The organism is Bacillus sp. FSL M7-1020, assembly GCF_038050415.1.
Taxonomy (GTDB): Bacteria; Bacillota; Bacilli; order Bacillales; family Bacillaceae_G; genus Bacillus_A; species Bacillus_A toyonensis.
On sequence record NZ_JBBOTW010000002.1, the window covers coordinates 403700 to 454710 of the forward strand.

At 32.5% G+C, this 51011-nt stretch carries 34 protein-coding genes and 6 pseudogenes; 35 read left to right on the forward strand and 5 right to left on the reverse strand.

All coding sequences use genetic code 11. The features are described 5' to 3' along the window. Positions 1–244: 244 nt before the first annotated feature. From MHB70_RS28575 to MHB70_RS28630, 12 genes and pseudogenes are all read left to right on the forward strand, one after another. Positions 245–618, forward strand: a pseudogene (locus MHB70_RS28575) (recombinase family protein); the annotation flags it as partial. A 336-nt stretch (positions 619–954) separates the two neighbouring features. Next, on the forward strand, positions 955–2022 hold the full coding sequence (gerXB, locus tag MHB70_RS28580) for a spore germination protein GerXB (protein WP_154698700.1): 1068 nt from the start codon (positions 955–957) through the stop codon (positions 2020–2022). A gap of 43 nt (positions 2023–2065) precedes the next feature. Beyond that, positions 2066–3544, forward strand: a complete 1479-nt coding sequence (gene gerXA, locus MHB70_RS28585; protein WP_061529826.1) for a spore germination protein GerXA — start codon at positions 2066–2068, stop codon at positions 3542–3544. Further along, a complete protein-coding gene (locus tag MHB70_RS28590; RefSeq protein ID WP_061529829.1) occupies positions 3531–4700 on the forward strand; it encodes a Ger(x)C family spore germination protein in 1170 nt (389 codons plus the stop codon). The genes gerXA and MHB70_RS28590 overlap by 14 nt, the downstream gene beginning before the upstream one ends. A gap of 1022 nt (positions 4701–5722) precedes the next feature. Continuing rightward, positions 5723–7957 (forward strand): N-acetylmuramoyl-L-alanine amidase family protein, encoded by a 2235-nt coding sequence (locus MHB70_RS28595; protein ID WP_001013440.1) that lies wholly within the window; start codon positions 5723–5725, stop codon positions 7955–7957. 137 nt (positions 7958–8094) lie between these two features. Then, complete coding sequence (locus MHB70_RS28600; protein ID WP_255298231.1) at positions 8095–8283, forward strand: DUF2164 family protein; 189 nt, start codon at positions 8095–8097, stop codon at positions 8281–8283. A 384-nt stretch (positions 8284–8667) separates the two neighbouring features. Continuing rightward, a complete protein-coding gene (locus MHB70_RS28605; protein ID WP_000805994.1) occupies positions 8668–10167 on the forward strand; it encodes a spore germination protein in 1500 nt (499 codons plus the stop codon). A 20-nt stretch (positions 10168–10187) separates the two neighbouring features. Further along, positions 10188–11270 (forward strand): GerAB/ArcD/ProY family transporter, encoded by a 1083-nt coding sequence (locus tag MHB70_RS28610; protein WP_097927345.1) that lies wholly within the window; start codon positions 10188–10190, stop codon positions 11268–11270. 2 nt (positions 11271–11272) lie between these two features. Further along, a pseudogene (locus MHB70_RS28615) lies at positions 11273–12351 on the forward strand (Ger(x)C family spore germination protein). 365 nt (positions 12352–12716) lie between these two features. Next, positions 12717–14145 (forward strand): annotated as a pseudogene (locus MHB70_RS28620) (IS4 family transposase). A 546-nt stretch (positions 14146–14691) separates the two neighbouring features. Further along, a pseudogene (locus tag MHB70_RS28625) lies at positions 14692–14922 on the forward strand (ABC transporter permease); the annotation flags it as partial. Between the two features lie 15 nt (positions 14923–14937). Then, the gene (locus tag MHB70_RS28630; protein WP_061529823.1) at positions 14938–15933 is read left to right on the forward strand and encodes a VanZ family protein; all 996 of its coding nucleotides are present in this window, start codon (positions 14938–14940) and stop codon (positions 15931–15933) included. 160 nt (positions 15934–16093) lie between these two features. Here MHB70_RS28630 and MHB70_RS28635 read toward each other — a convergent pair whose 3' ends face one another. Further along, a complete protein-coding gene (locus MHB70_RS28635) occupies positions 16094–16927 on the reverse strand; it encodes a MerR family transcriptional regulator (protein ID WP_061529822.1) in 834 nt (277 codons plus the stop codon). Positions 16928–17299: 372 nt separating this feature from the next. Between MHB70_RS28635 and MHB70_RS28640 the strand changes: the two genes are divergently transcribed. The 14 genes from MHB70_RS28640 (at position 17300) to MHB70_RS28705 (ending at position 38936) form a co-directional block, all read left to right on the forward strand. Next, entirely contained in the window at positions 17300–17572 is a 273-nt protein-coding gene (locus MHB70_RS28640) for an HU family DNA-binding protein (protein ID WP_001043949.1), read from the forward strand. 562 nt (positions 17573–18134) lie between these two features. Next, positions 18135–18620, forward strand: a complete 486-nt coding sequence (locus MHB70_RS28645) for a DUF4879 domain-containing protein (protein WP_061529821.1) — start codon at positions 18135–18137, stop codon at positions 18618–18620. A 470-nt stretch (positions 18621–19090) separates the two neighbouring features. Next, positions 19091–21052 carry a DUF3472 domain-containing protein gene (locus tag MHB70_RS28650; protein WP_061529820.1) on the forward strand — a complete coding sequence of 654 codons (1962 nt, stop codon included), beginning with the start codon at positions 19091–19093 and terminating at the stop codon, positions 21050–21052. A 778-nt stretch (positions 21053–21830) separates the two neighbouring features. Further along, complete coding sequence (locus tag MHB70_RS28655) at positions 21831–23690, forward strand: HAMP domain-containing sensor histidine kinase (protein WP_061529819.1); 1860 nt, start codon at positions 21831–21833, stop codon at positions 23688–23690. A 512-nt stretch (positions 23691–24202) separates the two neighbouring features. Continuing rightward, complete coding sequence (locus MHB70_RS28660) at positions 24203–24976, forward strand: ABC transporter ATP-binding protein (RefSeq protein WP_061529818.1); 774 nt, start codon at positions 24203–24205, stop codon at positions 24974–24976. Further along, entirely contained in the window at positions 24948–26891 is a 1944-nt protein-coding gene (locus tag MHB70_RS28665; RefSeq protein ID WP_061529817.1) for an FtsX-like permease family protein, read from the forward strand. The genes MHB70_RS28660 and MHB70_RS28665 overlap by 29 nt, the downstream gene beginning before the upstream one ends. A 496-nt stretch (positions 26892–27387) precedes the next feature. Continuing rightward, on the forward strand, positions 27388–28092 hold the full coding sequence (locus MHB70_RS28670; protein WP_002137462.1) for a response regulator transcription factor: 705 nt from the start codon (positions 27388–27390) through the stop codon (positions 28090–28092). After that, positions 28092–29078, forward strand: coding sequence for a sensor histidine kinase (locus MHB70_RS28675; protein WP_061529816.1), 987 nt, complete (start codon positions 28092–28094; stop codon positions 29076–29078). The genes MHB70_RS28670 and MHB70_RS28675 overlap by 1 nt, the downstream gene beginning before the upstream one ends. Positions 29079–29221: 143 nt before the next feature. Further along, entirely contained in the window at positions 29222–29992 is a 771-nt protein-coding gene (locus MHB70_RS28680) for an ABC transporter ATP-binding protein (RefSeq protein WP_061529815.1), read from the forward strand. Further along, positions 29967–31937: an FtsX-like permease family protein gene (locus MHB70_RS28685; RefSeq protein WP_061529814.1), complete on the forward strand. Its 1971-nt coding sequence runs from the start codon at positions 29967–29969 to the stop codon at positions 31935–31937. Before MHB70_RS28680 ends, MHB70_RS28685 begins: the two co-directional genes overlap by 26 nt. A gap of 32 nt (positions 31938–31969) precedes the next feature. Continuing rightward, a complete protein-coding gene (locus MHB70_RS28690) occupies positions 31970–32707 on the forward strand; it encodes a lipoprotein BA_5634 family protein (RefSeq protein WP_061529813.1) in 738 nt (245 codons plus the stop codon). Positions 32708–33940: 1233 nt separating this feature from the next. Then, positions 33941–36361 carry a transglycosylase domain-containing protein gene (locus MHB70_RS28695; protein ID WP_341343704.1) on the forward strand — a complete coding sequence of 807 codons (2421 nt, stop codon included), beginning with the start codon at positions 33941–33943 and terminating at the stop codon, positions 36359–36361. A 203-nt stretch (positions 36362–36564) separates the two neighbouring features. Further along, on the forward strand, positions 36565–36708 hold the full coding sequence (locus tag MHB70_RS28700) for a hypothetical protein (RefSeq protein WP_371399524.1): 144 nt from the start codon (positions 36565–36567) through the stop codon (positions 36706–36708). 263 nt (positions 36709–36971) lie between these two features. After that, on the forward strand, positions 36972–38936 hold the full coding sequence (locus MHB70_RS28705) for a M6 family metalloprotease domain-containing protein (RefSeq protein ID WP_061529811.1): 1965 nt from the start codon (positions 36972–36974) through the stop codon (positions 38934–38936). 73 nt (positions 38937–39009) lie between these two features. Here the strand turns inward: MHB70_RS28705 and MHB70_RS28710 are convergent. Next, positions 39010–39492 (reverse strand): annotated as a pseudogene (locus MHB70_RS28710) (DUF6773 family protein). A gap of 567 nt (positions 39493–40059) precedes the next feature. Here MHB70_RS28710 and MHB70_RS28715 point away from each other — a divergent pair. Next, positions 40060–40590 (forward strand): hypothetical protein, encoded by a 531-nt coding sequence (locus MHB70_RS28715; RefSeq protein WP_061529828.1) that lies wholly within the window; start codon positions 40060–40062, stop codon positions 40588–40590. Between the two features lie 450 nt (positions 40591–41040). Beyond that, positions 41041–41241: an alpha/beta-type small acid-soluble spore protein gene (locus MHB70_RS28720; RefSeq protein ID WP_033666981.1), complete on the forward strand. Its 201-nt coding sequence runs from the start codon at positions 41041–41043 to the stop codon at positions 41239–41241. Positions 41242–41320: 79 nt separating this feature from the next. Here the strand turns inward: MHB70_RS28720 and MHB70_RS28725 are convergent, their stop codons facing one another. Then, entirely contained in the window at positions 41321–41887 is a 567-nt protein-coding gene (locus MHB70_RS28725; RefSeq protein WP_061529810.1) for a hypothetical protein, read from the reverse strand. 270 nt (positions 41888–42157) lie between these two features. On the opposite strand from MHB70_RS28725, the gene MHB70_RS28730 reads away from it, so the two are divergent. The 4 genes and pseudogenes from MHB70_RS28730 to MHB70_RS28745 all read left to right on the forward strand — a co-directional run bounded on the left by MHB70_RS28730 (position 42158) and on the right by MHB70_RS28745 (position 45746). Then, complete coding sequence (locus tag MHB70_RS28730) at positions 42158–42346, forward strand: hypothetical protein (RefSeq protein WP_061529809.1); 189 nt, start codon at positions 42158–42160, stop codon at positions 42344–42346. A 605-nt stretch (positions 42347–42951) separates the two neighbouring features. Further along, positions 42952–44181, forward strand: coding sequence for a DUF3994 domain-containing protein (locus tag MHB70_RS28735; protein WP_061529808.1), 1230 nt, complete (start codon positions 42952–42954; stop codon positions 44179–44181). 730 nt (positions 44182–44911) lie between these two features. Then, positions 44912–45172, forward strand: a pseudogene (locus tag MHB70_RS28740) (hypothetical protein); the annotation flags it as partial. A gap of 61 nt (positions 45173–45233) precedes the next feature. Further along, positions 45234–45746, forward strand: a complete 513-nt coding sequence (locus tag MHB70_RS28745) for a hypothetical protein (RefSeq protein ID WP_061529805.1) — start codon at positions 45234–45236, stop codon at positions 45744–45746. A gap of 578 nt (positions 45747–46324) precedes the next feature. Here MHB70_RS28745 and MHB70_RS28750 read toward each other — a convergent pair. Continuing rightward, positions 46325–47326 carry a helix-turn-helix domain-containing protein gene (locus tag MHB70_RS28750; protein WP_061529804.1) on the reverse strand — a complete coding sequence of 334 codons (1002 nt, stop codon included), beginning with the start codon at positions 47324–47326 and terminating at the stop codon, positions 46325–46327. 403 nt (positions 47327–47729) lie between these two features. Between MHB70_RS28750 and MHB70_RS28755 the strand changes: the two genes are divergently transcribed. The 3 genes from MHB70_RS28755 (at position 47730) to fic (ending at position 50388) form a co-directional block, all read left to right on the forward strand. After that, positions 47730–48902 (forward strand): tyrosine-type recombinase/integrase, encoded by a 1173-nt coding sequence (locus MHB70_RS28755; RefSeq protein WP_061529803.1) that lies wholly within the window; start codon positions 47730–47732, stop codon positions 48900–48902. 708 nt (positions 48903–49610) lie between these two features. After that, entirely contained in the window at positions 49611–49799 is a 189-nt protein-coding gene (locus tag MHB70_RS28760; RefSeq protein WP_000331760.1) for a hypothetical protein, read from the forward strand. After that, positions 49780–50388 (forward strand): protein adenylyltransferase Fic, encoded by a 609-nt coding sequence (gene fic / locus MHB70_RS28765; RefSeq protein ID WP_061529802.1) that lies wholly within the window; start codon positions 49780–49782, stop codon positions 50386–50388. The genes MHB70_RS28760 and fic overlap by 20 nt, the downstream gene beginning before the upstream one ends. A gap of 357 nt (positions 50389–50745) precedes the next feature. Here the strand turns inward: fic and MHB70_RS28770 are convergent. Beyond that, the coding region (locus MHB70_RS28770) for a CPBP family intramembrane glutamic endopeptidase (protein ID WP_341343705.1) at positions 50746–51011 on the reverse strand (266 nt) is incomplete at its 5' end.

A 51011-nucleotide genomic window follows, 5' to 3' on the forward strand; every position in this document is an offset into this window, starting at 1 on the left:
GCTACATAGGCCTCGTAAGCGAAAAATTGTCCATTATATAAAACAGTAAAACAAATATCCGATTCCTTAGCGTACAAGGAATCGGATATTTTGTGTCTAAATTGTGTCGAAATGTACAGTTTTCTTTTTTTGGTATGGCGACCCCATGCCCATCAAGTCAACCAAGTAATCGTTCAATTACAAACAAATAAGTTTTTAAGTAGTGGTGTCATAATTGGTCCTATTGTTTCTGCATTTTATGTAGCTTCAATTGCTACAATTTGTTGAACATCTTCGTGAAAAAGGCGTACACTTTGCGGTTTTAAATTTAGGAATTGATACAAGAACTCCAACAGGAAAATTCTTTTTAACAGTTATGTCAGCCTTTAGTGAGTTAGACCGAGAAATGATTAAGGAAAAACAAATTGCTGGAATCAAACTTGCAAAACAAAAGGAGTTTACCGGGGGAGAATAAAAAAATATACAGCACAACATGCAGGAATGAACCATGCGATTGAATTACGCCAACAAACGAAGAAAACAATTAAAGAAATTTGTGCTATCACAGGTGTAAGTCAAGCTGCGTTATATCGGAAATTAAGAGAATTGAAAAAAATGGAAAGACGATTCTTTAAATAGAAAAGAGTTGCCTTTTCATGTGAAAATATTTCTTAAAGAAAAAACTTAACAAATCAAGGGCATTACATAAGCAATTTTCAATTGTTTTTTCGGTTTCAGTACAAAAATGATTTCAGAGGATTTTCAACCAGAACATTCAATGATTTTGAAAATACATTCTTAGCAATCTAAATATGTTTAATGTTCGTAATTAATCTTATGTTTTAATATCATTCGAACCTTGCACCAGAGCCGAATATTGCAAATAGAGATACATGTTGAATAAATGTGTAACGTACCGAGTATAATACTAACATTTATTTATGACAAAATATGGTGGTAGATATGGCGAAGCAGATGGTTAATTTTTTTCAGATTGCTCTTGTCCTTATTGGTAGTACTGGAATTATTAATCACGTCATTATAATTCCGATGCTATTAGATCATTCTGGTCGAGATTCCTGGATCTCAATTATAATTTTGAGTTTAGTGTATATCATTTGGATTCCTTGTGTATTTATCGTTCATAAATATACAAGGGAAGAACATTTATTCTCGTGGTTAATGAGAAATTATGGCGGATTTATCACATATCCATTGCTTTCTATAATTGTTTTATATTTGATTATTCTAGGCACAGTCACATTAAAAGAAACACTTACATTCTTCTCTTTTTATTTACCAGAAACACCCAGAATATTATTGGGAGTACTTTTATCGATTATCTGTTTTTATAATATACAAAGAGGGGTTCAATCTATTGCACTGACAACAGGCATTTTATTACCGGTTGTATTTTTGCTTGGATTTTTTGTAATGATCGCAAACTTTCCACATAAAGATTATTCTTTACTTAAACCGATAATGGAGCATGGGATAGACCCAGTAATAAAAGGGATGATTTATCCAGCTGCAGGTTTTATCGAACTAATTTTCATTCTTTTTTTACAACATCATATGCGAACCAAAATTAAATTATCTCAATTGCTTATAGTAGGAATCATTTTAGCTGGTATTACACTAGGTCCTACCATGGCAGCTATTGTAGAGTTTGGTCCATTTGTGGCTGCAAATCAGAGATATCCAGCCTTTGAAGAATGGCGACTTGTGTCAATTGGGAAGTATATTGAACATCTAGACTTTCTTTCTGTGTACCAGTGGCTTGTAGGGGTTTTTATTCGTATATCACTCGTTATTTTTCTCATTCCAGACGTGTTACAAGTTACAAAACGGAAAGCGAGTAATCAAATTAGGTTTGCATTGCTTATGTTTATGGTGATTATTTGTATACTACCCATCAGTGATGCCAGTTTTTATTGGTTTTTATCTTATGTTTTTTTACCAATTTCAGCAATAGGGTTATTCTTGTTTTCTATGCTTTTACTTGTATTTGTTTGGGTCTCTAAAAATAAGAAAAGAGCTTAGAATATTATATATTCGGTTAATGGATGCAAAGGGGATAATATAGATGAAAAGAACAGTGGAAGTAAATGAATCCATACTCCGTGTATGGTTTGAAGGCTGCAAAGATGTAAAAATAATGAACCGTAAATGGTGTGCAGATACAACTACAACAACGATTTTATTGGTGTATTGTCAACATGTAATTGATCATACAAAGTTAAAGCAAGCGATAGCTCCTGAAATGTGTACCGACCTTTTACAGAGCTCATTTAAAGATTCAAATCTTCTAGCATCTAACTCTCAGTTCCCAGTAACAACGTTAGAGTTAGAAAACTCAAACGAAAATGTTTCTCGAATGTTATTTGAAGGAAAGCTACTTATTATTTTTCAAGAATATAAACGAGGGTACACAATTGATATTGCGAAATTACCTACAAGATCTATTGAACAATCCAATACAGAAATGACAATTCGCGGAAGCCGGGATGGGTTTGTTGAAGAACTTAGTACAAATATAGGTTTAATTAGAAAAAGGCTCAAAACAAGCTCACTTAGCTACGATGAATTTATTATTGGAGAAAGGACGCAAACGAAGGTGGGACTTTTGTATCTAAAAGATGTAGCATCACAAGAAACAATTAGTCAAGTTCAATTTAAACTAAAAGAAATTAATATTGATGGTGTGGTTTCAAGTGCCCAGATTGAAGAATTCATTACGGGGGATCAATTCAGTTTATTTCCTTTAATTGAATATACAGGTAGACCAGATTATGCAGTGAATTGTTTATTACATGGGCGTTTTATTCTATTAGTTGATGGTTCACCGACTGCAACGATTGCACCAGTTTCTTTCCCGTTTTTTGTAAATACTGCTGAAGATCAAAATTATTTTTACTTATTCGGTAGTTTTATACGATTATTAAGTCTTTTGGGAATAGGGATATCTATATTCCTTCCTGGATTTTGGGTAGCCTTAGTTACATATCATCCTGATCAAATTCCTTACACATTACTAGCTACATTAAGCTTATCAAGAGAAGGGATTCCTTTTCCGGCTCCTTTAGAGGGACTAATTATGATTACCTTATTTGAACTGCTAAGACAAGCAGGCCTACGTATTCCTACGGCATTTGGACAAACTTTATCTGTGGTAGGTGGGTTAATTATCGGGCAAGCAGCTATAAGTTCTGGATTTGTTTCACCATCTATGGTCGTCATGATAGCGATTTCCGTTGTTTCAACTTTTACTTTAGTCAATCAATCATTTACTGGGTCATTAAGTATTTTGCGGTATGGTGTTTTTTTAATGTCTTCCTTTTTAGGAATTATAGGTTTTATATTTTCCATACTTGTAATTGTAATACACGTAGCAAATTTACGTTCATTCGGTCTCCCATTTCTCGCGCCATATTCCCCTCCCGTGTTTAGTAGTATGTTACCATCCACATTTCGGATTCCTTTCACAAAGATGAAGAAGCGACCAAAAGAACTTCATACGTATGATAATACAAGGCAAAGGACAAATAATGATGAAAATAAATAGAAAAGGTGGGCTATTCCTTCTCATGTTTCTTTTTTTACTCACAGGTTGTTGGGATAGACGAGAATTAGAGCATGTTTTATTTATAAATACCCTAGGAATTGACTTTAAAGACAATCATTATATTATTTATCCGCAGTTTATTAATTTTACCAATATGGCGAAAGAAGAAGGAACCGCAAGTCGTAATTACAGTCCCGTTTATATTGGAAAAGGGGAAGGGGAAATTTTATATGACACAGCTTTTGATTTTTATAAAAGTACACAACAGCAAGTTTCATGGGAACATATTAAAAGTATCGTTGTGACGGAAAGATTCCTCAAAAATGGTAATTTAAATCAACTTAATGATTTTCTCTCTCGTTTTTTTCAGTTTCGAAACACGATGTGGGTATTTGGAACAACGGAACCATTAGAAAACATACTAGCAACGAATAATATATTTAATATTTCTTCTTTATATACTCTTATGAATTTACCACAAGAAACGATTAGACAATATGCAAGTGTGGATCCCTTACGACTGTATACGTTTCGATCCAATTATTATGAGCCCGGAATGACAACTCGGATTCCTTTTTTAGCTACAACTACAGAACATTGGAAAAAGGGGCATAAACCATTCCAGATGTTAGAATTTAATGGATATGGTTGTATAGCTGGTAAGTCCTATGTCAATCATTTAAATGATTCTGATATAGCAGGAGTTCGGTGGACCAACAAAAATACAAATCGAGCCCCTTTACTATTAAAATTTAAGAATCAAGCCATTGGAGAAATCACATTAAAAAATCCTAAAATAGATACGAAAGTTTCTATAGAAAAAGGAAAACCACATATTGTCATGAATATCCGGCTAGAAGGCGATATGTATCAAGTAATGAAGTCGATGCCTATACATAAGGTTAAAAAAATTGCTGAGAATCTAGTTGAAAAAGAAATTAGAATGACCTATCAAACAGGGATGGAAAAGGGGATTGATGTTTATCAATTATCCCATCTACTATATCGTGATCAGCTAACTTTATGGAGGAAATATCAAAAAAAAGGAATGATACCTCTCCAAAACAATACATTAGATCTGAACGTTTCAATAAATATATCCACCAATGGGAAATCGAAAGTCACACCTATAAAAAATGTTGAGGCTCAGGGATAATCAGTTTTGATAGTAAAAAAATTACAATTAAAAAGATTCGCTGCCGGAAATATCGGATATGGCTTCTCCCATGTATTCGTGTAAATAATTTTGTTAATCACAAATCTATTCTTAAGAAAATATATAGAAAAGAGGAGACAGTTCTTTTATCCATCTACGGGAGCATCCGTACGATCCATTACTTGTTACTGGTTCTGTTGCAAGCATTCAATAATGTTAAAATATACAACAAAATATAAGGTTACTTATAAACATTATACATATTTTGATTAATAATATCCGTAATTTTTATTTGGTTTTTCAGAGCAGTATTTTCACAATCATTGAATGTTCAGGTTAAAACTTTTATGAAATCATTTTTGCGTCAAAACCTAATATTGACCAAAGTCAGTATTTAGGTGTAATAGAGCAGAAATTGTGGTTCTGGTGCAAAAAATACAGCGCTTGCGCGATGAGTTTTCCATAAAATGATGATTTCCATTTGCCAACGGGGTGAGTAGAAACCATGTATTTGCTCCATTCGAACAATGCCCTCAACAGTAGTAAATTTAGAAACAATCATTAAGAGCATCAATGAAGATGATATTTTAACCAGGTTAAAACAAGAGCATTTACTTGAAGAAAAATACACAATTAAGAGGATTCGTGCAATTAAAGATGAAATCCAACCATCTTATCTCTGGAAGTAAGAGAATTGAAAAAATATAAAAAGGCGATTCTTTATATTTAAAGAATCGCCTTTTTATGTAAAATATTCCTTAACGTACAATTTTCTTTTTTGGGTCTTGTGACCCCACTTAAACCATTTAATTTTATACAGGTTTCTAGGGATAGATTATAGGAATATTAATTTGGCTAAAAGTCAATTATGGAGAATTAGTGAAAATAAACAATAAAATCACCTTATGAAAGACTTTTGTAATATTTACGTAAGAGATTTGAAAGGTTTTTAAATTAAAATAACCTTCTGAACGTAAGATTCGGATTAATAAATAGAAAAATAAAAAATGAGGAATGACGTTATGAATGGAAAAGAAACAAAAAAGGTAAAAAAGATCCTCCCTGTAGGAATTGGAAAGAAGGTAATCCCTGCAACAGCGGCATTAGGTATTCTTTTTTCTATGGCTCCTGTTGGAGAAAATAAGGCTAGTGCAGGGATAGGTGCGGTAGTAGATATAACTATTACTGTATTAGGTGCTGTAGCAAACACTTATGAAGCACTTGGAATAAGCCCAGGGGATCGAGACCCAGGTACTCACATTGATGTATATGCAGAAAACGAAACTTACCAAGCTCCTAGTTTTAAATCTGGGGAATTTAATATTTCTATGTATCATACACAAGGTGATTTGAATTTTCTTAAACAAGTTAAAGTACGCTATCCAAATGGAAAAATTGAAATTCATCAACTAAAATCTGGACAGCAGCTTAAAATTACTGAAGCAGGTGCGATTATAGATTTAAACCCTAATGCAGCAAATGTTTCAGAACACGATCTTCTTTACATTACACAAGCTCAATTAGACGAAGGAAAGACCGGAGTTGTGATAAATCAAGGCCAACATGCATTTGTAGAAAAAGCATCTGGTAAAAACCCAAGATTTCTTGGTCCACTTTACAAAAAATATTCCGGTGACTCCTTTGGCGATTGGACGGTGATTGCTAGAAATTCAGATTACCTATTTGATCAGATAGCAAATAAATTATCGGATGAACAAAAACGATTGATAACATTAACTTCAAAGCCAGTATCTAAAGATGTCCTTGACAACTATGTTAATAATGATCCTAAAGCTCGTGCAGATTTTTATGATCGATTATCTGATGTATTGGCGGAGCGTACTAACGTCCTAGAGACATCTATGGCACTGCCATTCATTACACTAAATGACGGTAAAGGTTATCAAATTATCCCTTATAAAAAAGGAACGAATAAAGTAATCGTAAAGACAGGTTCAAGATATCTTTCAGGAAAAGAAGGAAACGGACTTCAATATTCTGATTCGCTTGGCGATGATGAAGTGTTTGAACTTGTTCAGATAGGAAATTCTAACGATGGTAAATTTCAATTCCGTTTGAATAACAAAAATGGGGTAAGTCTGGCTGGTAATCAATATACTTCTCAATTTGGTACTGATTGGAGTTTCAAATCTGAAATTCGTTTCTCTGATAAAAGCAACAATGAAATTAAGAATTGGTTAATAGAGTGGTATCCGGGTAAAGAAAATGAGAAACAAAATTATGACAAAATAGAGATTATATCTAATGAAAAGGACCCTACTAAATATAGTGCAAAAGATTCCTCTGGAAACGTGATAAAGAACAGTTGGATAAATCGAGGTACTGGTTATTCCTTTGCAGATGCTGAAGGAGTCATTTTGACAGGCTGGCAAGAAATTAAGGAGAAGACTTATTATTTCTCATCCCCTTATGGCTACATGGTTACTGGAGGAGGAAGTGATTCACTAATTGATGGGAAGTACTATAACTTCAATGACTCCGGTGTTCTGCAACGATCAGCATGGAGAGACCTATACTATTCTGATGCTTCTGGAGCGTTTGTTAAAGAAGGCTTGAAAGATATAGATGGGAAAATTTATTATTTCCAAAACTTCGTGCCAAATAAAAAAGAACTACGTTTAGAAGATCAAGATGTCATCCTTCACTTTTCCGAAAAAGGTGTGCTGGAGAGAGTTTCTAATCTAAATGGGGAAGCTATAAACAACGCTGTTAATGTTAAGCTTGACAACAAAATATTAGCATTTAATAACGACGGTTCAATTTTGAAAACAGGAATCAACAAAAATGCGAACACAATAGCATATTATAGTTTAGAAGATGGCGCTTTCTATACCGGATGGAAAATGATAGACGGTAAAAGATACTATTTCACAAATGGCCACAATACTATTTTCAATAATTATGAAAACATTGACGGAAAAAGATTTTATTTCCATGAAGACGGATCAGTTAACCGAGCAGGTTTTGAAAAAATCGACGGTAAACTATATCACTTTGACAATAACGGCGTAGCACAAACGGGCTGGCAAACTATCGATAATAAATATTATTACTTCGATGAGAATGGGGCAGCTAAAACAGGATGGTTCCAAGTTGGTGGTGGATATAGGCCTTGGCCTCTTGCATATGGATACCTTTGGTATTGTGCTAAGGAAGATGGTTCCCTTTATGCAGACGGTTGGTTTAAAATTGACGGTAAAGATTATCACTTTGACCAATGGGGACATAAAATGTAATAACATAATGATAGTTTGAAAATTTAGCCTATACGTATAAAAATGGATCATGACATGGACTGATTATATTTTCCGTGTTATGATCCGTTTTAATCTTTTTAGGTATACTCCCTCTTATTAGTTCTCGATTCTATTCTTTGAGACTAAATAAAAAATTCGAACTAGACTTTAGTTCACTTGAAGCTGAATATATATTGGAATTAATGATGAAAGAAATTGGCCCACTTGTATATAATCAAGCTGTAGAAGATGCATGTAAAACATTACGTCTTCAGATGGATGTTATTGAAGAAGAAATTTACGTGCTACAAGTTCCGATAAAATAGAAATGATACACCCGAGCCACCTTTTTTGTAGAACAAAAAAGGTGGCTTTTGTCCTCTCATAAATCCTTACATAGGAAAATCAGTTATTCAACTTTAAAAAAATGTCTTAGCTTAGATTTTATATATTTAGTTGGCGGGTATCTCGAAGAGAAGTTGGTAAAAGCACAGCGTGGGGATTTCATTTTATCTATATCATATTTTCGCTTACAACTGTTTCTAACTTTTACTTTCAATGCATTTTTTAACCAATTTTGGTTAAGTTATTTTCATAGAGGTTATTGCTAATTCAATGGACATATTTATATATCAGTATGCCTGATTTTAAAAATATAAATTTCTTAAAAACTTTATGTAACTTCTTTCTGAAAGGAAGGGTATTATCAATTGAAACCGTATGAAAAAGTACCTGATGAATCTATAAAATCTTTACAGGATTTAATGCAATTACTAAAAAAATCTAAAGATTTTATAACATTGGAAATCAATTCAAACAATTCCTCTATAGTCATTTCATATTTTAGAACATTAATCGATGTGAATATATTCCATGAAGAGATTTTAACTTATATAAAGGAGAAGAGCTTCGATTCATTACAAGATATGCAGTCTGTCTTACCCTTTGAAAATTCGAAAGTAACAAATCAAATGGAAGATATTCAGGATAGTATTTTAAGCGGTTATATACTTATTCAGTTCGATACAGATAAATTAAATGGCTTGTTAATAAATGTGTCAAAGAAAGAAAAAAGAGATATTACAAAAGCTGAAATTGAATACAATATCGTGGGTCCACAAATCGCGTTTGTTGAAGATTTAGATGTAAACTTAAATTTAGTACGTAGAAAACTTCCAACACCTTATTTGCAAATGAAGGAATTGAAAGTAGGCTCTCTCTCTAACACAACCGTTGCAATTGTATATATTGAGGGAATTGTAAATGATCAAAATCTACAAGAAATTATAAAACGGGTGAGTCAAATAAAAACAGACCATGTTTTAGATAGCACGTATTTGATTCAATTAATTGCTGACAATCCTAATTCTATATTTCCTCAATTTTTGAATACAGAACGTCCAGACCGTGTAGCAGCTGTATTGGCAGAAGGGAAAATTGCACTTTTTGTAGATGGCTCACCTTACGCTATCACCCTTCCAACAACATTAATTGACTTTTTTTCTACGACAGAAGATTACACAATGCCTTGGATTATTGCCTCATTTTTTCGTCTATTAAGGCTTTTTGCTTTTATGTTTTCTGTCTTAACGACTCCATTATATGTTTCGATCTTAACATATCATTACGAGCTGATTCCAAAAGAACTTCTTGAAACGTTAATCATATCGAGAAGTAAAGTCCCTTTCCCTCCATTAATTGAAGCACTTTTTTTAGAAATCACAATTGAATTACTGAGAGAAGCGGGGGCGCGTTTACCAACTAAAGTGGGTTTAACCGTGGGTATAGTAGGTGGTATTGTAATTGGACAAGCATCGGTAGAAGCAAGTCTTACAAGTAACGTACTTATTATCATTGTTGCACTTTCAGCTCTTAGTTCATTTACAGCACCAATATATCGAATTGGTAATACAATTCGAGTAATTCGCTTTCCTTTTATAATATCTGCACACCTGTTGGGCTTATTAGGAATTGTTTTAACAAGTTCTTTCCTTTTAGCACGCTTATTACGTACAGAATCATTAAGTCGTCCTTATTTGTTCCCTTTTTATCCTACACGCCCTACAGATTGGAAAGACAGCATTATACGTATGCCAATCTCAGCGATGTTCCGACGTCCGATTTTTTCAAGATCTAAACAGCGTTTTCGTTTTAATCCCGAAGAGGTAGAGAAAAATAAAATCGTATCACGAAATGATTTTGATGATTGAATTTAACAGGGAGGAGCATTATGAAACAAATCCCAATTGAGTATCAAGTATCTCCGTTTATGGTGTTTTTTTCGATTATTACTATACAGCTGGGAGTTGGTATGCTTGGTTTTGAAAGGATTGGTGCAAAGTTAGTTGGAAATGATGCGTGGATTAGCACGCTACTTTTTGGAATATCTGTTAATCTTATGATTTGGATTATATATCAGATTTTAAATCAGGGTAATGGAGACATCATTGCAGTCAATCAAAACGTACTGGGAAAATGGATTGGTGGATTGTCCAACATCATTTTTTTATCCTATATTGTATTGTTAGGTGCAACAACACTCCATACTTATATCGAAGTAGTACATGTTTGGATGTTTCCTTCCATTTCATCTTGGGTTATAGCTGGGGCTTTTTTAGGCTTATGTTATTACATTGTGACTGGAGGATTTCGTGTAGTTGCCGGAATCGGCTTCTTTGGAATCGTTATCCCAAGCATTCTAATCTTCACATTTTTTTATCCTTTGCAGTATGCAGATTTTCGAAATTTATTCCCAATTGCACAGCATTCATTCCTAGAAATTATGAAAGGAATGAAAGGAAATATGTTTAGTTTTTTTGGATTTGAAATGTTATTGTTGTACTACCCATTTATTAGAAAGGCAAAAACGTCTCAAAAATATGCGCATTATGCAAATGTAGTAACGACTATTATCTATACATACCTTATGATTTTAACTCTTGCGTTTTTTAGTGAAAAACAACTTGCGAGCGCGATATGGGCATATTTAAGCATGATTAAAATTATACAATTCCCCTTTATAGAGCGGTTTGAATACATTATAGTTTCTGTTTGGGCTTTTTTTATATTACCTAATGTTTCCTTTACATTATGGGGAGTAAGTCGTGGTATAAAAGAGGCACTGGGAATAAAGCAAAAATATGTTTTGCCAGTTATCATCTTATTCATCTTTGTTTTATCATTTTTCTTGAATAACCGTAATAAAATTAACTTATTAAATACTTGGACAGGTCAAATTGGCTTCGTATATATATATGTATACCTACCTGTACTATGGCTAATTCAAACCGCCAAAATAAAGTTAAGGAGATAAACATGAAGCGATGGATACTTTTCCTTATATTAAGTGTCTTCTTAATAGGTTGTGCTAAAACGAAAATTGTGGATGACATTGATTTAGTTCAAGTTGCGGCATATGATACTGAAGCAGAAGGTAAGCTAAAAGGAACCTTTGCGATTTCAGCTTATAAAGGAGGCGGGGAAGGTGAAACGAAAATCTATTCAGCATCAGGCCAGACTGGTAGAGAAGTTCTTGCAAGAGCATCCGAAAAATCTTCTGGACCTCTAGAGTTAGGGCAATTGCGTGTTATTATATTTAATGAAAAAATAATTGAAAAGGGAATGCAGGAAATATTAGAGACTTTGAACCGAAATCCTAGTGTAGGAAATGCAATTTATTTAGCAATTACAAATGTAAAAGGGGAATCACTATTAAAGGGGAACTATTCTAAAGAAAAAGAAATTGCTTCCTATCTATCCTCTTTACTGGAGCAAAATATGGACAATGGAACGCAACCAAAAACAAATTTTTTTATGTTTTTAAATCAACTTTATGATGATGCGAGAGATTCATATTTACCGATGATATCTAAAAAAGGTAACGTGTTGGAGTTAAATGGAATAGTCCTTTTTAAAAGATGTAAAATGGTTGATACAGTGAAACCTAAAGATTTATTTGTATTTAAATTGTTGACTGATAATTTTAAACAAGGTACATACCAATTCAAACTACCTGGTTCTTCAAATACTTACGCCACGATAGAGAATATAAAGGCTAGAACAAAATATAAGATGAAGGGGAATAGTAAGCATCCATTCGTAAATGCCCATATTCAAGTTAAAGCTGAAATTCAAGAATTTACAAAAACAAAAAATCTAGATAATCCTAAAGAAATAAAAAAATTAGAAAAATTATGGAAAAAGAAATAGAAAAAAAAGCAACTACATTGATAAAGAGATTTATTAAAAAAGGCACAGATCCTATAGGACTTAGAAAGCTTGGTAGAACTCACGTAAGAAAATGGAACAGTCAAGAATGGGAAGAATCCTATAAACATTTACGTTTTCGTGTAACAGCTGATGTAAAGGTAATCCAATCTGGTGTTACAGAATAAGTAAATCAAATAATATATGGAAAATTTAAACAAATATGGTCTCGCAGGAGATTAGGGGGAAGAGAAACTAGTAACAAAGCATCTCATAAACATCAAGATGCTTTGTTACTAGTTTTTTATACCTATATGACCGTATCTATGATAAGAACCATAAGTTTGCCGGAACGGCAAGCTTATGGTTCTTTTGTTTACGGCAAAGCTATGCTTCCAGGATTAGAAGGATATTTTTTATGTCGCCTTTAAATAAAGTCGCGACTTTTAGGGATAGCATCACACATCCATCAACTTAAGGATTTAGACTATTTTTGAAGTTAAAAGCACGTTACTATTTTCTTATGTTAATGAGAAAGGGTGACGTGCTTTTTATGAATATGCATCAAAAACAAGAGTTATCTTTATTTGCCGAAGAGCTATATCGATATATGTCTCCCGCTACACTTAATCAATTAGCTATAGAAGCAGGCGGAATGAAACGAAAACGCAAGTGCCACGGGCACCATTTCTTATCTTTGTGTGTATGGTTAAATCAACAAATCGCTACTACCTCTCTTACTCAACTTTGTAGTCAATTAGAAACTTCAACAGGAATTTTATTAAGTCTGGAGGGACTTAATCGAAGATTTAATTCGGATTCTGTAGCCTTCTTTCGCACTGTATTTACTACACTTCTACAAGATAAAATTGGAGGAGTATCTAAGATTTCTCATTCTCTTTCTTCTTATTTTGAGCGAATTCTCGTCCTTGATTCTACAACCTTCCAAGTTCCAGATCGATTCGCAACTACTTATCCTGGTGCCGGAGGGTGTAGTCATACAGCTGGTGTGAAAATCCAACTAGAGTATGACTTGTTGAGTGGAAAATTTTCTGATGTGGAAATTGAACCAGGAAAACGAAGTGATCAGGCATATAGTGCGACTCGAACAGGCATGCACAAAAGAATGAACTATATATTCGTGACTTAGGATATTTTCGTCTACAAGACTTTAAGTCTATTCAAGATAAGCAAGGATATTATTTATCACGTCTAAAGTTACCAACTAAAATATATAGAAAAGAATTTGAAACAGTGGTATTTAAAACAAAACCCGCTCAATTAAAACCGGTATATATACAAATTTATTTGGAAGACATCATGAAACAATTGCAGCCTGGCCAAGTGTATGAATTACATGATGTATATGTAGGGAGTAAAGACAAACTGCCTACTCGAATTGTAGTTTATAGATGTACCGAGGAGCAAAAACAAAAACGTCTACGTGATCGAGCTATTCGCGAAAAGAAAAAAAGAATTACATAACAGAGCGTACAAAACTTTTACAAGGTATTACGGTATATATGACAAACATTCCTACGGAATGGGTACCAAAAGAGAAAATTTATGATCTATATTCACTGCGTTGGCAAATTGAGCTGTTATTTAAAATATGGAAATCTTGGTTTCAAATTCATCGTTGTAAATCTATTAAACAAGAACGATTAGAATGTCACCTTTATGGGCGACTCATTAGTATTCTATTATGTTCTTCTACTATGTTTAAAATGCGAGAACTCCTGTTACGTAAGAAATAGAAAGAGCTAAGTGAATATAAAGCAATGTACATAATTAAGGATTATTTTTTACTTTTTTACCAAGTATTACACAAAAACACCCAAGAATTATCAAAGGTTCTCCTTCGTCTGTTTAACCTCCTACAGCACAACGGACGAAAATCTCATCGATATGAGAAAAAGACAGTCTTTGATATTTTGGGTGTTGTTTATGAGTATACCACTTCTACTCATCAGGTAGCATAGTAAAAAAATTGAAGACCGTCAGGGTTTATTTGATATGCCCACTTTTATAAAATCTATAAAAGATAATCAAAAACTATATAGAAAGACCGCATTTTGTATAAAAATATACCTTAAGTTGATGGATGTGGGGTACCGCCACATGCCTATCAACTTAAGAAAAGTAAACATTTTAAAAACAAAAAATGAACTAATTTCCTCAAATTACTAGCTATAGAGAAATAAATTTTTCGGTTAGGGGGGACTTAAAAACCTTAGCTTGATAGCGATGTGGCGGTATCCCTATTAAAAATTAACAAATAAAAAAGCCCTCTTTGTTATATCCCCCAAAAAGAGTCATTGCTGAGAGACATATAAACTGTATTTTCAGAAATATTACGAGCGTGTAAGAAAAATGTAAGGTAATTCAATATGAGAAAAATAGTCTTACTACTACAATTAATAACAGATACATTCATGAAAAAATCTGTGGTGCGATATCAAGTTATTTTAGTGCTTAAAACATTCGACCAAGTTTAAATAAGGAAATTCAAAACTAGACCATCAAATGTGACAAGACAAATGATGATTCTATTTTTCTTACAGATTGTAGTGGCTATGATTCACAGCAATTTTGCATTTCTAACCTTGCACCAATTAGGACAAATAACAAATAGGGAAATGTCTGTGATTCAAAGCTCGATTGTTGTATTAGTAATCTATATTTGCATGCAAATTATTTACTTCCTTATCATTAGAAATCACTATATAAAATGCATATGTACAAAATTATATTCATAAAAACAGAGGTGTAAAATGAACATTATTTTCAATCTAATCGCTAGTTATGCGATTCCTACGATACTACTCACATTCTTGTTACTACTTTTATTTGTTTTTAGTTATTTTGTAGTATACAAAAAGATATGTAAAAGAGAAAAAAAACTTACTGTAAAACAAATTATATTGTTTGTTTTAATAACAGGATATTATTCCCTTGCATTATCAGCTACTTCATTTGGTCGTTCAGATGATATGGCTTTTTCAAGAACAATTGACTTTGATGTACTTAGTGTTTATAAAAAAGCATGGAATACATTTTCATTTACTTCCTTCTTCCATATCATTGTGAATATAGGTATGCTTTTTCCGTTAGGAATTTTATTACCTTTATTTGGTAAGGTTTTTCGAAAAACAAAATGGATGTTAATCATCTCAATTATAGCAAGTTTATTGATTGAAATTCTTGAATTTACACTGCAACGAGGAAGTATGGAACTAGCAGATTTACTGCATAATACTTTAGGTATGATGCTAGGATATTCTGTGTTAAACATAGTTCTTATATTTTTGAAAAAAAATGAAACAGATACAAAAATAATCAAATATTTATACCTTCCCATTACAGTAAGTTTCGTCGCACTCGGAATAATGATTACGTATCAAATGAAGGAATTTGGAAATATGCCTATTGATCCCATTACAAAAACTGATATGTCTCAAGTTGCTATAAAAACATCAATAGAGTTAAAAGACGAAGGGAAAAAAATGCCTGTTTACAAATATTACGGTACAAAAAAATCACATGTTCGAGATGTTGAAATTCTTTCTCCAAAGGAAGCATTTCAAAAATTGAAACAAGGAGACTTCGATCCTATAGTATCTTTCAAAGCAGGTGATACATTATCCATTACAAAATATAGTATAGATTACTATACTGATACAAAAGGTTTCTCTCAGCCTATATATGTTTTTGAAGTACACTTAAATGGTAAAGATAGTTGGCCTCAACCTATTTCCGCAAAGAAATAACGTAAATTTGGTTCTGTTGCAAAGGTTTTTAAGAAATATTTTGAAGAGGCGACTAGTACTTGCTGTAATTCATGATACTTCCAAAAGGCGGAGTCCGTTTAAAGACTTCGCCTTTGTTTGTATAGTAAATGCCCAGGGGATAAGGGGCAGTATAAAATGCTCATTTCTTTTGGTGTTTCGATTTTTCTTTAACAGGAATTTGCATATTCATAATTATCTGTCCTTCTGGATAAAACAGATTCAATTCATGTAAATCTGTTTCAATTACATTACATGATCTAAACTGTAAACCATTTCTCTCTATATAGTCTGTAATATTTGTATATATTTGACGCCGTATTTCATCCATATGCTCTTCTGTACATACGTAATCAACGCAAAGATAATTACCTGCAGGTATACTAAGAATTTCAACATGCTCTATCTCTGTATCGTTCAAAACAGGATAATAAACTGAAAGTCCCAGATCATCATTGAATAAATTCTTAATAGAACACATTGTTATAAATTGTTCTTGAAAAAATTCACCTTGCTTAAAAATAGAACGGAATTTCTCAAAAAAGGATTTTACACTATTAAAGTTTTCTCCTTTGATGTGATAATATTTTCTTTCCTCAAAATAGACACTCTGAATTTTATTGAAGCTTCTACTTCTATTTTGAAGGAGATCGAGGAGCCTAGTAATTTTCTTTTGCATTTCCATAAATCGATAAATTTCAGTTTCAATATCATTTTTTTTGTTCTGTAAGATATTTATATTGTTTATTATATTTCTCTTATTTATTACTAAATCAATTTCTTCAATTGAAAAGCCTATATCTTTACAAAAGAAGATTTGGCTAATTTTCTGTAGGTCTTCATTTCCATAAAGTCTATAGTTATTTTTACCTACCTTTGGCTGAACTAATCCTTTTTCTTCATAGAATCGAAGTGTTTCTTTCGTTGTATTAAAAATCTTAATTACATCACTTTTAGTTAACTTATAGCTATCCATCTATTTATATTGCCTCCTATAAGGAATAATATTCATACTATAAACTATGTGGTTACTTCATAGTCAATAAATAAAAAGAAATTCTTTTTAATCAAAAATGGTCGTCGTTTTTGGAACAAAAAGTTTCTAGTACAAAATTATGTTTTTTTTATGTAATCCCATTAACTACAAATACACAATTATATTGAACTACCTTTACTTTCACTTCTAAACGAAGTGAAAGTGGAAGGAGTTCAATATAAGGAAATCAGCTAAGGCGGGAAGTATAAAATTTTACGTATCATAATTAGATAGTTTCTATATATTGATAATTGCACCATAAGTATAGGCACGTTATAATAGTCCCAAATTATATATAAAGAGGTGCAGAAAATGAATAAAACAGAATTAACAAAAGTAGTAGCAGAAAAAGCAGAACTTACACAAAAGGATGCTGCTGTAGCAATACAAGCTGTAGTAGAAACTATAACAAATGCTCTTGCAAATGAAGAGAAAGTACAGATTCTTGGATTTGGTACATTTGAAGTGCGTGAAAGATCTGCACGAACAGGGCGCAATCCACAAACAGGTGAAGAAATGCAAATCGCTGCTTCTAAGGCACCAGCATTTAAAGCTGGAAAAGAATTAAAAGAAGCAGTGAAATAATTATACATAATGAAAAAGAATCTGATATTCATATCAGGTCCTTTTTCATTAGTAACATAGTATACTGGCTCATTGTAGCTGCTTAACAAACCTTTAGAAAATAGTTGTTTTTCATATATTATAATCTAAACCATGTCATCTTCTTTGTTTTGGATATTCGCTTTTCTTAGCTTAACGGGCATGGGATAGCTCGAAAACGCTTTCGTTCTAGGGTTTAAAGTTCCCTTGAAGCGAAAATTTTGTATTTTCGTCCCGGCAAGATGAGCCAACGTTCTATCTAAAAAAGCAAATAGTAAGAAGAGTATTATAGATTAATATGTTAAGTGTGTGCATTTTAGAGGGGGATATGTATTATAGGATTGCTAAAATTGGACTACTCACAACTTATTCGTTTTTAAAATAGCTAATTTGAAATGGATCCAAATGTGGTAAGTCAATTAGAGTAGAGAACTAATTATGCTTTAGTAGGATTAATGGTAAGTGTAAATGGTAAAAAGCAATGAATATGCACAATTTCATATATAAATAGGTACTTTTTGTTAACTCTTTCAAAGGGAAAGTAATGTATGAAGTTAGTATGATAGAATCAAATTGTATTAAATCGAAAGGGGATGAGTGTATGTTAAAAAGAATGATTCTAGGGGTTTCATCATTAGTAGTGGGAGCAACAGTTGGTTTAGCAACAGATGTATCTGCAGCACCAGCACCACCCTTAACATCATTAAATGTAGTAAAAGTTGAATCTCAATTAGGCGGAGTTGAGTTTATTGGTCCCAACAATTTAAGTACAGTTAAAGATCATGGAGGAAGCTATTTATACATTTATACAAATGAAATGGGATATGGTAGAAATCCAATTGCTCAAATGAGTGGTCAAAAATTAAAAAAAGTAGATTCTAAGATGATTGATATTAATGGTGATAGAACAGTTGATGGATGGGAATATAAATGGGATGCTTCGGGACAGCAAAATGGACAATTCAAATATCAAAACACATCTACAAATGCACCTTGGAATACATTATCTACGTCATTAAATATTAAATAAGCTAACAGAAGAATCTAATGTTAATTTTTTGGTCGGTTGCAATATATGTAATGTTTAGGCAACTAAAGGAGTCTATGTTTTTAGTGGACTCTTTTTATCTAATGATAAGGCACTGGCAAATTGATAAGTTTACATAATATTATTTCGGTAAACAATATATGTTTTATTGTGTAATTAATAAAGGAAAGAAATCTATCACAAAATCAGTGAATTTATTTTGTAGGCTTTCATCATAAATATCCTAAAACTACATATTTATGAATTTTTATAATATTTTCAGTCTACATTTAGTACTAAATCTTACGATTTTATAAGAAAATACTATAATTTGATTAGTGTTAGTAGTGAAAAAAACATTAAACATACCTAAGTAATATAGCTAGTGTTATTTTTTTACATAATTTGTTTAATAGTATGTATATCGTTATTATTCAATGTAAATAAAATAATTTAAAAGGAGATAGGAAGTTATGTTTAAAGTCAAAACAAGAGGAAGAATAAAAAAGATTGTTATGATTACTGCGACTTGCACCATGATCTCAATGTATGGAACACCAATTTCTAGTACAGAGGCAGCAATTCGATCTCATGCCCCATCAGTTTATGTAACACCACAAAATACTGCTGCTTCAGATATTATTAGTATAGACTGGTCACCAGTCCAAACGGCACCTTATACGTATTGGGCGGTACATAACTGGAATCAGGGAGGAGAGGGTGGCGGGTATGCTGGCTTCCAACAACAAAGTGGTTTTGATCAAACCGGTAAACGTACCCTTCATTTTGCACTTTGGGATCCAATAGCATCAAACCAAGCAATAAAAGCCGAATATTTATCGCCGACTTCAGAAGCCAGTAGATTTGGGGGAGAAGGAACAGGTCTGAAGGTTCAAACAACTTATAATTGGAAAGATAGTGAATGGTATCGAATGACACTACGTTCTTGGCAAGAAGATGGACATACAAAGTTTGGCCAGTGGATAAAAGATAATAAATTAAATCAATGGAAGTTAGTTGCTATTATGGATCATCCAGTTGCGAATGTTGCATTCAACTATGGTTTATCGATGTTTCAAGAGGACTGGGCTGGTAATGGACAAGATGTAAGAGAAGCACGTCTTAAAAATGGATATAGCAGAAAAGTTTCAGATAAACAATGGAATTCTTGGAATAATCAACGTATTTCTGGGCAACATGATACTTCTTATCAATACGATGGAGGAGCAACTTCAGAATATGTATGGGTTAAGGCAGGAGGAAATACGCAATCAACGATTGGTACTGGAAAGACTTTTAATATAAATCAGCCTAGTCAACCAGAAATGGGAAATTTGGATTTTGATATTCAAAATATTCATTTTGAATATCAAAAATTAAATGTGTCTTGGAAATTGAAAGAACAAAGTACTCCCCAGTTTAAAGGGAAAATTGAAATCTATGACAATGAAAAGTTAACGGGACAAGCTTTGAAAGTAATTGACAATATTAAATCCTATCAAACTGAGGTAAGTCAAACTATGCAATTGCCTCAAACTGCTTATGCTAAAATTACATTAACAGATATATTTGATCGAACTGTAGAGAAAAAAGTAGGAATTACAAATGGAAATTCTGATATTTTAGTAGGAAATCAATTTGCATGGTCCCTAAAAGGATATAGTGATCGAGAAATTGCAAAAGTAGATTATAACAAAACGGCAGAAGAGATGAAGGTAAAACTAGAAGCTGGTGTACCACATTCCTACTTTACTAGTACGTATGCAAGTATTAAAGTTCAGAACGCATCCGGTAACGTTATGTACAATAAGGAAATCGTGGGAAATAGACAACAAAATGCTGAAACCCAAACAGTGCCTATAAAAGTGGGAGATTATATAGAATTTACTCATATAGAAGGGGAAGCAGCAAAGGAAAAGACACGAGCAACTTTAACGAATCTTGAAAATAACAAAAATGAGACCATTGGAAAGACAGCAAGGTATCAGTTTACAAAAGAGGGCTTAAAGAAAGTAGAAAAAATGCCAGAGACAACAATTTTAGACGGGAAACAATTTGCATGGTCCTTAAAAGGGTATAGTGATCGAGAAATTGCAAAAGTAGATTATAATAAAACAGCAGAAGAGCTGAAAGTTAAATTAGAAGCTGGCGTACCGCATTCTTACTTTAATAGTACATATGCAAGTATTAAAGTCCATAACGCATCCGGTAGCGTTATGTACAATAAGGAAATCGTGGGAAATAGACAACAAAATGCTGAAACCCAAACAGTACCTATAAAAGTAGGTGATTATATAGAATTAACTCATATAGAAGGGGAAGCAGCAAAGGAAAAAACACGAGCGACTTTAACTAACCTTGAGAATGGAAAACAGGAATATATAGGAAAGAAAAGAACATATCAGGTTACATCTACAGGATTAATAAGACAATAAATGTATAAAAAAGTTGGGGGAATCCTCAACTTTTTTATTGTGTTGCTCATTTCTGGAGAAATTGTAGGATTAATTTGTGCCTCTACAACTCAAATAGGGATTGATAAAAATATTGAGAAGATTTGCGCCAAAGGCCCTTATAATATCTTAATTCAATAGATAGTTAGGTCCACATAATCTGTTAAGTTTTAAAACGAGTGTTCTAACGTACAGAAAATCGATTGAAATGATTTCGAATTATGTCTAAACATATAATTTCTTTTTTTAATACAGTGAGCTCGTACAAAAAATAACAATGGCTATATATAGTGTTTAGCCATATCCATTCCAAGCGTTCTATGTGTAAAGAAGCTTTGTATTATAAATTTCAAATCTTATACATATCTTGCAACAAAATCTATTTTTCTTCCGGATTTCCATATCAATAATTACATGGGAAAATTCACCTCTCTTTTTTATACATATATTTTATGTTGACACGTGGGTAGGGCTTTTTTTTGCAGATGTAAAGATAAAATGCATTTTATCTTTACATAAAACATGTATCATATAATCGTAACTAAAAGCTATGACAAAATATGTAGATGGTTAGTTGTAAATATATAAAGCAAAAACAAGTTGATTAAGGGAGTTTTTTATAAAACATGTATCTTAGCTGTTATTAATTGGTGTGATTGTATAGTGAATAGACATGTTGGTGAAACATGGAATGAATGGGAAGATAAATTTAAGAGTGTTATGATTATTGTCGAGCAGCTTGTTAACTGGAGGTTAAATATTGAAAAGAGGAATTGTATTAAAATTATTTATGATAACAACAGTGTTGTGTATGTTCATTTTGGCAACCATTATTGTTGGACAAACAATATTCTTTAAACAATTTTATACGAATAAAAAAGTAAATGATGTCAAAATAAACGTGAATTCTTTTGAAAAGGATTATTTGAAAAGTGAAGGCAATTCACAAGTTAATCAAAAACTAGAGCAAGATTTCTATCGAGAACATAATACATGGATTACCACATTAGATGGTAAGGGGTATTTAAAGAATGTAAATGATTTTTATATAGAAGTAAAATTAAATCCGTCTAAAAATAAAGAAAAGCAATTCGCGGACTCTAAAATTTCTATACCACTGTATAATTTCAAGTTTGAGGGCGATTATACGAGAGATATGTTAAATGAAATATTCCCTTTAGGAAAAACAGTTATGTTGCAGGGGATAAAAAATAATTCTACATTTATTCCATATCTTTTATTCTCTAACACAAAAAATCAAAATTGGATAAATCCGATATTAGAAAAAAGAACAAATGATATTTTAATACAGCAAAAAAATAAATATAATTCTAAAGAAATACCCAAAGTAGAGACTAATGAATATAAAAGAGCATTCGAAGAACAACAACCTATAATATACCTAGAAGGGAATATTACAAATGTTCAACTTTCGGGTGGGAATGAACAATCTAATTTTGCTTATACAAATAATTTATTTAAGGAAAGGATACAGGAGTTTCAGGCAAATTTATTGCTTAATGAACCGAATGCTAACTACAATTCGTTACAGGAACTAGATTATGAACAGAATGATATTAAATATAAGATAATAATAAAACCGATAAAGGACAAGAGTGGTGAAGTAACATACATTTTTTCAATGGCTTCCTTGCAGCCAGTTGATGAAGCTGTACAAATGATAAAAGAGTACTATGTCTATATTGTTTTGCTTGTGTTGGTTCTTATTTTTCTATCTTCTTTTTACTATTCAAAAAAGATAGCCAAACCCTTATTACAAATAAACAAGACAACTAAACGAATTGCAAACCTAGATTTCTCAGAAAGGGTTTCAGTCGAATCGAGAGATGAAATTGGTGATTTATCTCAAAATATTAATTTACTTTCAAATACATTACACTCACATATTGAACAGTTACAACGAGATATAGAGAAAGAAAAAAAATTAGAAAATACAAGAAAAGAATTTATTTCCGGGGTATCGCATGAGCTAAAGACACCTCTAAGTATTATGAAAAGTTGTATTTCTATTTTAAAAGATGGTGTTGCAGATCATAAGAGAGAGTATTACTTTAAGGCTATGGAAAAAGAAGTAGATAAGATGGATATGATGATTGTAGATATGCTTGAGTTAGCAAAATTTGAATCCGGTACGTATAAAATGCAGATGGATGTTTTTTATATTGACATTGCCATTCAGCATATATGTGAACAGTTATCTTTGGAGATAATAAAAAAACAATTACATATTCACACACATCTTTCTGCGATTGAAGTCATTGCTAATCATCGTCTTATGAAACAAGTAATCACAAACTTTATCACGAATGCTATTCGTTACACACCAGAAAAAGAAGACATTATTGTTTCTACAATAGATGAGTCAAGTCGAATAAAAATCTGTATCGAAAATAAAGGTGCCCATATCGACGAAGATCAATTAGATAAAATTTGGGATCGTTTTTACCGGGTTGATACAGCGCGACAACGGTCGCAAGGTGGAACGGGACTTGGACTTGCCATTTCAAAAAACATCTTAGAACTTCATGGAGCAGAGTATGGAGTATATAATACAGTTGATGGTGTGTTGTTTTATTTCTATTTACAAAAAAAGGTGTAGAACTTTTGTTCAACACCTTTTTTCATTTATTTTAATCATATCTCAACATTTCCTTTAATGTACAGAAAAATAGAGGAAGAACTTGGTGAATGGTAAAGAAAATACAATGAAATGTAAGTAAAATCTATAGGGAAATTCTTTACTGTATAGCATGGTGCATGTGAAAAATCCCTCTATGCTATCTTTCGAAAAAATCATGCTTGTTAATTGGATAGACTGTATTTTCAGAAATATTTCAAGCGTGTAAGATAAATGAAAGATAATTCAATATGAGAAAAACAATCTTACTACTACAATGAAAAGCAGAATCATTCATAAAAATCTTGAGATACGATATCAAGTTATTTTGATGCTTAATACATTTGACCAATTATTCCAGTTTAAATATGAAAATTCGAAACTAGAAAATTAATGAATGGTACTTTACTCGTATTTTAATAATGTCAAAATGTAGGCAGACATCTTCTATCAAATCTCATTCTTAGTATGTAAATTTGGAGGGAATTTCTCATATGAAAATAGTAAAAGTAAAAGATCTTAGTAAAGAATATAAAGGGAATGTTTCACATACAGCACTTTCAAATATTAATTTAACAATTACAGAGGGGGAGTTTGTTGGGATTATGGGCCCTTCGGGTAGTGGGAAAACAACATTATTGAATATGGTTTCTACTATTGACTCGCCAACATCAGGAAGTGTATTCATTCATAATAAAAATCCGTATCAACTCTCACCCCATGATTTGGCCTTATTTCGCAGACAGGAATTAGGATTCGTCTTTCAATCCTTTAATCTGTTGCATACATTAACAGTAAAAGAGAATATGGTTCTTCCCCTCGTATTAGATGGCATGAATGTGAAGAGAATAAATAAACGAGTAGAATCTATTTCGAAAAAATTAGGAATCAACGAAATCTTAAATAAACGAACATATGAAATATCAGGAGGACAAGCACAGCGAACAGCGATTGCCCGTGCACTCATTCACTCTCCTAAATTGGTACTTGCAGATGAGCCGACAGGAAACTTAGATTCTAAAGCCTCTAAAGACGTAATGGAGATATTAACACTATTAAATAAAGAAGAAAAGGCAACAATGATGTTAGTAACGCACGATCCAGTTGCTGCAAGTTTCTGTGACCGCATTATTTTTATTAAAGATGGACATTTATACAATGAAGTTTGCTACAAGGGTGATCGCTCATTATTTTATAAAAATATTATGGATAGTCTTTCTATGTTAGGGGGGAATAAACATGACTTTTCGACAGCTCGCATTCAATAATGTTTTACGGAATAAACGAATATATCTTGGTCATTTTTTTAGTAGTACATTTGCGGTATTGGTTTTTTTCACTTATGGACTACTTGTCTTTCATCCAAATCTACAAGGCGAACTGACTCATGTAAGTACCATTATGAGTACATTTGGGAGAATAGGATTTCATTTATCTTATTACTTAATCTTTGTCTTTTCTTTCTTATTTATTTTCTATTCTGTTAGTGCATTTTTAAAAAATAGAAAAAAAGAGTTTGGATTATTAATGTTACATGGAATGTCTCATCAACAGCTTCATCGATTAATTTTTTTCGAAAATATGTTGATTGGAATCCCTTCTATTGTAGTAGGCATCGGACTTGGGGTGGTTTTTTCTAAATTGTTTTTGCTAGTTAGTGGGTCTTTATTAGGAGTAGAGAAAACGTTAGCATTTTACTTTCCTTCAAAGGCAATGCTAGTAACAGCAATGTCCTTTTTTGTTTTATTTCTACTTATTTCATTGTTTACATCAAAAATGGTGAAAATGAATGAGCTTGTGGAACTCATAAAATCAGAGGAAAAACCAAAACCAGAGCCGAAAGTCTCTGGTTGGATATCTCTGTTGGTACTTATTTTATTGGGGGCAGGTTACTCCAGCGTTTACTACAGTATCGTCGCGGTGGATTACATGGATTTAGATCAATTATTATTACTTGTAGGAGTAGGCGTCTTATTCATTGTATGTGGAACCTATTTTTTCTTCAATCAATTGTGTGTCTATGTGTTATATAGTTTAAAAAATAAAGAAGCTACATTCTTTAAAAGGACTAATCTTCTTGTTATTTCAGAATTGATGTATCGAATGAAGGATAATGCGAGAACGTTCTTTATCGTTACAATTATATCTGCAGTTTCTTTTACAGCAATTGGAGTTTGTACAGCAATTGGAAATCCAGAATTAGCAAAACATGAGACCCCATATGCATTTACGTATCAATCGGATAAGGGGAATATACAAGAAAAAGCCCATATTGAAGAGATAAAGAAGCAATTAAAAGCATATGGATTTTCTTATAAACTTGTTGCAACAGAATTTAAAAGGACACTAAACGGATTGGCGTTAATTAATCTATCTACGTATAATGAATATGCAAAACAATTAGGATATGACATAGAGAAATTAACAAATGAAAATGATAGCATTGCAATACGGCTAAATAAGAACGTGAAAAGTGCGGAGGATATAAAAACTTTTGAAATAATACATGGTCAAATAGAGGTTCCACTTTCTGTACAAAAAACAATTTATATCCCAGAATTATCGTTAATCGAAAAGCCTGTTATTGTCTCTGATGCTGTTTATAATAAGGTCCAAAATGCTCAACAAGAAAACGTACTTCGAGATTACACCATATACGGTTTTATCGTTAAAAATTGGTCTGAAACGAATGCAGTTTCTACTAAACTTATGAAGATTATTGGTAAGAATCAAGATGATTATTATATGTTTTCATCTTTGTATTTAAGATGGCTTGAATTGAAACAACAAAACGGATTACTTTCTATCTCAAGTGTAATGGTGGGGATTGTATTTTTCGTATTTACGCTAAGCTTTTTATATTTCCGTCTATTTACTGATTTAGAACGGGATCAAGAGCAATATCAAATGATTTCAAAATTTGGTTTAAGCCAAAGTGAGTTAAAGCAAATCGTGACAAGACAAATGATGCTACTATTTTTCTTACCGATTGTAGTGGCTATGGTTCACAGCAGTTTTGCATTTCTTACTCTGCATCAACTAGGACAAACAGTAAGTAGGGAAATGTCTGTTATTCAAAGCTCAATTATTGTATTAGTAAGCTTTATTTGTATGCAAATGATTTACTTCCTCATTATTAGACATCACTATTTAAAACGTATATGTACAAAAATGTATTCATAAAAAAGATAGGCAAAAAATTAAATGTGCATACTTAATCACTAATTATGTTTGGCTATGCACATTTAGAATGTTAAAAATATACCAAGGTTAATATGTATTTGTTCCGATGCATTTTGATCTTCTTGGCTTAATCAGTTGTCAGTGGCTCAAAAAAGGTATCATGGTATTACCCCTTTTAGATAGCCCTTATCGGTATAAAATTTTTAGTTAATATGTAAATTGGATATTGTATTTAATGAAGCGCCCTGTAAACAGGGTGCTTTTTCAATTATATCCTACTCATCCAATTGGAGAATTAACATACTATTTTAAGTAAAGAAAAAAAGATGGATACCATCTCTATTCCGTTTATTAATTTAGAAACAATAAATATACACTTTAATGGATACTTATTGCATTTTAGGGGGGATATAAGATATCATCTTTTTTAAATAAATAAAATATAAAACACTAAACGAACTTTAAAAATTACCCCTAAATTAAAGGAGATTACGAAATGAATACAATCATGATTGTAGAAGATGATATGAAAATCGCTGAATTACTGGGAACTCATATAAAAAAATATGGATACCAAAGTGTTATTATAGAGGATTTTGAAAATATCTTAGAAATATTTCAAGAGATAAAACCAGATTTAGTGATATTAGATGTAAATTTACCTAATTTTGATGGTTATTATTGGTGTCGCCAAATACGAGCTATTTCTACTTGTCCAATTGTATTTTTATCTGCAAGGAGTGGAGAGATGGATCAAGTTATGGCTTTAGAAAATGGTGGTGATGACTACATTACGAAACCTTTTTATTATGAAGTTGTAATGTCTAAAATCCGTAGTCAACTCAGGAGAGCATACGGTGAATATGCTCCTAAAGTAAAAGAACGAATAGTTGAGCAATCAGGATTATTCCTGTTCCCAGAAAGAATGGAACTTCAACTAGAAGATAAGACAATTATACTTACTAGAAAAGAAACAACTTTATTGGAAATATTGATAACAAAGTCTCCACTCCTTGTAAAACGTGAAGTGATTTTAGAACAACTATGGGATAGTTCATATATAGACGAGAATACATTGAGTGTAAATATAGGAAGAATTAGAAGGAAATTGCAAGATTTAGGTATTGAAAACGCACTGGAGACAGTTCGTGGTGCTGGATATCGTTTGCATGCTACTTGGGAGAGGGAAGGAAAGGAATAATGAAATTATTTTTAAAAGAACATATTCCACTCATTTGTTATACATTTGCCCAATTGCTTATCATTCTTTTTATATATTGGTTTGATGGTTATCCACATGTTTTGACAGCATTATATTCTGTATTTTTAGGTGTTTTTTTATTAATGGGTTATTTAATATATCGTTATTATAGTCATCGTTCATTCTACAAGCGTCTATCAACACCAATGGAAACATTAAATGAATCAATAAAAGATAGTGATTTGACTCCGTTATCAATGGCCTTAGAAACATTACTACAAACTCAATATCAATATTATCAAAACCAGTTAAAAAAATGGGAACGAAAACAACAAGAACAAATGACTTTTATGAATCAATGGGTTCATCAAATGAAAACACCTCTTTCTGTTATTGAGTTAATTACACAAGATGCAGATGACTCTCAATTTGACAGTATTAATGAAGAAACGGAAAGAATCAAAAAAGGGTTAGAAATGGTCTTATATGTTGCTCGTTTAGAAACATTTGAACAGGATTTTCATGTAGAACGATTGCAATTATTGGGAATGATTGATTCTGTTATTCATGAAAATAAACGTTTGTTTATACGTAGCTATGTGTATCCAGAAGTAAAAGTAGATCCGAGTCTTATTGTAGAAACAGATAAGAAATGGTTTCGATTTATACTCAATCAAGTACTGTCAAATGCAATTAAATATTCATCAAGTAAGAAAGGGAAAGTAATAGTATCGGCGTATTCAAAAGGACGAGCAATTATTTTGGAAGTAAGAGATTATGGAGTGGGTATTCCTACTGCTGATTTACCACGTGTTTTTAATCCATTTTATACGGGAGAAAATGGTAGAAAATTCAAAGAGTCTACGGGAATGGGGTTATATCTTGTTAAAGAAGTATGTGAAAAATTAAATCATAAGATTGAGCTAGAATCTGAGGTAGGTAAGGGAACAAAAGTTAGAATCGTATTCCCATATGCCTCTCGTTAACCGATGAAAGAAAGATTATTCATCGGTTTTTTCTTTTGAATCTTACAAACTTGTTAGATAAATGTTAGGGAAATCGATAGGGGACATACTAAATATAGGTTACACTTCATGTATCGAAAAGAGAAATGGAAGGTGGAATACTTGTGGAGATACTACATGTTTCAGATTTAGTGAAGGTTTATCCTGGAAAAATTTCTTATACAGCATTATCCCATATTGATTTAAAAATAAACAAAGGTGAATTTGTAGGAATTATGGGACCATCTGGGAGTGGTAAAACAACGCTATTAAATATGGTTTCTACTATAGATGCTCCAACGTCAGGAGAAGTATTAATTCATGGAGAAAATCCATATCTGTTATCTCCAGATCAGTTGTCTTTATTTCGAAGACGTGAATTAGGGTTTGTTTTTCAATCATTTAATCTCCTTAATACATTGACAGTGAAAGAAAATATTGTTCTTCCACTTACACTTGATGGTGTAAGCCCTAGAGAAATGGAAGGGAAAGTGGAAGCTATTGCTAAAAAACTAGGGATAACTGAAATATTAGATAAGCGTACGTATGAAATTTCTGGTGGCCAGGCACAAAGAACAGCAATCGCACGAGCTACTATTCATAATCCAAAATTATTACTTGCGGATGAGCCTACAGGGAATCTGGATTCAAAATCTGCTTGTGATGTGATGGAATTATTGACAAGGCTTAATAAAGAAAATAGCACAACGATGATGTTAGTGACACATGATGCAATGGCTGCGAGTTATTGTGATCGCATTGTGTTTATCAAAGATGGACAGTTATACAATGAGATTTATTGTGGCGATAATCGCAAAGTATTCTATCAAAAAATTCTAGAGGTTCTAGCATTATTAGGAGGAAATGCAAATGACTTTTCGACAGTTCGCATTTAATAACGTCATTCGAAGTAAACGAACATATTTGGCTCATTTTTTAAGTAGTACGTTTGCTATTATGATTTTCTTTACTTATGCATTACTTGCATTTCATCCTAATTTACAAGGCGACCTTGCTGCAAGTGTAACAATTAATACATTTGCAAAGTCAGGATTAAAGATATCGCAGGGGTTAATATTTTTTTTCTCATTCTTCTTTATCCTATATTCCGTAAGTGCATTTTTAAAAACAAGAAAAAAAGATTTTGGAATTCTAATGCTACATGGGATGTCACGTTCACAGTTAAATAAATTAGTATTTATTGAAAATATAATAATTGGAATCGCTTCTATTTTAACAGGAATTACAATTGGAATGGCGTTTTCTAAGTTTATCTTAATTATGAGCAACAACCTGCTAATGATTGATAAAGGACTCCCATTTTACATGCCCTTTAAAGCAATTGGAATAACATTTGGAGCTTTCTTCTTATTATTTTTACTTATTTCACTTTTCACTTCTCGACTAGTAAATGTAGAGCAATTAGTAGAATTAATAAAAGCAGAAGAAAAGCCAAAGCCTGAACCAAAAGCATCCCTTTGGCTATCTTTGTTCGCATTAATTTGTATTGGATTAGGATATACAGCTGTTTTCCATAGTGTTAACGCAATTCATTATAAGGATATGAAATATGTATTATTCATGATGGCGACAGGGGTGAGCTTTGTTGTACTTGGAACGTACTTCTTATTTACACAGCTCAGTGTGTATGTGTTGCGTGCATTAAAGAAAAGGGAAAATATTTTCTTTAAGAAAACAAACATACTCACAATTTCAGATTTAGTGTATCAATTAAAAGATAATGCAAAAATGTTTTTTATGGTCACTATTATTTCTGCTGTTGCCTTCACTGCAGTGGGGACTTGTATGGGGTTAGGTAACTCATCCATGGCTGAATCAGATAGCCCTTTTGCATTTTCTTATCGGTCTTATAATAATAACAATTTAGAAAAAGAACATATAAAAAGGATTGAAAGTGAACTCAATGATGGCGGGTTTAATTTCAAACGAGTGACTTATTCAATCAAACAAATTTCGGATACCATTTATGACAGTAATATTTTATTAAGTGTTATAAAAATAAGTGATTATAATAAGTTAGCTGAGGCATTTGGTTTTGAAAAAGAAAGCTTACAAGATGAAAATGATAGTTTTGTCATACCTTCAAGAAAAGTTATTAATACAAAATCTAATCGAAATAACTTTCAATTGTTGCATGGAAATATAAAAAAAGCTATGCATGTAAATAAAATACTAACGCCAAAAGAACTACAAGATACAAACATAACGACAATTATTATTCCGGATACTGTATATAATCAAATGATTGTGGATCCAGAGAATCACTACGGTCAATTCACCATCAATGGTTTTGTTGTGAAAGATTGGGAGAAAACAAAAAAAGTTGCTGAAAAAATCTTGGCTTCCTTACAGAAAGGGAATAAAGATATAAATGATCCTTTGGTATACAACGAATCATATCAATTTTCGGCTTTAATTTTTACATGGATAGCTATGAAGCAAGGGTTTGGACTTGCATCTATCATGAGTGTATTAATAGGTATTGTTTTCTTTACGTTTGCTGCAAGCTTTTTATATTTCCGATTATATACGGACTTAGAACGAAATCAGCAGCAATATAAAATGATAGCAAAAGTTGGTTTAAGTAAACCTGAATTAAAGAAAATTGTGTCTCGTCAACTTGCATTACTATTCTTTTTACCCATTGTAATTGCAATTACACATAGTGCAGTAGCTTTTACAGCCTTACAAGAGTTAGCCGATTTTTCAGTCTTGGGTAGTTCCGTTATGGTATTAATTTGTTTCTTAATTTTGCAAATTATATACTTTTACTTTGTTCGATCTCAATACTTAAAAAAAATGTATAAAACGATTTTTTAATTCAAATATAATTAAAAGAAGGAGAATATAGGTTGAAAAAGAGACTTGGATTATTAATAGTAGCTGGTATTTCGATTACCATGTTAGGAGCATGTTCATTATTTGGTGTAAAAGATTCTCCAGCAAATGGAATTTCAATAGAAGTAGGAAAAATAAACGAACAAGCAAGAAACTCTATTATAGATTCGTACAAAGGTATAACAATCTCACAAGACTTATATCAATTAAAAGAAGGGACTATAGATAATAACAAGCTCAACATAAAGCTCCCGAATAATTTTGGGGGTGATAGCGCTACTAGTAATTTACTATTTATAAGTAGAACGACTGCTAAAAATATGAATAAAAAAGGACTCATACGTGAACGCGATAATAACGAGGGGCTCCTATCTTCAGACCCTCTTGATTCGTTACCAAAAATAGAAAAAGATGAAACGATCATATTTGCAAATAAAGAATATAAGGACTTAAAAGAAATAACATATGACGGGAAAAAAATGAGTACAAAGTACGAAGGTGATGTATGGCTAGCACCATATCGTGGTGAATCCAATGTGATCCTAATAATTGTAGATGATACTTTATTTAAAGAAATAAATGGGAAAGAAAAAACAAGACAATTTCTATCTTTTAATAAATCTTTTGGGAATCTTAATTTAGTCAATCAGGGGAAAGAACCAGAATTAACAAAGGAAATAAATAAATTGAATACGGCTTTAGGTACTGAGGGGAAGGGAGCCGTTGAATTTGTAACTATTACAGAAAAGTAAAAAATTACGTCTATATGGGTAAAAACTGGTCACCATCAAGTTAAGAAAAATAAATACACCAAAACGAAAAAACTCACTTCTTATCTGAAAAAAGATGAAAAGTGAGTTTTTTTGCTTAGCATGATAATGTTCCAAAACGCTGATGGTATTACATGTCTATCAAGCTAAGATTGGATTTTCTATGAAATTCCATTTCTCGTTGTTGCACCCCTATTAAAGTTTCGGTTCCGTTACTATAAAAACTCAAATTTCTTCCTCGTATTAAAGTGGAACAAATTTATTACTTAAATTGTCTATTAAATGTAATCCTAAAAACTTAGTGCCCAAACACGATACATTGAGTCTGGTTTGACATCTATTCTAAGTACTGCTAAACACGAAAGGACTGATTATCTTGAAAAGTACAAGGATGTTAAAAATAGGGATGTGTGTTGAAGTATTAAGTTTAAGTCTTGCAAGTGTAAAACTTTTTACAGGTGAACTATTTTAGATGGAAGCAAAAGGAAAAGTAGAGAAAACTAAATATGCAAAACATACGCCTCATTGAGTACTAACGTAACTTGAGAAAAGTTCGACGCTTGACTGGGTTACTATCCAATCGACGCTGATACAAAATGGGCAGTTACCTATCGATTACTTTACGAACGGTTTGTTTATGCATCTACCTTTAAGGCTCTGATTGCAGGGGCATTTTTACTACAATATCCAATTGACAAATTAGGCGATATTTTCACTTATACAAAATATGATTTAGTCAAGTATTCACCAATTACAGAGAATCAAGTGGATACCGGTATGACTCTTGGGGGAAATTGCGGAGACGGATATTCATTATAGTGATAACACAGCGGGGAACATTTTATTCGAAAAATTAGAAGTCGATTCTTTTTTACATTAAAAGAATCGTTTTTTACATTCTTTTCATTACGATTATGCTAACAAGAACCATTATATTAGACGAGTAATGTAAGAACTCACTATTACAAATATTAGATAAAGTGCAAAGAGATGAGGAACAGCTCACAATTTTCTTGCTTTAAGGGGCAGCATTATTATACAGAATAGAGATGGAATAGTTAGTTCAAGAGTTAATCTAAGTTTTATAATCTATAGATTATAAAAATATGTACTGTTTCTGATTAGCACACTTTTTAAATATAAGTATATTTCTGAAGGTAACCTCAATAATTTTAAGTAAATCAACAGGAGAATTGAAAGGTAGGAGAAAGTAGCATGTCAGAAAATTATCGTTCTCGAGAGGAGCGACGACAAGTTAAAAAGAAAAAACAGCCAGCAGCTAAAAAACAAAAACCAAAAGGTAAAACATCATTTTTTCGTAAGTTTTTAATTAGTTGTTTATTACTTGGTATTGTAGGGTTAGTCTCAGGGGTTGCTACTTTTTTCGTTATGATTAAGGATGCGCCAAAACTTGAGAAAACAAAACTTGTTAATCCGTTATCCTCAAAAATTTATAATAAAGATGGGAAATTGATATATGAATATGGGAAAGAAAAACGAACAAATATTATGTATGATCAAATTCCTAAATTAGTAGAAAATGCATTTTTAGCGGCAGAAGATGCACGTTTTTATGAGCATAGAGGCGTTGACTTTAAAGGTACTACACGTGCAGTTTTAGTCAGCCTAAAAGGGGATTACGGCTCTCAAGGTGGAAGTACGATTACACAGCAAGTTATTAAAAATTACTTCTTATCAATGGAAAAAACGTCAAAGAGAAAGGTACAAGAAATATATTTAGCGTATAAGCTAGAACAACAGTATTCAAAACATGAAATTTTAGAAATGTATTTAAATAAAGTTTACTTAGGAAACCGTTCATACGGAATCGCAACAGCAGTACAAAATTACTATGGTAAGGAATTGAAAGATTTAACACTACCAGAAGTCGCGATGCTTGCCGGTTTAATGAAAGCGCCTAATAACTATGATCCAACGAAAGAACAAAATATCAATAAAGCAACAGAAAGAAGAAATGTTGTACTTCAATTAATGAATCGACATGGTTATATTACAAAAAAGGAAATGGAAGACGCATCAAAAATTCCAGTAACAGATGGACTGAAGAAAGCAACTGAACAAAAAGAAATGCCATATCCCGCGTTTATGGATGCGGTTGTGAAAGAGGTTGAAAAAGAGTTGCCAGATGCTAATATTGGATCTGACGGTTTAGAAATTTATACAACATTAGATCCAAAGGCACAGGATTTTGCGGACAAGCTTTTAAATGAAAATATTATTAATTATCCAAATGAGAAATTCCAAGGCGCTTTTACATTTATGGATACGAAAACTGGAGAAGTTCGTGCAATTGGTAGCGGACGTGGTGAAAATAAAGCTGTATTTAAAGGGCATAATATAGCAATTGAATTAAATCGCTCAGCAGGTTCAACGATGAAACCAATTTTTGATTACGCTCCTGCAATTGAATATTTAAAATGGGCTACTTACCATCAAATTGATGACTCTCCATTCAAGTATTCAACCGGACAAGAAGTTAGAAATGCAGATAGAAAGCATTTAGGACCAATTACAATGCGTGATGCATTGAAAACGTCCCGAAATATCCCGGCAATAAAAACTGCTAAAGAAGTAGGAATTAATAAATCAAAAGCTTTCTCTGAAAAGCTAGGTATTACATTTAATGTAGCACCGACCGAATCAACAGCGATTGGTACAAATGAAGCGTCACCAACTGAAATTGCAGGTGCTTATGCGGCATTTGGTAATGATGGTAAGTATACTAAACCGCATTTTGTTAAGAAAGTCGTTTATCCAGATGGTAAATCAAAAAACTTTGAGCAAAAGCCAAAACGAGTTATGAAGGATTCTACAGCATATATGATTACTGATATGCTTCGTACTTTTGTTTCATCTGGATTGGGTACAACAGCTAATATAGGTTCTTTAGATATAGCGGGTAAAACAGGTACAACAAACTATTCTTTAGAACAAATAGCAAAATATAATTTACCAGAAAGTGCAACCCGTGATAGTTGGTTTGCTGGTTATACACCACAATATACGATGGCAGTATGGACTGGATATATAAAAGATAGTAAAGAAAATTATATTAGTAGTAAAAATACGAAGATTGCTCAGTTGATTTTTAAAGAAATGATGACTAATTTTGCTACAGATAAGTCGCAATTTAAAATGCCGAACAGTGTAGTTCAAGAAGGTAGCGAATTACGTATTAAAGGTGAGAAGCGTGATTCTTCTCCAAATGCAAATATAGCAAATACGACTGAACAGCCGAATGAAAATAAGCAAAAAGAAAAGAAAAAGAAACAAGAAGAATTAAAGAAACCAGAAGAGCAAAAGCAAAGTGAGCCAAACAATGGTAGTGGCGAAGGAAATACAAAGCCGCCAAACAATGGTAGTGGCGAAGGAAATACAAAGCCGCCAAACAATGGTAGTGGCGAAGGAAATACAAAGCCACCAAACATCGGTAGTGGCGAAGGAAATACAAAGCCACCAAACATCGGTAGTGGCGAAAGAAATACAAAGCCACCAAACAACGGTAGTGGCGAAGGAAATACAACACTGCCAAACAATGAGGATGGCCATGGAACGCCGATGCAACCAAGTAATGATGGGGATTCAGGAGAGGATCCAGCCAATAATAGCCAATAAGTAATACGAAGATATTGTTGGTCCTTTTGCAAATTTTAAAAAAGCATAAACAGATTAGTAAATGAGGACAACGTTTAGGAAGTAGGTAGTAGTCGTTAAAGTACATTGTAAGTTGAAAATGTGAAGTCTCTTTATATAGTAATCCTTAAATGAAAAATACGCTATTCTTTCTACAGAATTATAGGAAAGGATGGCGTTTTTCTATGTATTTATCGATTCGAGATGAATTTCACTTCTTCTATGAATCTCTACATATTCTTCAACAACTTGCAAAAGAGCCAGGATTTATAAAACTAAAAATTAAGAATGGTGCACAAGACTGGGCTGCTTTATGTAATTTGGGTTAGTCAACATGTGACATTATATACATTCTAAAAAAGTATAATTTTTTTCGGAACTCCACATGTAACTTTCATCAATCAAGTTTTATTGACTAATATTGAGAAAATATTAATTTAATTAAAAAATAACATTTTTTAATTTATTGTAATTATAATTAAAGGTATTCTGTTAGTCTTATGCAGATGTATCTCTCGATTCATTCCATGTATGAATCTAGTCTGGCTATCAACAGAATATGCCACATACTATTGAAAAAGGGGGAAAGTTAATGCAAAGAATTTTTAAATTCCTGTTCATGTCCGTTTTTTCTTTAATTTGTGTTTTGTATGTTCAAACGAACGCTTTTGCCGCACCAGCACACGATGGAATTGTCAAAATGAAGCAGCCTTCAGGCGAATCTTTTGAGGGCACGTTACATGGAGATGAATGGTTCCATTGGGTAAGCACAAAGGATGGCGACGTACTTTTACAAGATCAGAAGGGATATTGGAAATACGCTGAGCTTACATCAGATGAACTGAAATCAACGGGTACAAAATATAAAATTGATAAGAAGCCTTCAATGGCGGTAAATGAAGACAATTTGAATAAATGGATAAAAAAATACAATCCTCAAGCAAAGAAAAAACAGGAGCACATGAATAAATTACAAAAAGAATCACCAAAAAATATTGATGGAACTGTCACTCCAGTTTTAGGAAACAAAAAATTACTTGTTTTGTTAATTGGGTTTACAGATGTTGATATTGCATATAACGATAACGACTGGAGTAACAAATTCTTTTCTACAAATCAAAAGTCAGTTAAGAATTACTATAATGAGGTAAGTAACGGAAAAGTACAGATAACTCCAGCTCCTGAAACATATGGTACTCAAAATGATGGAGTGGTTAAAGTGAAATTAGATTACGCTCATCCGAGTACATCGGGAAAAAGTATGGGTACGGTTATAACAGATGCACTGGCTAAAGCTGATTCTCAAGTGAATTTTGCTAGTCTTGATACTAATAATGATCAAGTCATTGACTCTAAAGATGGCTTCTACATTGTAAGTTTTCTTGCTGGTAATGAACAGGCTGCTCCTGGTGCTCCACTTCCTTATATTTGGGCACATCAGTCGTATGCTCCAAATACAAATCACGATGGTGTTACGGTATCAGGCATGTATACGGCACAGGGTGAAAAACAATATGGTCATATGGCAACGATTGGTATTCCTGCTCACGAGTTAGGTCACTCCTTTGGCTTGCCAGATCTATATGGTGATAATAATCGTGTGGGTAGCCTAAGTATAATGGGTAATGGATCTTGGAATAGTCTTCAAGGAGAAGATTATGGAGCCACACCCGGTCATATGGATGCTTGGTCAAAAGTAAAATTAGGATTTGTAACACCAAATGTAGTAAATACCACTAATAACTTTACTCTAAATGCGATCCCAAATAACTATAATGTGTTAAAGATTCCTTTAAAGGATAATACGTATTTTTTAGTTGAGAATCGCGCAAAGGTTGGGTATGATGCGAGCTTACCAACAAATTCTGGTGGTATTGCGGTTTGGCATATTGATGAATCTATGAATAATAATTCCAGTGATCCTCATCCTTTCATTGATATAGAGCAATCAGTCAGTGAATACCAAGACCCGTTCTATTACACGAATCAAAATCATGCTGCTACGTTTGGTCCAGACACTAATCCGAATAGTAATACGTACACGGGAGAAAAGTCAGGAGTAACGATTACAACTACAAGTACAAGTAATTCAGCTATGAATGTAGCAGTCACAACAAAAGAAGCTAGTTTAATTTCGCAAACAAACTGGACACTAAAATATGTAGATAGTTATAATTGGTACAATTTAGGTACTTATGCATTTGATGGAAACAAAGACACGTTTTGGCATACTAACTGGAGCCCTGTAGCTCCAATGCCGCACGAGATTCAAATTGATTTAGGTGCAACCTATAACCTCTCCAAATTCAGCTACTTGCCAAGGCAAGACGGCCAAATAAATGGAACGATTAAGGACTATGAGTTTTACGTCAGTAGTGATGGGGTAAACTGGGGAACAGCTGTATCCATAGGTGCTTTTGCAAACAATACTAACTTGAAAGAGGTCAGCTTTGCAAGCAAGACAGGTCGTTATATTAAACTACGTGCATTAAGCGAGGTAAACAACAATCCATGGACAAGTGCCGCTGAAATCAATGTATTTGGAGTGGCTCAATAATATATTTGTGAGGGTATCTATTTAAATCATTGATACGCTATTTCAGAAGGTTATCATCCGCTGAGAGTTTCGTTCAGCCTTTGATAACCTTTTTATTAGATCTATTCCAGCTAATTCTAGCCATTATATATTCAATAGCAAACAAAAACGAAACAACTAGTATGAACTTCATAATGACACCAAACCATTCCATTAGACTTTGCGGTAATGGATTATGCTACGTAATAGAAGCAACACCACCTAAACATAAAAGGAAAGTAAAAGTAAACTTCTCCTTCAATTTTAGATTCATTTTTTCTTTACTGTCGACCTCTGGCTCATACACACCTGCAAACAAACATCTGATAAAAAAAAGCACACCAAAACTGACAACAATCCCAAGTGTTGTAGCCCATTCTATAAAGGGACGATGTAAAAAGAAGCCTCGTATGATGACATCAGCAAGGGCAATCAAAAGGATGAATACACCCGATTGTGCCCAAATGTTCAATTCAATCTTTTGAATCCGTTCATCTGGATGTGTAGTAAGTGAAAACCAATTTTTTAATTTCTCCATTTTTTCCTCCCGAAATATCTCTTTTCATATTGTATTTTGTACACCGCGAAATCTATGAGAAGCTTTCAGTGTATCGCCTGAAATTAGGTAAGACGTGCGATGTGAAAATAACCCTGCAATAAATTTATATTCTATATATTAAATTATAACAATTTAAAATGCAATATATACCTTACATTAAGTCTTGTATAAATTACTTATTGACCGTTTTTATATAAAAGTGTTTCTAAGCTAAACTTTGTGAATGTTCTGTAAAAATATTATCAATTTTCTATTTATTTTTAATGTTAATGTATTATACATGTAAAGATTTTTTCTACAAATCAATTGATGAAAGAGTGGTATGTATCATCAGTTTTTTTCCTGGAAAGGGAAGAGAGCTGAATATACAAGGGGGTTTCTTTCTCTTGTATAATAAGTTCATTATTCTTGTCATATAAAATATGTGGAACCATCCGATTATTCCTATATAAACTATATATTGATAAAATTTTACAAATATATAAAAATATGAAAAGTAATTATACAATGGATTCGAAACATATACTAATTGGGGAGTGGATGATTTTGAAACGAATCTTTGGTGTACTTTCAACAAGTTTATTAGCTGGTGTCATGTTATTTGGTGTATCCAACATCGAGGCAAAAGCTGCAGAAAAGACAGATAAGCCTTACAAAGTAGTGGAGCCAGGGTTTAATGGAGAACAAACGACAATTGGATTTGATACAAAAGCAGATTTCGAGAATCATATTAAAACGCACACTGTTTCAAAGAATAGCACGATTAAACCGCTAGCAGCAATTTACTCTACTTTTTATCACGATATTAATGCAAGTGGACCAAACTTCAATGTAAATGCTAGTAGAAACCCAGTTGTAGTTACAAATTTCGCAGGCTGGAGTAACGATGCTGTATCGAGTGTGCGTACGCATTCGTATGGAGACCACACAATTATTTATGAGCATGCTAATGCACAAGGGCGTGGACTTGCACTTGCGAACACGGGTGCCGTCTATAATTTGACAAATTATAGTATGGGTGACGGGGCTAGAACGTGGAATGATGAAGCATCTTCAACGATAGTAAAATCGAATTAATTACTATACTAATAAAAAAAATGATCCTGACAATTTTAGGATTATTTTTTTTTGATTGAAACACTGTAATAAATTTAGATACATTAAGATTTACCACATATGTAATTAACGTAAGAACCCTTTAAATTAGAATTGGGAGAATTTCAGTAAAGATATTTTGTACATTTCGATTGTACCCCATGCCAATCAACTTAAGGGGAAAACAAACTGAACCTTCATTCAGCCAGGTCAAAACATTCATCAATAAATTAAAATATAAAAGAAATCTCTTCATAAACATATATTCCATTCTGCATATTAATGCAAATAAAGAAAACTTGTACTGTTATTCTGCTGAAATTGTAATGGAAAAGTAAAATGGTTGAAAATGCACAAATTAAAAATGGTTTTATTTACCAATAATATTTTTTTTATTTCGTAGCATAATAAACCTACTGGAGGTGATATATGATGGCAAACAATCGTAACAACTCTTTAGTGATACCAGGTGCAGAGAGCGCACTGGATCAAATGAAATATGAAATCGCACAAGAATTCGGCGTACAATTAGGCGCTGATTCAACTGCAAGAGCGAACGGCTCTGTAGGTGGAGAAATCACAAAACGTCTCGTTGCTATGGCAGAACAGCAACTTGGTGGATATAACAAATAATGCTAGATGCAAATTAGAAAAAGGAGAGATTATATCTCTCCTTTTTTTGTTTAATATTCGATTATAAATAGTACATTTGTTATCTTTCTTGTCTCTCATTATTTGTTTTTTCCAACCACTTAGAAACGGATTCTTGCATACGAGATTCTAATGATTGTATCGTTTCATTTGATATAGCAAGTGCTTGATCCTCATACTTCTTAGGGAACATGTTGCGTAAAGTAGGTTCGTTTTCAGCACCATCACTTGGTTCACGGTAATCTTTAATGATGTAATTATCCCCATTTTTTAAGACTGTCACACGGACTGGAAGTAAATGTCCTGCTTGAGAAACAGTCTGCGTTTCACGGTTATATCCTTGCATGAGGGAATGAAGGTAGACATACATTTTTTCATCCTTCATCTCAGTTCCATAGATTACATGCGTCTCAAGTTGCTTTTCTGTATGATTTAATTTGTCTTGATTCCAGGCAATGATACTTTCTGAAATAAGGAAATCTAGTTTGCTGTTAATCGGAACATCCTTTGCATCATTTGGGCCTGAATCACACCCTGTTGCAATGAAGACGAGTATGACAATGCTTACGGTAATCATTATTCTTCTCAAAATCTTATTTTCATATGTAAATCCAAAACGCCTGTTCATCTATTCCGATTCCTCGTGATTATCCACAGATAAAAATCTCCATATGGCAATAGAAAAATCGTCTCCGAACTAAAAAATTATTCTATCCAAGGGGATATATTGAATTATATAATATATACTATATGATTCTTACATATTACGGGAGAGAATCTATGAGAAAAGTTATAATTTATAGCGGGATCTTTTTTATGATTCTTTTAAGCGGGTTGTATCCGCTTCAGAAAAGATACTACAGATACGATTTATCTCATTCCTGAAGCGTACGAAGAAATGATAACAGAAAAGACAGATTATAAAATCACAATTGGTTCCATTCCAACAGATTCTGAGTCCGATAGTAATTTTGTTCTGTTTATTAATGGGGTAACGGAAGAGAAATTAGATGAACTTGGTTCAATTGTTCGTCAGTTTACAGGGATACCCATCAATCATTACAATCATGGCATAGAAAAGAGATAGAATAACAGAAGAAAACACACGGTTCCAAGTTAACATTCCGCGTGTTTTTTGAGCATACACTCTTCATTTATAACATATATATTGTATATACGGATATATCGTGTTATAATATGAAGGAGAAACTCGCGTGTTTCAAATACAACATTTTTATCTTCTTGATGACCTCTTATCTTTCCGTAAGAGGTCCTTTTTTATCTCTCCGTATTGCATATCCATCAAAATGCTCTACAAAGAAACTAGAGTTTTCTACACGGTGATATTCTCTAGTGTTTTTTCTTTATCCAGATTATCTATTTCTGAGTAATCAATAAATTATGCCTATTTTGTATAATTTTATCAAAATTACTTTGACCCATTATTAATTTCACTATAAAATAATAAAAGGATATATCTGGCTAACGGTTATATGCATAGGTATGTCCTTTTTTGTAATGATATTACGAATTAATGCCTAATACTGATACGGTAAATGAGATGAATCAGGCTGAAATAGGTAGTAAGGAAAGCAAAACAGTAATAGCAGACAATACATATCGTGAAAACGTTCATAATGGACTATCTATGGATGGAGAGAAGAAGTACGAAAAGATAAGGGGCAAAAGAATATGAACAGATCACTCAAAGGTATCGCATTAACAGGGCTAAGTGTAAGTTTCTTGCTAGCGGGTTGCACAACAGAAACATATGGACTTACACAGTCAGAGTACAAACTGGTAGATAAAGAATTTAAAGCAGATAAAATGGTAGAAGACATGAAGCGTTTGCACTATAGTGATGAAGAGATTGAAAGACAATTAAGAGGTGCATTAGCTACAATTAAAACTGAAAAAGATGAGAAGAATAAATCTGAAAAGAAGGCTGAAGTGAAAGCTGAGTCATATAGTAGAGAAAGTAAACCAGAAACAAACAAGTCAGGATACGACAACGATGTAGAGGGGTTTCCTTCAGACGAAGTAGATAATGCAGATATAAAGATGGTAAAAGTTTCAGAAAAAGAGTATCCGTATCGTCTATACGAACAATTTGTAAACATTCAATATGAAGCGAAGGAACTAGAGAAGAGAAACAATTTATTATTTACAGGTGATAAAGTTCATATAACTCGTGTATTAGACCAAATAGATACAACAAAGAATGATGTAAACAAATTTGCCAGCCTAACTCCACCTTCCCATTTTAAAGACTATTATGAGCATGCCATCCTAAGAGGGACAAAGGATATTAAAGGAAACTTACAGAAAGTAGAAGAGGCGGTTAAAAGGTATGAAGACGGTACGTACAGTACATCTAAAATGAAAGAAATCGTAGAAAATGGTACGAAAAGTATAGAAGAAGGGATTTATATGTGGTTAGGGCTGTTTGAGGAGATAGACGAGAAATACCCTGATGCAAGGCAAAAAGCACTTGATAAGATGAAGAAGGATATGAAGGATTCTGTCAATAAAACCTATATTGATGATGATTCTGTGCCTGATCCTAAAGATGGAATAATTGAACTTTCTTCAAGCGGCAAGGAGTTAGTCGGAGTATGGGACTTTTATAAATTTGAAAAGGTAACTTTTAGTATAGATTTCAAAAAAGACGGAACGATGACCATGTATGAAAGTCAAGACAAAGAACAACAAAAGAAAAACTATGCAACAGGAAATTGGTCATACGATGGAGACAAAAAACAAATTACCTTATCATTAAAAGAGTTTATTGAAAACGGTAAGAAAAACGAAGAGAACGATTATGAAAAGAATCTACCCTTCACAGTAAAGTCTTTCACAGGTGATTCTTTACGAATAGCCGATAAAAGAGGTAGCGTTGAAAAAGCGAAGAAACAGAAGTAATCTCGTATAAAAAGAGTATATAAAAAATAAAATAATGAAGTTCATTACACTAATATGAAATCAGTAGTAGAGGGGATTGAAAATCTCCTAAAGAGATGTAAATGAGGTTGAAGATGTGGATAACTAAGTTCAGTATCCTGACTTTCTATATAACATAAGTGTATTCTGTAGAATGAATCCCTCGGAGGGCTATTATGGAACCTTTAATCGATGTTATTTTATACTTTGTATTTTATTTTGGAACACTGTTTCTTATACTGGGTACTGCATTGGTTTTATTTATCGCGTCTGCATTACCAGTAATCAGGAAGAAGAATCTATCATTCATAATGATTAGTTTAGGTTTGAACTACTCACCACTTAACGCCCTTACGGACTGTTTGAAGTGGGAGATTCCTGTGAACACCAATGTTTCCACCGGCTATCTTAGCAGGCTCTGCCCGTAGTCCCTACGGTGACAACATAAGTATCGTGTACGTTGACTCACCACGCTTCCTACTTTAGCTTGGTTTTCGCAACTTCGGCAAACGGGGGGCGAAAGAACGTTGAAGATTTTACAGTTGCAACGTTTTTCTGCAACCAACCTTATATCTTCAGTTTTCAAAGAGCAATCTGTACAAGTATATGGTAGCAAATATGTTGGCTTATGCCAACCGACATTCATCTCCCACCTAAAATTGGTGTTTCAGATCTTCACATTTTTGAGGAAGGAGTCTTTTGTCGGAAAATGATAAATATACTTGTCATTCCATTGTCTTATTTTATTGGCGGGATGGCAACAGCTTCCCCTGGTAGTACGATGCACGATTTTTGGAAAGTATTTTTCTTTATTCAGGTAATGCTGTTCTCCCTACTATTGCTATCTTTAGTTTGGTGGTTTATACGACGGAAAAAAGGAGAAGTTATCATGTATCGTTTAAAAAAGATTTTTACTAGTATTTATGATGCAAATAAGCTGTCCAGATGGGCAGCTTATTGTATTTATTGCTAAGCATGATTGTTTCCAAAATGAATGCAATACCACTATAAAGTGAAATAGAAGGTGAAACATATTGAAACCCTATCAAACGTTAGCCCACTTGTATGCATTAGGACTAGGCTGTGGACTTTGGAATAGGGAGGAGATAATTTCATGGTGCGATGGGTTAATTGAAGCAAGTGATCACCCGCCATATGAAATTATAGAAATATCCTTAATGTCTACAGCAAAAATGGTATGTATAGAATCGACTTTACTGTCATATAGCCGTATAGCTGATGAAAAAACTTCAGTAAACATCCTTCTTTCTATTATAAATGAAACGTTAGTAGCTCAGAAATGGAATGTGAAACAAGCTATTACTTGCTCCACTCGATTACTAGTAAACAGAGGCCTGTACTGGGAAGAGGAATATTTTGATTTATACAGCCTTGATGATAGCTATGACTTAGCACAGAAAGGTATCCATTTTAATGAAGAAGATGTGATTTCTGCTTATATCGATTCATTAGGTGCTTTTCGCGTCCATTATAAAGAGTTTGAGGATCTCTATTTGCAAGTTATGAAACAGAAGTGGGAAGGGTAGAAGGCAGGAAAATGAATCTTTGAATCGTAAGAGTTACTTCCCGTATTTATCTAAAAAAGTGATGCATTATGAGTGCATCACTTTTTTCATCTTTTTATTTTCCTTCTAAACGTTCTTGCGCTTTCATTTTCAAATAATTATTTCTAAAACTTTTCCCTGATTTCACTTAACAATGCAGTGCTTTAGTAAATTCATCATTTTATTAGCTAGTATTTCGACCATTGAACCAGTATTTTTGAGTTAAATGATGTAACTCTATTTTATGACTTCGCATTTTTGTTTATTCGAACTTTCTGTGAGTTAGTTTTCATAACCATTTTTAAGCGTGGATGGCATTTAGGGGGTACTTCGAAACTTTAGCTTGATGACGATCTGACGAAATCCTATATAGTCAAATATCAGAACTTCGTATCTTAGTATTCTATGTGTAACATCGTGAAAGACGTTTTTATTTCATGTCCTATGATTTTATGAATATGTCCAAAAGTAAATAATTTATAATTACCGAATATTAAATTGAGCAACTTAAGAAGCTTAGAAAGATTTAATTTCTACGCTTCTTCTAATTGATCCCAAATTTATTCTCGTTCCAGATTTGTTATATAAGATTTTACAGCTTGCAATAAGAATTCTTCTTGCCCAATACCAGCATCAGCGGCCATTTGAACTATTTTTTGTTTAAATTCATGATTAGCATGAAAAGTTAATGGCTCTACATTACTTTTAAAGTAAATCCCTTCTACATGTGGAAGGATCGTGCCGGATATCATATGAGAATGTAAGTATTTAATCTCTTCTTGAAATTGTAATGGCTCTACTTGTAATACGAAAGGTTTAATTTCTAATTTGATAGTATCTGATGTAATAGTTAATCGCATATTTGTGACACCAAGTTCTTTATAAAATAAGTTAATTAGATTATAAGTAATGGAATTAAATAATTGAGGTTTTTTAAATGAAAAAGATAAATACCCACGTTTTGTAATTACCGCTTGTTTCTGAAGAGGTTCAAAGGAATAATCATGTTCCTTATAAGTGGATAATGGGAAAATTTCTTCATCCTCTGTAAGAATTTTTCCATCTGCTCCATTAATCTCTATTACCCTAGCTGTTTTTCCGGTATGTAGATGTCTTAATAATTGATATAGATATATATCTTTATCTTGAATCTTAGTGATGAATGTTTTTCGCTCCTTTGTTTTAGCTTTTTCATAATCAAGCATAAAAATCTCTAGCTCTTCTTCATCGATAAGATATACTTGTTTTCCTCGTTTTTCTACCATTGTCGCAGGTAATTTTCCAGATTTGATGTATGTAAAGATAGTAGATGGTGCTACATTAAGAATTTCAGCCACTTCTTTTGTGCTAAGGCCTTTAACTTCATCTTTATTTTTTAAGCGTTCAATATCCTCCAAATAGAAAATCTTACTGCCAAATTGTTTCCAGTTATTTTTATATACACATTCTATTAATCCATCTTTTTCTTTCTTTAATATTGTCTGTACGGTTACTCCTAATAAGTCTGCTGCCTCTTTTGTCGTTACAGTAGGTTTTGTAATAAATAATAAATCCTGTGTCATGAAAGGATACCTCCTTAACTATTGTTTACTAGTATTTTAGATATGTTTATATCATATCAGAATATGATTTATATTTAAAATAAGAAATAGAATTTATTAAAGTTCTTATACATCATTATAATTTAAAAATATCTGTAGTTTGTTTTATATTTTAATAAGTTTTTATAGTTGGTTTTATTATAAATATAATTTTAATGTTAGATAATAAATCATTAAATAATATCTATTTAATAATAAATTATAAAAAAATATAAAAATAGTTAAATAGAGAAGAATGATGCATTCTTACAGAAAGAAAATGAATTATCATTTGTATAATGGATAGAAGTAAAATAAAATGATAAGTAGAGGTAATAAAAAGAACTATATTCATAATCTTCAATAGGAAAGGTGAATTGGAAATATGGATAACAAAAATGAAAAAGAGAACTTATCTATAATAAATATTCAAAGTGAAAATATAGATACATATGTAGATAATATAAGAGATATGGTTTCATTCCTGCATGATAGTCGTTATGTAGATAAGTTGGAAGAGAAGATGGAAGTTGCAGAAAAAGAGGGAAAGAGTAAATATACGTATTTAAGTGATCTGGAAGTCATTTATCATTTCGTACATTTACAAAAAGATATGGATGAGAAGAAAAATAGAAAAGAAGATACGAAAAAGAGTTATGTTTCTGAAATCTTATCATTTTGCCAGTGCATGGTGCAGCATGCAGAAGAATTTGAATTAGATGGAGAAGAGGTACAGCAAAATGACTCTTTATTGAAAACATTACAACCTTGGCATATTCGTAAATACAATTCTTGGTTGAAGCAGGTAGAGAACGGTAGGAATGGTGACATATATGCAGTGGCAACACTTGCAAAGAAAACAGTGCTCATTCGTTCTTTTCTAAAACATCTTCATGTATTTTCTTATGTTGAAAAGCCTCTTCATGAAGAACTGCAACGCGCAAATGTAAATGAACAGGATCGGCCAAATCGGGATCTTTCCTATGATGAGGTTATGAAAATTTTAGGATTTTATAAAGAAAGAGGACATTTAGTAAACTATACAATTTTACTAGCCTTGGCAAGTACTGGTGCAAGAATTCAAGAATTGTGCACCGCGAGAGTGAAAGATTTACATTTTGATGGAAAGTACTGGTTAAAAGTCACTGGAAAAGGGAATAAAGTGCGTGAACTTTTCATTTCGGAACATTTATTCCGATGTATTTGTGAAATGAGACGGAGAAGAGGATTCCAAACTGTATTGGATCGAGGAGATGAAAGTCCTTTATTAGTAAATCAAAGGGGGAATTTTTATAATTCGAAAACGTTATCGAATCAGGTAACAGATATGATAAAAAAGACAAATTTAGAATTTCTACAGTATCGTGAAAATCCAGTAACGGCGCATACATTCCGTCATGCTTTTGCAATTATGGCAGTAGAACAAGGTAATGCAGATTTATATCATTTAATGCAAACACTTGGTCATGAAAATATTCAAACGACTAAAATATATTTAGAAAAGCATATGAAGCGTAAAAATAACGTTGGATCTACTTTCGCTGATATGTTGGTTTGAATTGTATATAGTTTATGAGGTTATTTTATTATATATTTTTTATATAATAAAATAATATGTATGTTCGTTTATTCATTGTCAAGATATATAAATGGAAGTCTTTATTTTCCACTACAGATGTGTCACCAAATATTCGCAAATCAGAAGATGGATATTATAAGACACATGGGATGAATAAATAGGAACGTTACTATTGAGAAGAGAATTGTTAAGGCTTGGACAAGTTTTTTCTTATATGCATTATCATATTGAATCAAAATGGTTATGAAAACTAACATTTTCTATGTAGACTTAGACAATAGTAGGAAATTTAATCACGTACTCTATCCTAATTTTAATCATCAGGATATTAAAATTAGGATACTGAGTTACCCATATTTGTATGAAATACTGTATGAAAAACAAATAAAAGTCATTGTAACAATTGAGGATATGAAACCTAATCTATTGAAATTGAAGTTTGTTTTTAGAATAGTTTAAATATAGAATAGTGTTAAGAAATTGAAGAATTGATGGAGTATTCATATCCTCGAATTTATCTTATTCAAAGAAGATAAATATTGTGAAATGATAAAATCTAAAATTATATATTTGTTATGGACATAGACTTGGGCTTGAGTTCTAGCTCTAGCTTGTCCTAGTCTTTCGCTTGAATATATTACTAAGTCATATATAATATGCTTATAGACTTGAAAGTGAGGGTGGAGAATGGCATACAGCAAGGCGCAAAATGAAGCCACAAAAAACTATAAAAAACGTAATCCACAACAAGCGAAATACCTCAATTATAAAACTATGGCTAGAAGTTTCATCAAGAATCTAGCCACACAAGAAGATTTGGATATGCTAAAAGAATTAATGGCAGAAAAAGAGGAGAATGACCGTGTTAGAAAATAAATTAGGTATCAAAAATCAGTTGGAGTTGAATCGAGAGGAAGAACGACTATCAAAAATGAAAGCCAAAGATTTATATGATTCAGGAGAAATAAACCACATAGAAGTTGGCACATTTAAGGGGCTTACTGACATACATAATTATCTATTTGAGGATATTTATTTCTTTGCTGGAAAGGTTCGAAAGGTTAACATAGCGAAGGGGAACTTTCGATTTGCTCCTGTTATGTATCTAAGCCATTCACTAGAACATATAAATACTATGCCACAAACAACCTTTGATGAAATCGTTGAAAAGTATGTTGAAATGAATATTGCCCACCCTTTTAGAGAAGGAAACGGTAGAGCGACTAGAATATGGTTAGATTTAATCTTTAAGAATGAAATTCAACAGGTGGTTGACTGGAATAGGATTGATAAAGAAGATTATTTACTGGCAATGGAACGCAGCCCGATAAAAGATATTGAAATTAAGCATTTACTCCAAAATGCACTAGTAGATAAAATAAATAGTCGTGAAGTATTCATGAAAGGCATTGATATTAGTTACTATTATGAGGGATATACTGAATATGATATAGAGGATTTATAAACAAAAAAGGGAATTGAGTGGTGAGAGACTCAATTCCTTAGGTGAAGTACAATAAAATTACAGCTGTAGAAGCGATAAAAAAATAGGAATGAAGAGTAATACGTTTTCTTATTCCCCCTTTTCGTGGTGGGGATGGGCAAAAACCCCCAATAACCGAACTGGAAATTGAAAAATGACTTATCCTATCGATAAGTCATTTTTATATCGCAATTATCAACAATATAATTTTAATAAAGCCAAAAAATAAAAAATCCGATTTCAAATCATATTGGAAATAAAAGGAATAATGTGGCCTATTTTTACACGTATCTTCTCCTTATCATATTTCACCAATTGAATTTGAAACACATCTGTATGCTATTTATTGAAATTTACTATTCGAGACGTAATTATTGCAGTAATCAAGATGATAATAGCGGTTATCAACCCAGATTCTCCAATCCAAATCTCAGTTTGATATCCTGTACTTGCACGTGCGAAAGGTCCTTGAATAATGGCATTCCAAGTGGTGTGGATGATAACCGACGGCCAAACACTACCTGTGATAAGTCGTAAATAAGCTGTAATATAACTGAATGGTACAATACAAAAATAGATGCCAAGTACAGAGAGAAAGACAGATG

Excerpts from the sequence above, each read along its gene's own strand:
- MHB70_RS28760 (WP_000331760.1), top strand. The coding sequence starts at position 49,611 with ATGGCATACAGCAAGGCGCAAAATGAAGCCACAAAAAACTATAAAAAA.
- MHB70_RS28750 (WP_061529804.1), bottom strand. The coding sequence starts at position 47,326 with ATGACACAGGATTTATTATTTATTACAAAACCTACTGTAACGACAAAA.
- MHB70_RS28630 (WP_061529823.1), top strand. The coding sequence starts at position 14,938 with ATGAACATTATTTTCAATCTAATCGCTAGTTATGCGATTCCTACGATA.
- MHB70_RS28755 (WP_061529803.1), top strand. The coding sequence starts at position 47,730 with ATGGATAACAAAAATGAAAAAGAGAACTTATCTATAATAAATATTCAA.
- MHB70_RS28635 (WP_061529822.1), bottom strand. The coding sequence starts at position 16,927 with ATGGATAGCTATAAGTTAACTAAAAGTGATGTAATTAAGATTTTTAAT.
- MHB70_RS28675 (WP_061529816.1), top strand. The coding sequence starts at position 28,092 with ATGAAATTATTTTTAAAAGAACATATTCCACTCATTTGTTATACATTT.
- MHB70_RS28730 (WP_061529809.1), top strand. The coding sequence starts at position 42,158 with ATGATAACAGAAAAGACAGATTATAAAATCACAATTGGTTCCATTCCA.
- fic (WP_061529802.1), top strand. The coding sequence starts at position 49,780 with ATGACCGTGTTAGAAAATAAATTAGGTATCAAAAATCAGTTGGAGTTG.
- MHB70_RS28720 (WP_033666981.1), top strand. The coding sequence starts at position 41,041 with ATGGCAAACAATCGTAACAACTCTTTAGTGATACCAGGTGCAGAGAGC.
- MHB70_RS28725 (WP_061529810.1), bottom strand. The coding sequence starts at position 41,887 with ATGAACAGGCGTTTTGGATTTACATATGAAAATAAGATTTTGAGAAGA.
- gerXB (WP_154698700.1), top strand. The coding sequence starts at position 955 with ATGGTTAATTTTTTTCAGATTGCTCTTGTCCTTATTGGTAGTACTGGA.
- MHB70_RS28685 (WP_061529814.1), top strand. The coding sequence starts at position 29,967 with ATGACTTTTCGACAGTTCGCATTTAATAACGTCATTCGAAGTAAACGA.
- MHB70_RS28660 (WP_061529818.1), top strand. The coding sequence starts at position 24,203 with ATGAAAATAGTAAAAGTAAAAGATCTTAGTAAAGAATATAAAGGGAAT.
- MHB70_RS28595 (WP_001013440.1), top strand. The coding sequence starts at position 5,723 with ATGAATGGAAAAGAAACAAAAAAGGTAAAAAAGATCCTCCCTGTAGGA.
- MHB70_RS28695 (WP_341343704.1), top strand. The coding sequence starts at position 33,941 with ATGTCAGAAAATTATCGTTCTCGAGAGGAGCGACGACAAGTTAAAAAG.
- MHB70_RS28700 (WP_371399524.1), top strand. The coding sequence starts at position 36,565 with ATGTATTTATCGATTCGAGATGAATTTCACTTCTTCTATGAATCTCTA.
- MHB70_RS28645 (WP_061529821.1), top strand. The coding sequence starts at position 18,135 with ATGTATGAAGTTAGTATGATAGAATCAAATTGTATTAAATCGAAAGGG.
- MHB70_RS28705 (WP_061529811.1), top strand. The coding sequence starts at position 36,972 with ATGCAAAGAATTTTTAAATTCCTGTTCATGTCCGTTTTTTCTTTAATT.
- gerXA (WP_061529826.1), top strand. The coding sequence starts at position 2,066 with ATGAAAAGAACAGTGGAAGTAAATGAATCCATACTCCGTGTATGGTTT.
- MHB70_RS28665 (WP_061529817.1), top strand. The coding sequence starts at position 24,948 with ATGACTTTTCGACAGCTCGCATTCAATAATGTTTTACGGAATAAACGA.
- MHB70_RS28610 (WP_097927345.1), top strand. The coding sequence starts at position 10,188 with ATGAAACAAATCCCAATTGAGTATCAAGTATCTCCGTTTATGGTGTTT.
- MHB70_RS28590 (WP_061529829.1), top strand. The coding sequence starts at position 3,531 with ATGAAAATAAATAGAAAAGGTGGGCTATTCCTTCTCATGTTTCTTTTT.
- MHB70_RS28650 (WP_061529820.1), top strand. The coding sequence starts at position 19,091 with ATGTTTAAAGTCAAAACAAGAGGAAGAATAAAAAAGATTGTTATGATT.
- MHB70_RS28640 (WP_001043949.1), top strand. The coding sequence starts at position 17,300 with ATGAATAAAACAGAATTAACAAAAGTAGTAGCAGAAAAAGCAGAACTT.
- MHB70_RS28735 (WP_061529808.1), top strand. The coding sequence starts at position 42,952 with ATGAACAGATCACTCAAAGGTATCGCATTAACAGGGCTAAGTGTAAGT.
- MHB70_RS28670 (WP_002137462.1), top strand. The coding sequence starts at position 27,388 with ATGAATACAATCATGATTGTAGAAGATGATATGAAAATCGCTGAATTA.